Origin of the sequence: Microcoleus sp. Pol14D4, assembly GCF_036701245.1 — a bacterium.
In the GTDB taxonomy this organism is placed as follows: domain Bacteria; phylum Cyanobacteriota; class Cyanobacteriia; order Cyanobacteriales; family Microcoleaceae; genus Microcoleus.
Window position 1 is genome coordinate 1 of the sequence record NZ_JAUBQM010000043.1, and the last position, 52,895, is coordinate 52,895.

Genomic DNA, 52,895 nt, shown 5'->3' on the forward strand with positions numbered 1-52,895 from the left:
CGCTTCTGTGATTTATTGCGTAAGCGTTGCTTGCCGAAGCCATCGCATCCCTCTTTAAAAACTGTCCGGAGTATTGTCTTCAGGTGAATCGGTTATTGTTATTGTAGTTAACGAGTTCGAGCATTCAAAACAGAGGAAATATGGTATTTAGTGCTGTTAATGAAGATTGGTGTCCAGTCGTAATGAACCGCGAAACGCGCAGAATAGTTAAAAGCTGGCAGCCAGAGGGCTTGAATGTATTAGAAATATCCGGCAATAGTTGGGGGAATTGGGAGTCTTTCAAAAGCTATAAATCACTTAAGTATCCCGATTTTGATATTTGCGAGTCTTGCCTTGATGAAACATTTGATTTAATAATTGCCGAGCAGATATTTGAACATTTACTTTGGCCTTACCGCGGAAAAAATATATATAGAATGCTCAACAGCAAGGGATATTTTTTAATAACCACACCCTTTTTGATTCGCATTCACGATTGTCCTACAGATTGCTCTCGCTGGACAGAAACTGGCATCAAATACTTGCTTGCTGAATGCGGTTTTAATTTAGAAAGCATTCAAACAGGAGCCTGGGGAAACCGAGCTTGTGTGGTGGCAAACTTTGCCAGGTGGGAGCTTTACAATCCCTCCATTCATTGGCTCGCAAACGAGCCAGATTTTCCCTTGGTAGTTTTGGCCATCGCACAGAAATAACTCGGCAAAAAGACGATTTTATCGAAAAACAAAGCGGTATAATATATTGTGAAAAAACTCTGGCTACAACATCGCATTTTTCCGGCAGTCATCTTCTTAGGATTGGGTTTGCTGTTCACCATCGCCCTTTCGCTTTCTTTTGGTGCGGTATCCATGAGTGCCGATCAATTGTGGCAAGCATTTCTGCACCGAGGTGATGCTGCCAATCAGACTATTTTATGGGAATTGCGTTTGCCCAGAGTTGTGGCAGCGCTGACGGTTGGTGCGGCTTTAGGAATGTCGGGGGCGTTGCTGCAAGGTTTGCTCCGCAACGGTTTAGCAGATCCTTTTGTATTAGGAATTTCGGCTGGTGCGGGGTTGGTTGCGATTACCATGCTGACTTTGGGAATATTTCAAACTTGGGTGCCTTTGGCGGCTTGGATAGGTGCTATTTTAACTTCGATGCTGGTCTACTTTTTGGGAAAAACTAAAACTGGCATTTCTGTTGAACGTTTGGTTTTAGCCGGTGTGGCTGTGAGTTCTCTGTTCGGGGCAATACAAACTACACTGCTGCTGTTAGCTGAAGACAGCCGTTTGCAAGCTGCTTTGAATTGGTTAATCGGTAGTTTGAACGGTCGCGGTTGGTCGGATTTGCAGGTTGCTTCACCTTATATTTTGACTGCTTTGCTGTTAGGATGTTTTTTAGGGCGCTCGATAAATTTGCTGGCTTTGGGCGACGATTTAGCTGTTGGTTTGGGGGTTTCGCTGGTACGATCGCGCTTGTTGATTGGGGGTGTTGCTACTTTGTTAGCTGCGAGTGCTGTCAGCATCGGCGGATTGATTGGTTTTGTGGGATTGGTTGTGCCTCACGGGGTGCGTTTGTTGGTGGGTAATGATTATCGGTTTGTGTTGCCGATGAGTGCGATCGGCGGTGCTTGGGTGTTGACTTTTGCTGATTTTTTGGCTCGTTTGGGTGCGGTAGAATTGCCTGTGGGTACGGTGACGGCTTTGTTGGGTTCTCCCCTGTTTGTTTGGCTGCTTTATCGGCGTTCTAGTTATTAGTCAGTTGTCAGTTGTCAGTTGTCAGTTGTCAGTTGTCATTAAATTTTCCAATAACCAATAACCAATAACCAATAACCAATAACCAATAACAAAATATAATGTCTTTAGAAATTCAAAATTTAACTGGGGGCTACGGCGAAGTTGCGATCGCCCGCAACATCACTTTATCTTTACAACCTGGTGAGTGGTTGAGTCTCATCGGTGCCAACGGTTCTGGTAAGTCTACTTTCTTGAAGTTAGTTAGCCGCATCCTAATTCCGCAGCAAGGAAGTGTGTTGCTTGATGGCAAAGCAATTCATACTCAACCTGCTGCTGTTGTCGCTCAAAAATTAGCGATTTTGCCGCAGCAGCAAACAGTACCGGAAGGTTTGACTGTAAAGCAATTAGTTAGTTTGGGGCGTTCTCCTCATCAGGGTTGGTGGCAGTGGGAATTGAGCAAGGAAGATGCGGAAAAGGTGGAAGTTGCTATCAGTCAAACTGGGATTGAGGAATTTCGCGATCGGCCTGTCGAACAACTCTCAGGAGGCGAACGCCAGCGCGCTTTTCTCGCCTTAGCTTTGGCTCAAAACCCGCAAGTTTTGCTATTAGATGAACCTACGACTTATTTAGATATTTGCTATCAGTTGCAATTGTTAGATTTGCTTGATCAACTCAATCAAAAACACAAGTTGACGATTATTACCGTGTTGCATGAAATTAATTTAGCTGCTAGATACAGTTCGCGGATTGCTATGTTAAATAAAGGAGAACTTTTTTCTGTAGGAACTCCGGCACAAGTTTTAACTCCTGATAATTTAGCTAAGACTTTTGGCGTAGAAGCTATAATTTTAGAGACTTCTGTAGGCTTGCAGATTTGTGCGATCGCTCCCACTCTTCACACTTAATCCTTGTATGATAAGTATAACCTTGCCCTCGCACTAAGTTCTCAATTTCTTCCTAATTATTTCTATTAACTGATTGTCACAATCCGCTGTTCTATCTGAGTGCCACAGGCTTTAAACTATTGCTTAGTAGTGGTTCCAAAGGGTAGAATAAAAATTAAGAGATACTTAAAAAATCCGATTTCAGGCAATAAGTGCGGTTTTTTATACAAAATCTACCGTAAACTATTGATATTTAAATACTTAAGCGCTAAAGTGCGATCAAACTTCCCGTCAATTCTGTCTCAACCTGGTCTAAACTCGGTGTAACTCCAGCCAAAACTATGTACAAAACTTTGTTTTATCGTACCGCTATCCTGTTGCTGAGTTTAGCATTTACCGCTTGCTCCGCCGCCACTTTACCCCAAATTCAGCAATCAACTCCTGCTGTTTCGCCAGCCAATCAACCACAAACAACTAACAGCGAATCAGCACAAAAAGTTGTAGCTTTAACACCTTTAACCGCCGATATTATCCATCAACTCGACCCAACCAAACTTGTGGGAATTCCCGGCAGCGCATTAGTCAGCAGCAACCCCAAATTTACAGGAATTACCGCAGTCACTACCGAACGCACCCCTCCTAATTTGGAAAAAATCATCGCATTAAAACCAAATTTGGTCGTAGGTGCGTCGGGATTTCACGACCAAACAATGCAAAAATTGCAGCAGCTTGGAATAAAAACTTTACTTACTCAAGTTGATAGCTGGAAATCCCTAGAAGAGTTAACAACTACTTTAGCTAAATCCCTCAATACAAATCCAGAACCTCTGTTAAAACGCTACCAAACATTTTTAGCAGACATCCCAAATCAAAGCCCTGCCACTTTAGTTTTGGTAAGCAGACAACCGATTTTATCTCCAAATCAAAGCAGTTGGGCTGGAGATTTGCTGGGTAAGTTTAACGTGAAAAATGTCGCCGCCCAGTTGCAAGGAGATAGCCCTGTTCTAGGCTACGTGACGCTTTCAGCGGAAAAGGTTTTAGAGGCTAATCCTGAAATAATCATTATAGTCGATCGGGAAGAAGGAATTTTAGACCAATTTAAATCTGATTCATTTTGGAATCAACTAACAGCCACTAAAAATAATCGAGTTTACGTTTTTGACTACTACGGATTGGTCAACCCAGGGAGTATCGAAAAAATTGAGCAAGCAACTGCTCAACTTAAACAAGTTCTAGCTAAAAAGTAGAGGGGGTTACAACAACTGAAAGAAGTAAGTCATTACTAAAACCCCAGTTTAACTAGGAACTGTTGAAGAAACCTTGCTAATTACACTGTGGGTAATAGCTGTAGAAGCCGTAAAAGCAGACCCGATTTTGATAGATCCAAAATCTATATAAATGCTGGAACAGATTGACTACCATTTCTCTAAAAGTGAGAAAGGGCGCAGCGATCGGAAACCTGGTTTTTGATCCTGACTTCCAATGCTGTTCGATCGATCGCCCTTACACCGGTAAAAGCGGCACACCGCGCAACTGCCGCAGGGAATTGATACAAACCGGGCAGTCGCAGCCAAACATCGCCACGGCCGCATCGCTTTCTTCTTCCGAAAAATCCAGCATCGCCGTCTGTTCGTCAGCAGGGCGCTGCCAAGCGATCGTCGGTTTAGAATCTGAAGCAGCGGTTTTGGCGGGGAGTCGCACGCAAGTCAGACGCTGAGTGTGGGGCGATCGCACGCAGCGGGGCGAATCAGCCGATTGGCTTGGTGTTTCGCCAATTTGAGCGGGATTTGCGATCGCGCTCAAAGACATCAGAGATCCAAACAGCGTCGGACTTACAAGTAAAGTGAGGAGCAATCTATTCATTTGTCGTCCTTAAGAACTTCAACGTACACATTAGCCCATTATCTGTTGCAATTCAACAAGGTTTTTGTCCCCCATCAGTATGATTTGCCGTTATTAAGGCTTAAAATCCCAATATTTACCGCCCAAAACTTCAACAATTATTCGGGTATTAGCAACCAGCATTTTCTGATAAGTATCACCTTCGCTCCTCAGTTTAAGATTTGTTGCAATTTGAGTAAGTTTAGCTTGCCAGTGATAACAAATTCATCCAAGGCGGGTAAACTGATTTCAGCAAGGGTTACTCGAAGCAGCGAAAAAATTTACCTCAGAAACCAGGTGGGGAGTGATGAGTACAGTTTTAGTGGTGGAAGATTCCCGCAGTCAGCGGGAGTGCATTTCACATCAGTTGAGATGCAGCGGATTGAATGTAATTCAGGCATCTGACGGTGTGGAAGCGCTAGATAAAATTGAGAAAAATTGCCCTGATTTAGTATTATTAGATGTCATAATGCCCCGTCTAGACGGTTACGGTGTTTGTCGTTTAATTAAAGCTAATCCCGAAACTCGGAACATACCGATCGTATTTTTAACAGGGAAGGGACAGCAGTTAGCTTTATTTTCCCGGGCGATCGATCGCGCCGAGGCTTATGTTAGCAAACCTTGGCAGCCAAGGGAACTTTTGGCAACGATCAAAAAAGTTTTGCTCAATGCCCATATTAAGTTCGATCGAGCTTCTGCTGAGGCTTGGACGGAATACGGAATTTTAAACTTAAATACAGTCGAACTTTATCAAAGCCACGCCGATGCTTGGACAAAATACAGCGCCCAAATTATTAAATTGTACGATTCCAGCTTAGCAGCTTTCGAGCAAGCGTTGGCAATTGAACCGAGTCACTCGAATGCAAACAAGTATCGCAACCGAGTCCAGACAATCCGGGCAATTTTGATGAAAAAATTAGAGCAAACTAAACCTTGCAAAGTGTGCGATTATTATTACGGTAAGGATGGCATCACTTGTGCAGTGCATCCGCCTGGTCGCCCTCAAGAAGTGTGTCGTGATTGGGAATTTAATTAAACAAAAATGAAAACAAATAACCGTGCTTACTTAGAAACCTTGTTGCAAGAAAGAAACGAATATCCCGAAAGAATGGCTGAAATTGATGAAAAAATTAATGCCACTTTCCGCAAAAATTACGCCATTTTAGTAATGGATATGTCGGGATTTTCGCGCACGACAGTCCGCTACGGAATTATTCATTTTTTGGCAATGATTCACCGGATGCACGGAATTGTCAAACCGATAATTTCCGAATACGGTGGCACTGTAGTTAAGGAGGAAGCAGACAATATTTTTGCAGTTTTTGCTGATGTAAAAGCGGCGGTGGAAGCTGCGATCGACTCTGTGAAACACACGGCGGCTGTCAACACGACACTGCCGCCGGAAATGGATATTTACCTCTGCATTGGTATCGGCTGTGGCGATGTTTTGATGCTGGAAGGAGAGGATATGTACGGTTCAGAATTTAATCTAGCATCGAAGCTGGGAGAGGATCTGGCGGAACGGGGAGAGATTTTGCTCACCTCAGCAGCCTTTGAAAAATTGGAAGGTGATAAGCAAGATTGGGAAAGAGTGGATTTTTCGATTTCGGGTTTGGAGTTGGTGGCGTACAAGCGGCTGTAATCAAGTTAATTTCTGTTGTCTTCTCGTTCTTTACCATGCTGGAAAATGAGAACATGACTTGCGTCAGCCTTGACTAGAAACCCGGTTTCTTCGCAGATATCGGGCGACTCAGCCATTTTGATAGAAACCGGGTTGATGAGGCTATATTTTTAGAGAATATCGAATTTAAATAAAATTTAAAATCAGATGATTGAGGAATACAAAACTTGGCAATCTATCAATTTATCCGCTATTGGACAGCGGCTGGCTTGGCTGCAGCAACAGCCAGACACAGTTATTTTTTGCAAAGAGTCTGGTGTTCACTATGTTGCAGTCACAAAAGAGCGATCGCACATTAAGCTATCTTTAGTAGAAAAAGTAAATCAGCACACAGATTTACTGCAATCTATTTTCGATTTCAACAATCCTTTACATCTAGTGTCGGAATATACTCAGGCGATGATGTTAGGTTTAGTGTGGCAAAGCCAACCTCAAAGAATCTACATAGCTGGATTTGGCGGTGGCAGAGTTCCCTTAGTTTTGCACCACTATTTGCCGCAAACTTTTATAGAATGTGCAGAGATCGAGCCGATCGCGATCGAAGCAGCTACACAGTGTTTTGGGGTGAAATTAGACGATCGGCTAACTGTAACAATTCAAGACGGCCGAGAGTATTTAGAGCAGCAAAAATCAGATACTCAGTACGATATCATCATGATCGACGTAGCCTTTGGCAACGGCTACTTTCCGCACCGCCTATCCACCAAAGAATTTTATCAAATCTGCGAAAAACACTTGTCCAGCGAGGGAGTTGTACTAGCAAATCTGCTGCACAGGGATCAGTTTTATGCCGAAAAAATCAGGACTTTTCAAAGTGTGTTTTCTCAGGTGTGCCTGTGTGTTTGCCAGGAAAGTAATAGCATTTTGATTGGTAGCAACAGCCAGGTTTTGGAGAAAGATGAGATTGTTGCTAAGGCAAAATATTTGCAAGATAGCCATCAATTTTCATTTCCATTAACAGACAGGGCGCTTGAGGTAAAAGTAGGTAGAGAATTGGCAGAGGCGGTACCTACTTTAGACAAAGCTCAAATTTTTTATGACGATTCGCCGCCCGCTGGTTATTTTGATTGCTGGTTATTCTGATATATATAATAAGTCCCAGTTTACTCTTTGTGGAACAGGCCGGAAAGCGTGTTGCTGATACGAAGTTGAGATCACTCAGGGATTGAAAGAGACTGCGGGATGAAATTGCCCTCCGAGTGCGATCGGATATAACCATCGACAATAGGAAAACTGAGGACACGGCATTGCCGTTTCCCTACCCCAACATAATCAATCTTCCTCGATAAGAGATATAACCATCGCCCGATTAATTGTAGGGAAACCGCACGGCGTCATCTCCTGACTGTAGGTAATATCAATTCCGATACCACCGGATTTGATATAACTCCTATTTCATATATTCAACCATCTGCTGTTCCAGCTTAGCCAACAATGTATCCACATCGGTTGCAGCTTCCTCAAAACAAACAGGAGGTTCAGGCTTAGGTTCAAAAAAAATTAACTTAATTTGACCTTCCCCGATCGCCAAAATCGCCACTTCTGTCTCAGGCTTGTGAGCGTTCAACACACCTACAACTTCCTGAATATGACTTCTCACTTGACGGTTCAACTCCTCAACCGCCTCTTTCTTACAATACACAAAACGCGCAGTTTCTGCCACATCAATTGCCAAAATCTCCTCGCTTTCCTCTCCCCTTTCTAGAAATAGCCCCCAAGCCAAAGCAGCCAATTCATTTTGATTAGCTTTCACGAATTTATCTAATTTGCGGCTCCAGCTATTTTCGTTGGGTTTGGACTCAGGGCTATCAAATAGAAACATTTTCTCTTCTTGTTTGTATAAACTAATATTTTACACTCAGCAGTCAGCAGTCAGTTGGGAGTTGGCAGTTGGCAGTTGACTGTTGTCATTAGTTAGCCATGCCCAATGCCCCATCCCTAATTACAAATTAGCAATTCCCAATTACCCAAAACCGCTGCGTTTCTATCTTATACCAGATTGCACGCGCCAGAGCGCCGCATAAATTCCGTCCTGTTCGATCAGTTGTTCGTGCTGCCCCGATTCTACCACTAGCCCTTCTTCCATGACACAAATGCAATCGGCATTGCGGACAGTAGAAAGACGGTGGGCGATCGCAATTGTAGTGCGATTCTTGGTGATTCGTTCAAGCGATCGCTGAATTGCGGCCTCAGTCTCGTTATCCACCGCTGAAGTAGCTTCGTCAAGAATCAAAATCGGCGGATTCTTCAAAACAGCCCTCGCAATTGCAATTCGCTGTCGCTGACCCCCCGACAATTTTTGACCGCGTTCCCCTACAATAGTGTTGTAACCGTCCGGCAATTGTACGATAAACTCGTGAGCCTCCGCAATTTTCGCAGCATTTACTATCTCTCGATTGTTAGCCTCAAAACTGCCGTAAGCAATATTTTCTGCCACTGTGCCGTGAAACAAAAATACATCTTGACTCACCAATCCAATCGCTCTCCGCAAATCTTTTAAATTCAGGTTATTTAATTCTATCCCGTCGAGATAAATATTGCCGTACTGTACCTCGTACAGCCTCAAAATAAGCTTCACCAGTGTACTTTTTCCCGAACCAGTAGCCCCAACAATCGCAGTAGTTTTTCCTGCCGGCAGAGTCAAGGAGAAATACTGCAAAATCGGCTTTCTTTGATTGTAAGAAAAAGTAACATTTTTAAATTCCAACTCTCCCTTAATCGAACTAACGGGCCGCCGAATATCACCCGTGTGAATTGCGATCGGAGTATCCAACAAATTCATCACCCGATTAGTAGAAGCCATTGCGCGCTGGTATTGATCCAGAGTATCTCCCAGACGAGTCAGCGGCCACAGCAACCGCTGGGTCAAAAACACCAAAACGCTGTAAGTTCCCACAGACAACCGGCCCGCCACCACCTCCAAACCGCCCAGAAATAGCGTTGCAATAAACCCCAAGAAAATCACAACCCGAATCAGCGGAATAAAAGCGGCCGAAAGTACGATCGCCCGTCGGTTGCTTTCGCGGTAAGCTTGGCTTTGTGCTTCGATGCGCTGAATTTCATAATCTTCGGAAGTAAAACTTTTAATAGTAGTAATTCCCATTAAATTATTCGACAGTTGCCCGTTCAGAAAACTCACCTTTTCCCGCACATCAGCATAGAGAGGAGCGAGGCGATTTTGAAAGGCGATCGAACCCCAAATAATAAAAGGTATGGGCAGCATAGACAGCCCAGCAACAAGAGGAGATGCCGCAAAAAAAGCCGCGCCAATCACAACAACCGTTGTCATTACCTGAATTATCTCATTAGCGCCGTCGTCCAAAAAACGTTCGAGTTGATTGATATCATCATTGAGAATAGAAATCAAACCGCCCGTGCTGCGTTCTTCAAAATAAGCTAATTCTAATTCCTGCAAATGGCTGTAAGCTTCCAGACGCAAATCGTGCTCAATATCCTGAGCCAAATTGCGCCACAAATAATCATAGGCATATTCAAAAAGAGATTCCAACGTCCAAATAACCGCGCTCAAAAAAGTGATAATTGCCAGTTGCCAAAAGACATCTTTTATGCCCCACTGAGCGAGGATAGAATCTTGCTGTTTCACCACCACATCAACGGCAATACCGATTAATGCTGGCGGTGCTAAATCGAAGAATTTATTCAGCAGCGAACAGATACTTGCCAGCCAAGCTTTCAGGCGGTAGCGGCGGCCGTACTTCAGCAGCCGCTTTAGGGGATGGACAGGTTTTGATGGATTTGGTGATGCTTGAGAATCATTCATAGGGCATGGGGCATCGGAAATAGGGCCGAGAATTAAAAATTAGTAGGGTACTCCGCGCGCACCTTACCCTTGTTTAATTTTTAATTCTCAAATGCCCCGTTCCTAGGCTTTAAACGTTAACACTGGCTTCATTTTAGCGACTACACCCACTATTTGCGCCTCAACCTGAACGTCAATTACTGGTTGAATAGGCTTGTAAGCGGCTGGTGCTTCTTCGATTCTCCGTTCTTCGCGCCCGGTAATGCAATCTACGCCGATTAATCCTAAAGCTGCGTCAGTTTTGTCAACACCTTTGCGACTCATATCGAAGCGCGATCGCGCCCTACCTGCACCGTGAGAAGCCGATCGCAAAAATCGATCGTTCCCCGAACCAACCAGCAAAAAAGACGGCGCGCCCATCGAACCCGGTACAATTACAGGCTGACCCGAATGTGCGGGACAAGCGCCTTTGCGCGTTACCCAGCCGGCACCTTCAGCTAAGGTGATATTGTGAGGCACATCGTATACCAAGGGAGCTTCGACATCGCCGAAAACTTGCCGCAAACGCCAGCGCAGAAGTTCAGCTAGCAGTAAGCGGTTGATAAAACCGTAATTAGCGGCTGTTGCTTCCGCTTGCAGGTAGCTGCTCACAAGTTCGGGATTTGCCTCGACAGAGAGCGGAAAAAGCCGGGATTCAGGGTATTTCAGAGTTTTAGGCCAGGCTTCGCCAGCTCGATCGCGCCACATTCCGCCGATATATTTGCCGACATTCCGCGAACCCGAGTGAATCATGAAAGCGATTTGTCCCGATCGAACTCCCCAACTATAAGCCGTAGCTCGATCGATAACTTCCTCAACCACTTGAATTTCCACAAAGTGATTGCCGCCACCGATAGTAGCTAACCCGCCATCCCTGACTAAGCCGTCATTTGGGACTAATTCTTCGGGAGCCCATTTGACATCGCCATTCATGGAACCGCCGAGGAAAGTGCGACCGCACTCTGTGGCCAACTGCTCGAAATCCGAATTAGCCGCGCTGCCGGTTGCCTCGTCCAGCATAGCATCCAGCCATCCGGGAATCCCGTGTTGGAACATCGCGCGAGCAGTTTTTGCAGTCATGCTGACATCGCGAGTACCGAAAAAATAATCGCCTTTGAGCAATTCTACAAATCGATCGCGCTGACTGAGGAATTGTTCGATCGACAAATCCGCAACGTGTAACCGCATCCCGCAGTTAATATCGGAACCGACAGCCGCCGGAATCACCATTCCTGCTGTTTCTACAATAGAGCCGATCGCCACCCCCGCATCCCCCGGATGGAAGTCAGGAGTAGCGCAAGCGCGGCAAACGCAGCCGCCTTGAGGGTGTCGAACATTCGCCAAATTTGCTAACTGTTTGAGCGCCTTTGCTTCCACAGGAAAATCCTCTGGGAGCAAAACTTCTGCTGTGGGAGGATCGGCATCTTGCCACTGTTCTTTCAGAGAACTATTGAGACAAATCGAGTAGACTTTATTGTCGTAACTAACATCAAGACCTTGCCGAGACAAAGCTCGCAAAAGCCTGTTCAAGTTTTTTGGCTGCTGCATAAATAGTCTGTTGCGGGTTGCATAGCAACCCCCAAGAGTTGAAGAGATTTTTTAGGGAACAAAAGACTTGGGTTCAGCAGCCGCAATCTTTTTTAAGATAAGTTGAAAGACAACTTTTCTAATGAGTAAATTTATAACATATCATTTTTGATAGGTCAACCCTTTTCTTAAAATTTTAATAAATATATATGACTTACCAAACGGTGTCAGAAACCCGGTTTCTGCCTAGCAAAATCGCATCCAAACCAAAGATTTTGCGAAGAAATCGGGTTTTTTGGGCCAGCGCCTCATCGAGCATTCCAGCCTTCATTGCCAGGAAGTAGGGGCAATCCCGCGCGGTTGCCCATCCCCCCTTAAAGAAAATACCTAACCGTCGTTACCACCCGACTTCTTTTAGCCCGCAAAGCCGCTTTCAAAAAGAAAGCAGTTTGATTGTGCAGCAGTCCCTCCCACCAATTCCGCGTCACAAAAGCCGGAATAATCAGCGTTAAATATACTCCCGGTCGCTGCTCTTCAAACAAAGTCAAAAAGTGCGTCAAAGCCGAACCAACAGAACGGTAAGGCGATTCCAAAATTTCCAAAGGAATGTCTGACTGCAAATCTTGCCAAGCTGCTTGTAATTTTGCTCGATCGGTCAAACCAATATCTACGTGAACTGCCACAACTTCATCAGCAATTAAACGAGCGTAATCGAGGGCCTCGAAAGTTCCCCGGTGCAATTGCCCGACTAACACCACAGCCGGATGTGTCACCGTCTTAACTCTAGGTCTGCGAAGATAAGACCTCGGTTCTATTCCCTGAATGCTCAAGCGAGCCGCTACATAACGATAGTGCCGGTGAATAGCTAAAAATAGACTGACTACGATCGGAATAGTTACTACGACAACCCAAGCTCCCAAAAGGAATTTTGTAGCGAGAATTACAGCCAAAACTCCCGTTGTTGCCACTGCACCAATACCGTTCATCACAGCACTAACTTGCCAACCTTTACCTCGTTCTTTAAACCAGTGAATTACCATTCCCGATTGGGAGAGAGTAAAAGAAGTGAAAACTCCAACCGCATACAGAGGAAGCACTGCGCTCGTATTGCCTCTAAAGATGATAATTAAAAGAGCAGCGCAGAAGCTTAGCAGATTAATGCCATTAGAATAAACCAGTCGATCGCCCAACAGCGACAATTGCCTCGGTAAAAACCCGTCCCGTGCCAAAAAATAACAAAGTCGCGGAAAATCTGCATAACTCGTATTCGCAGCCAACAGCAAAATTAACAGAGTTGCGGCCTGCAAATAGTAATAAAATATGCCGACACCAAAAATCTGTTTTCCCAACACAGAAAGGAGCGTTTCATGTTCTGTAGGAATCACCTGATAAATATGAGCCAAGTAACTAATCCCCAAAAACATCGCTCCCAGAATTGCCCCCATATAGCTCAAAGTCAGGCGCGCATTTTTCCATTCAGGAGGCTTAAAAGCCAACACCCCGTCTGATATGGCTTCAACTCCAGTCAGGGCAGTACAGCCCGCCGCAAAAGCGCGCGCCAGCAGAAATAATCCCAAAGGTTCCTTAGCGGGAATATTTTGTAATGCCGGCATAACATTACCTGTTGCCTGTTGGAATAAGCCGCAGCCAATCAAAACAAAAATCCCAACGAGAAACCCATAGGTGGGAACCATAAATATATTGCCCGATTCCCGCAATCCCCTGAGATTGGCAAACATGATTAGGACAATAAAAACTAAGCACAGTTCAACCGTGTAGGGGTGCAGAGAGGGAACTGCTGAAGTCAGGGCCGCCACCCCAGCCGAAATACTTACTGTTACAGTTAAAATGTAATCAATCATCAGCGAAGCTGCTGCGATCAAACCAGGGTAAATACCTAAATTTTCTCGCGCCACAATGTAAGCGCCACCGCCGTTGGGGTACGCTTTAATTGTCTGTCGGTAAGACAGCGCCACGATCGCCAACAGTAAAATAATAATTCCAGAAATAGGCAGCGATAAACTCAAACTGCTACTGCCCGCTAGTAACAGTACCAGCAGAGTTTCTTGAGTAGCGTAGGCAACAGACGACAGTGCATCAGAAGCCAGAACAGCTAGTCCTGTAGCGTTGCTCAGGCGTTCATGAATAGATGCGCTAGTGGGGAGAGATTCACCCAGCAAAAATCGCTTGAGTCGAGAATAAGTGTACATTAAAACTCAATATTTAGGCATCCACAAATCATAATCTAGACGGGAACCGTTTTAAGTAATTTTTGGCTCATAATTTGTAATTCTGTCTCGCTTGTTGAGTCAGCTTCAGCTTGTGTTCGAGAGCTTGCCAATTTTGAGCTTCGATATCAGTGATGAACTCGTCAAGACTGTCGCGGTAAATAGAGAGCGATCGCAACAATTCCTCTCGATTGTACTTTGCCACCATCACTCCCAGCTCGGGATTGCCGCCCCCAACCCGGCTCGTATCCCGAAAACCCGAACTCGCCAAATGTTGGGCTAAATTAACAATATGCCGATCGCCCTCTCGATCGCAGGCAGCAACCAGCGTCGCGCTCGCCATTAGCGGCAAATGAGAAATCCAAGCCACAGCTCGATCGTGTTCTTCCGGCTCACATCGGTAAACTTTAGCACCCAGCAACCGCGCAATTTCCTCAACCTTATCCACCGCAAGCGTCGGTGTCTGGGCAGTCGGCGTCACCACATAAGGCCGGCCTACAAACAAATCCGGCATCGCCGCCTCAATTCCGCTTTCAGCAGTCCCCGCCATCGGGTGTCCCCCCACAAAATTAGGCCACAGAGGAGACACAGCCTGCACTATGGGTGTTTTTACGGAACCGACATCGGTTACAATAGTATCAGGGGAAAGATAGGGCACCAAATCTCGGACGATCGGCTCGATCGACCCCAGCGGCGTGCAAATAAAAACCACATCGGCTACTGCCATTAGAGACAGGTGTATGCTGGCTTCATTGACCACACCCCGAGCTTGCGCCCGATAGCAAGTCTGCTGCCGGCTCGAAACCCCAAAAACATTAAACCCGCGCAATCGCAAATCCAGCCCGATCGAGCCACCAATTAAACCCAGTCCTACAATACCGATATTCATAGCAATAAAATGGGGATATTTGATACGGTGCCGCCCCCATGACAGTCGAGGAACTCCTGAAAAAATATGCCGCCGGAGAAAGAAACTTTGCCGGAATCAACCTGACTGAGGCCAACCTCAGCGGCGTCAACTTGAGCGGAGCCAACCTCAAGGGTGCGAATCTGAGTGTAGCAAACCTGAGCGGAGCAAACCTCAGCAAAACCAACCTCACAGGTGCCAAACTCAACATCGCCAGACTCAGTGGCGCCCATCTAGGCGGCGCCGACCTCACCGACGCCGACCTCAACGTCGCTTACCTAGTGCGAGTAGACCTCAAAAAAGCCATACTCGTAGGAGCCAAACTGATCAGAGCCGAGCTGATTCGAGCCGAACTCAGCGGCGCCAACCTGCAAGGCGCAAACCTCAGCGGCGCCACCCTTACCGAAGCCACCCTTCGAGGAGCCAACCTCGCTCAAGCCAACCTTCGAGGCGCTCACCTCAGCGGCGCGTGCTTGACAGAAGCCAACCTCGAACAAGCCAACCTGCAAGGAGCCGACCTGAGCCGCGCCGACCTCAGCGGCGCCGACTTGCGAGGCACAGAACTGAGACAAGCCAACCTCACTCAAGCCGTACTCAGCGGCGCCGACCTCAGCGGCGTCAATTTGCGCTGGGCCATTCTCAGCGGCTGCAATCTCCGCTGGGCCGACCTGAGCGAAGCCAAATTGAGCGGTGCCGACCTCAGCCGAGCCGACCTCTGCCACGCCAACTTGCTGAATGCCAGCTTAGTTCACGCCGACCTGACAAATGCCTATCTGATCCGCGCCGACTGGATTGGAGCCGACTTAACCGGAGCCACCTTAACCGGAGCCAAACTTCACGCAGTTTCGAGGCTCGGCATCAAAACCGAAGGCATGACCTGCAAGTGGGTCGATCTGAGCCCCAACGGCGACCACAGCCAAATTTACTGGTTGAACTCAGGAGGAACCCACGACTTTTTTCACGAAACCTTGCCCACAGTTCGGATTGTGATTGACTCGCCCTTAGACCAAGGCGCTCATTTTGCACTAGCTGCAACTTATTACCAAATCGCCCAACAATACCCGAGTTTAAGTCAGCCTCCCACGATTGAAGTCAGCTCCAGGCGCACCGTACTCGCATTTAAAATGGACAGCGACGATAAATTATTTGCCACCGCTTACGTTGCGATCATTCCTTTTAACGACGCTGCCATAACTCAAAAAAACCTAATAGCTTTGATGAAAATGATTCAATCGCACGATGCAGGAAAACTTAACGTCAAAGAATCTAAACACGTCCAGTTATGCAGCAAAGCTCTTAACCAAGCTATCAGTAAAGTAGACCAAATCAAAATTTCCAGTTCTTTTCCAAAAATCGGTGAAAGCATCAATTTCTTTCAAATCCCCACACAGATGAGCTTAATTAATTCCCGCGATCAAAGACTCAGCGTTTATCACCACCCAGGCTTCGGCAAGCGCCTGATTAAAAAATACGATCTGAGTAACTCAACAGCGGCTAAGTTAGCCGAAAGTACAAAATTGGCTCAAGCTAATATCACTAGCATTTTGGATTTTATAAAAGGCTTCCACAATATAGATGTCTAGGCATATTGCATCAAGTTACAAAAAATGCTTATTCTAGTTTAAAGGTTGGCACAATAAAGCTTTGTTCTAGCTAAGACATCAGGGAAATCGAAAAGCATGGATGCCGAAGAACTCATCACCAAATATGCAGCAGGAGAAAGAGATTTTACTGCCATCCTCCTTTGCGAGGCAAATCTGAGCAGGATCGATCTCAGCGGGGCTAATTTCAGTGAGGCAATTTTGAGCCTTACCAACATGAGCGGCACCAATTTGTCAAACGCCAACATGAGAAAAGCCAAACTCAATGTTGCCAGACTCAGCGGTGCCAATCTGTACAAAGCCAACCTCAGCGGCGCTATCCTCAACGTGGCAAACTTGATTCGAGCCGACCTCAGAGAAGCCCAACTCGTCGAAGCTACAATGATCAGATCCGAACTGATCCGAGCCGACCTGAGTAGTGCCAACTTGGCCGGTGCAAATCTCAGCGAAGCAGATTTGAGAGAAGCAACCCTCAGAGAAGCCAATCTAGAGCAAGCCGACCTCAGCGGGGCTCACCTGAGAGGCGCTTTTCTAACAGCAGCAAACTTGGAACGGGCTAACTTGCACAGAGCCGACCTCAGCAGGGCCGACTTGCGAGGAGTCAACCTCTGCAATGCCGAACTCAGACAAGCTAATCTATCTCAGGCAAACCTCAGCGGCGCTGACTTGCGAGGCGCTAATCTCCGGTGGGCTGACCTCAGCGGGGCGAACCTGACCGGTGCTGACCTCGATGAAGCGAGATTGAGCGGGGCCAACTTGTACGGAGCAAATTTGAGCAATGTCAATCTATTGAACGCTACTTTGGTACACGCGGATTTGACTCAAGCAAATTTGATTCACGCTGATTGGGTGGGCGCAGATTTGACCGGGGCGGCCCTGACGGGGGCAAAAATTTACGCGGTGTCTAGGTTTGATGTGAAAGCAGATGACATTACCTGCGATTGGGTTGACCTCAGTCCTAACGGCGATCGCAGCCACATTCAGCGCTTTACCCCAGAAGAATCTCAAAGGTTTTTCAATGCTACACCGCCGACAGTTCAAATTATTGTCGATCGACCTCTCGACCCCGACGCTAACTTTGTCCTTGCAGCTACCTACCGCCAAATTGCCCGTCAATACCCTGCTTTGAGCCATCCTCCCAGTATCGAAGTTAATTCCCGACGCACAATCATATCATTTAGAATAGAACAGGACGAGCAACTATTTCCCACCGCTTTCGTTGCGATTATTCCCTTTAGTGATGCAGCATTTACTCAGAAAAATTTGATTACTTTGATCAAGATGATTCAACCCCAAAGTGGTAATAACCTGGGCGTCAGAGTGTCAAATATGGTAGTGCAATTAAACGTAGCCCTGACCAAAACAATGAGAAAAATAGGGGAAATGAAAATTCAGCCGGTTCGCCTCGATCGCGAACCGATGTCAAGTTTTTTCCAATCACCTACCCAAACTGTACTGGCTAACTCCAGCGCCGAAACTTTGATGATTCACTATCACCCAGATTTTGGCAGAAACTTGACAAATTTGCCCGGAGTCAACAAAACCTCTATCAGTCCTGCAATTAAAGCCCAAAGATTTACCACCCCGCCGCTAAATACGGTCATTGAGTTTGTCAAAAGCTTTTATCAGATCGGTGAGTAAATACTATAATTTAATTTGATATTATTTCTATTTATGCCATATAAAAGTTAGCCGATTGCCATTTTATTCAGGTAAACAAATGGAAGCTGAAGAACTGCTCAAACGATTTGCAATCGTCAAAAGATATACTGAAGGCGACAGAGATTTCACAGGAATCAACCTGAATGAAGCTAATCTCAGCCGCATCAATCTCAGCCAATCAATTTTAAAGGGGGCTAGCTTATTTGTCACCAACCTCAGCGGTGCTAACTTGAGCGAAGCTAACTTGAGCGAAGCTAACCTGAATGTGGCTAGACTCAGCAGTACCAACCTGTCGCGGGCAATCTTAAACGGGGCTACTCTCAACGTAGCAAACTTAGTGAGAGCCGATTTAAGTGCAGCTCAATTAATCAGAGCATCCCTAATTAGAAGCGAATTAGTCCGCTGCGAACTCAGCAAAACTAACTTCAGCGGCGCTAACCTGACTGAAGCAGATTTAAGAGAGGTAAAACTGACGGAAGCTAACCTGTTCGGTGCTAACCTGTCCGGTGCAAATCTCAGAGGTGCTTCGGCTGCTTCAGCTAACTTTCAAGAAGCTAACTTGCACGGCGCAGATTTGACGAAAGCAGAACTTAGCGGCGTTAATTTTAACAATGCCGATATGAGACAAACTTCTTTGCAACAGGTGAATCTCAGCAGTGCCAATTTGAGCGGAGCTAACCTTAAATGGGCTGATTTGACGGGAGCTAACCTCAGCGGCGCGGATCTGAGCTTTGCTAAATTGAGCGGAGCTAACCTTAACGGAGCAGATTTAAGAAATACTAATTTAGGAAGTGCTAGTTTCGTTCACGCTGATTTGACAGAAACAAATTTGATTAATGCAGATTGGGTGGGCGCTGATTTGAGGGGAGCAACTTTAACAGGAGCAAAACTGTATTTGGTTCCTCGGTGTGGTATCATTGCAGATGATATTACTTGCCAGTGGGTTGACCTCAGCCCCGCAGGCGATCGCACTCAGATTCAACAATTTAATTCGCCGTCAGAATCGATAAAATTTTTAAATCACACGCCTGGGTTAGTGCAAATTGTAGTTGACGCACTTTTAGACTACTCAGCAAACAGCACTTTAGCAACAGTTTACAGCGAAATAGCTCGGCATTACCGGGCAATGAATTTTCCTCCTAATATTGAAGTCGGCTACCGCCGCACAACTCTAACTTTTAGATTTGAGAGCGATGAGCATTTATTGCCAGCAGCTTTTTTAGCGATTCTTCCTTTTAAGGATGCTGTACAAACTCAGAGAAATATTATGGTTATTGGCAAAAATATTGAAAGTCAAAATTTAGATGAGAAACGAATAGTGCAGTTGCGTAAAGCATTGAGTAAAGCTACAAATAAGTTAAATGAGTTGATAAATTTGGTCTCTAATATATCAGGGGTTAGTCAACCAACAAAGTTTTTTGAGTCACCTACCCAAACTATTTTAATTAGTTCGGGACAGGAGAGTTTGATGGTGAATTCTCACGGGAATTTTGGGAAGGGAGGTGCCAGTCATCAACCGAGTAAATTCAGTTTGCCTCTCGGTCAAAAAGTAGTTGATTTTCTGGCCAGTTTTGATTATGTTGAGTGAGAAATGTCAATTTTAAAACCGATTGATTGAGGTAGAAGTCCATAACTCATTGCTCCGCTTCCTGCGATCGCACTCCGAGCCGCACTGGCCCCACCATTTAACGATGGCGCGGCTCGTGGCGCGGGCTTTGCGCTTGGGGCGCAGCGCTCTGATCCAAACGGGGCTTCCGGCTGGAGCTTACCGACAGCGGTATCGAGTCAGCTATTTGATGCCGATTTTGATGTGGCCGGAGCCTGTGATTTTAGTCGCACCGACACCGCTGATCGAGCATTTGAGAACAGTGGAAATACCGCGTTTGCAAGAGTGGCTGCAAACAGAGGGGTCGATCGAGACTTATTCCGATCGTGCCACTGGGCGAGGATTGATGCTAGCAGATCCGCAGTCTTGGCTGGCGGCTCGCTTGGCGGGGAATTCGGAACTTCACAGGAATATTCCGACAATTATCGACGGTGTGGATGACTTGGAAGTTTGGACGCGCCAGCAATTGACGGCGGGTTTGCAACCGGGTGACTGGAATGATTTAATGCAATCTCAGCCTTTGGAAGCCGATGCAATCCTCCAAGGGCGGGTAATGCTAACGCGGGCTTTCTTTAAGCATCCGGCGAAACCAGAGGAGTGCTATTTGCTGGAAACCGCAGAGCAAAATATTTTGGAGGGGCTGTTTGAAAGGATTGAGCCAAACCCCCTAATTCCGGCTGCTTGGAGCAATTTTTGGCAGCGGTGGGAAGCAAACGGAAAACTTCGGTGGGCGGAAATTCATCGGGAGGCTGGGTCATTTTCTCTGTACTGCGCGCCGGTGCAGGTGGCTGAGGTTTTGAGCAAAATTTGGGACTATCAGCCGGTGGTGTTGATTGGGGGGGCGGTGGATGTGGAACCGAAGGCTCCGATCTTCCGGGAAATGCTGGGGCTTCCAGAATTGACGAGCGTTAAGTTTTCGCCCGATCGACAAAGCGAATTAATTCAACTGTACATTCCCAACTGGCTGCCGCTGCCAAATACGCCGGAATTTCAGGGTGTTTTAATGGAAGAAATTCGGACTTTGCTGTTGATGAGCGCGTCGGTGGCGGGTTTAACTGTGCTGATTGTTGGTGATGTACCGCTGAAGGCTCGGCTGGCGGCGATTTTGGCTTCTGAGTTCGGTTCTCGGGTGCAGGTAGAAAAGACTGATGTGGGCGAGAATGCAATTTTGGTGACGGGGTGGGAGTTTTGGCGGGAACATCAGGGGGAATTGAGGGCGCCTCACTTGCTGGCGATCGCAACTTTGCCGCTACCTTCTTTGGAGAATCCTTTGGTGACGGCGCGTGTGGCTTATTATAAGGAACGGCGCAAGGATTGGTTTCGGTTGTATTTGCTGCCGGCGGCGCTGAATGAGTTGCAACGGGCGATCGCGCCGGTGCGAGAACGTCAAGGGGTTGTGGCGATTTTCGACAGCAGGGTGATTCACCGCAGTTACGGACAGCAGGTTTTAGCGGCTTTGAGTCCTTTTGCGAGGATTGATTATTTGGATACGACTTGGCTGACGCAGGCTTGAGATGACCTATTGGCGTATAATTTGGTTAGGTATCCAGTTGAAATCTAATTTAGTAGACAAAGATTATGGGTGAAGCTAAGCGTCGCAAAGAGTCGATCGGCGACGAATACGGTAAAGAAGAGCGCATCGTTCCCTGGCTGCCAATCACGAAAACCCAAAGCGAAGATTTTGTGAAGTGGACAAGTCGCGGAAGCTGGATCGGGATTAGTCTTTTGGTTGCTTGGTGGATTGTAGTGCGATTTGTCGGCCCGTCGGCGGGTTGGTGGCAGGTTGACTGATGCCAGACTCGACAAATGCCTGTTTTCTTGGCATTGTGTCGAGTTCAACTCGGAAACCAGCGGCTGAATTTTTAGGAAAAATTTAGTTGCAAATTTGGACTTAGTATGGTATAGTGATTATCTGCGGGCAATTAGCACAGTGGTAGCGCACTTCCTTCACACGGAAGGGGTCACTGGTTCAAATCCAGTATTGCCCATGAAATTTATTTTCTGATTCCTCTTATTTCTTAGTCCCCCTCTGCTGGGACGAAATTTTGTGTAGCCGCAGTTTCAACCGCCCTCAGCTTCTTAAGCTTCAACATATTCGCAAATAGAGACAGGTTCGGGAATAGGAAAAGCATCCTCTTGTAGTCCTTCAATATGAAATGCGATCGCCTCTTTAATTAAATTTCTCACCTCTTCTAAACTTTCAGCCACAGCTACACATCCAGGTAAATCGGGAACATAAGCACCGTAGCTAGTTTCACCTTTTTCAATTACAACAGCATAACGCATTAATCTTCCTCCTCTTCTAGTTGAGCTTGCCGCCAAACACTTTTAAGCGTACCAATTGGCATATCAACGCCTAAATTACCTGACACCGTGACAGTCCCAGCCTTTTCTGGGTGTTTAAATTGACGATGACTGCCCTTTGTTCTAGCTAAATACCAACCATCATCTTCTAACATTTTAATAACTTCTCTAACTTTCATTTTTCATCTATAAAACTCATCAACTCCCGCATTTCTATCCCCATAATATGCTCTAACTTCAGCAACCTCTCCATTGTAACCTGCGCCGCTGATAAAAAACCTCATCCTGCTTTGGGTTCCAGAGTCCCGACGATCGTAATCTCTCTCAAATTGGGTCAACTGGCGATCGGAGTTCAGGGTCAGTGAGCATTCCTTTTAATTAATTGGTACATTAGGAAGTTAAACATCTACCAAAAATCTCAGTATACATAAAAAATTAGACAAGGAGACCAATACTTTAGTGATGCAAAATTATTTGACCTTTTTCTAATAATTCTTTGAGAGACAAAATATAAACATATGGCTTTTCATCATTCCAATTATTCTCCCAACATATAACCATCTCACAATATCTTTTGCGAGCAGCAGGATGGCGATGCTCAATGTAGTTATGGCTCTTATATTCAAATTCTACATATAAATCATGTAAACCTGTACGATTTCCTTTTTTATCATATTCTATACATTCAATCAGTGCATCAGGAAATGCAGTCTGGATTTTTTGGATTCTAGAAAAACTTACTTTTTTTTGATGAAAATTAAAGTTTAATTCTGGCTTTGCTATTAAATGAAAAATTGTACAAAACAGACCTACTACTCCTTGTTCAGTTGTCGGCTCAAAGGCATATAGATTAAATTCCAAAAGATTGTCTTGAATTGGTTCACCTCTTTTATTATTATTCGCTATTGTTTTCTTTTCAAAATCTGCTTTTACCTTGGGGACTATCCTCTTTTGTATAATATAATTTTTAATTTTTTCGGGCGTGTCAAATTTTGTCTTATCTTGCTCTCTAAGATTTTTTAAAATAGAAATATCTTCTGTGCGGTAATATTTTTTTATTTTTATACTTTCGGTAGCAAAATAATTATCATTTTCAACTAACAGTATGGCGTCCATAAATAATTTTCTCTCTTTTTCTCCCATCTTGATTAAAGAATAAAGATGACCTAAAAGTATGTTTTTAGCCTTCCCAATAAAATCCAAAGGAATTAAAGCATAAATTTCTTTGTACTTCCTTATGATGTCTTCAGAATAATAGAATTTATTATGTACATATTGGTAAAATACACCTTTTGAGATTTGATTCCTTTCACAATCTTCAAAAATTTTGGTTAATTCCTCTCCGATCTTATAAGCAGCAATACATGGGTCTTCTCGGCGAAGATTATCTATTTTATCTAGAGACTCTTTATGCTTAACTTCTAGGATTGTTAGTAGTAAATTACTTGGATTTTCAATTGATTTTAGTTGCACAAATTCTGGCTGCATTTTTTTTGTTAGTCAAATAATTGGTTTTAACTTAAGCCGCAAAATGTTCCGTAAACTGAATCAACTCATCCATTTCCTCCTGAGTAAACCACCGTTCCACAGCATCCTCCCCAAACCTGTCTAACGGTGCCTCATACAAATCCGGAACTTCCAACCGTCGCTTCTTCAAAAATACATTCTGCACCGCCCTTAAAAACTGAATCTGATTGGAGTTAAACTGCCGTTGGGCAATAAAATCCTCAAAATTCCGCCTTACCACTTCCTGATAATCCGGCAATACCTCAATCTCAAACAACTTTCCCAGAAACGCCAGCAAGCTATTCACCTTCAGATTTAACGCCTTGCGAATATTCGACTTCTACAACTGCACGTTTCCCCCATGCAACTCTTGCCTCAGTTTACGCTCTAACGCCACCAGTTGCAAGTCCGTCACCGCTTCCCCATTGCGAATTGCTGCAATTGTCGGGTGAGTCTCAAAAATCTGCAATACCTTCGCCTCAACTCGCTGGCGGTATTCCTCTTTGATAATTAGACAATGTTCAACAAGGCCAAATCCGCGATCGCCCCAAACTGCCCTTCTATACTACATCTATGCTACACTAACATTGTAGCTCGTGCCCCGCAGGAGGTTTCCTCATGGCAAATGCCAATCTTCCTCAAAATTTCAACTTAATCATCCCCGCAGGAACCCAAATTGTCACCCGAATTGAGGTCAAAAACCCCGCCGGCGACCAATCTTGGAAACCGGGATTAGTAGGCGTCATCGTTCAATCGCCTACGGACAATTCCCACGCATATTTAGTCAAACTCCCAGACGGAACACAAGTTAGTTTGCGGCGGCACGAACTCAGTATTCGCAAGCAGTTTCAGAGCGAAGGATTGCAGTCAGGAGGAGATTTTCTTGCAGAATACAACCTCTATGATTCTGTAATTTACCGCTGCATTCTTGGTTCGAGAGCCTACGGTCTTGATAACGAGCAATCCGATACAGACAGACGCGGGATTTATCTGCCGCCCGCAATACTTCATTGGTCGCTTTACGGCATTCCAGAACAATTGGAAAACAAGAAAAATGAGGAATGCTATTGGGAACTGCAAAAGTTTCTAGTTTTGGCACTAAAAGCTAATCCAAATGTGCTAGAATGTTTGTACACGCCTTTAGTAGAAACTGTTTCTCCTGTAGCACAAGAATTGCTGGAAAATCGGGAAATGTTTCTTTCTCAATTGGTTTATCAAACTTACAATAGCTACGTTTTGTCTCAATTTAAAAAAATGGAGCAAGACCTCCGCAATACCGGGGAAATTCGTTGGAAGCACGCGATGCACTTAATTCGCTTGTTGCTGTCAGGAATTACTGTACTTAAGGAGGGGTTTGTGCCGGTTCGAGTGCAGGATTATCGATCGCAACTTTTATCTATCCGCAACCAAGAAGTATCCTGGGATGAGGTGAATCGCTGGCGGTTGAGTTTGCACGGTGAGTTCGATCGCGCTTTTGCTGCAACTAAGCTGCCAGAACGTCCTAATTACGAGAAAGCGAACCTGTTTTTGATTGAAGCGCGTAAAGGTGCGATCGAAATCGGATCTTGAAATCGCTTTTTGTAAAACAAAGCCCGCCTGCATGGACTGGAATAAATGACCGAATACATCTCGAATCTAGCTAAAATTATCTCTTTTCAACCTTACTCGCTGCTGTTTGCGACTGTCAGCGGTTCGCACTTATACGGCTTTCCTTCCGCAGATTCTGACTTCGACTTGCGGGGAGTACACATTTTGCCGCTACCGAAAGTAATTGGACTAATTTCTGGAGAAGAAACCATCGAAGTTTCTGAAGTTCGGGAGGGAATGCAACTCGATTTAGTAACTCACGACATCAAGAAATTTTTTGAGTTGCTGTTGAAGCGCAACGGCTACGTGCTAGAACAACTGTATTCGCCGCTCATAGTTTACACTACAAAGGAACACGAAGAATTAAAGGCTATTGCCTCGAACTGCATTACCAAGCACCACAGCCACCACTATCTCGGTTTTGCTAAAACTCAATGGAAACTGTTTGAGAAAGAACAGCCGCGTCGGGTTAAGCCGCTGCTGTACGTTTACCGGGTGTTGCTGGCTGGGATTCACTTGATGCAAACCGGGGAAGTTGAAGCGAATTTGGTGAAACTTAACGAGAAATTCCAGTTGTCGTATATTCCTGATTTGATCGATCGCAAGCTGGCTGGGGAGGAAAAATCAGTGCTGGAAGATTCAGATATAGCATTTTATCAACAAGAGCGCGATCGGCTAATTAATATATTAGAAGATGCAAGTTTTACAAGTCATTTGCCGTCAAATCCTCATGCAAAGGTTGCTCTTAGCGATTTTCTGGTAAAGGTGAGGATGTCATCTGTGAACTAAGCTGTTCTAAGCCTAATTAGTCGTTTGGTGCAGCAAGCACCCTACATATTAGTCTATTAGTCGTTTGGTGTGCCGAAAATCGCAGGACCTCCAGCCCAGGACGCATCAGTACCAAAGAAACCGGGTTTTTTATCGACATTAAACACCCGAATGGAGTATTTTCATCGTCGCTCAAACCCGGTTTCAAGTGATTTACCTTGATACACTTGTGTTTGCTGGTTCGCTAATGCCAGCTAGGCCAATATTTCGATCGTCAGTAAATTGTGGGTTTTTGCCTGGTATGTAAATATTCCAACTTACCCCCCCTAAATATATCTTGATATATGACATCAAGGCGTGGATAAATACAACGATGCCGAGCATTTCTAATGACTCTTCAACGGTCACTATTATCTGGTAAACTATATTATCCTCTCCCACTTTAGAAGCTTGGTATCCCCCTAGCAGTTCCATCCCCAATGCTCCTCCAATATAAAGAGCGCACGCTGCAACAAACATTTTTTTTGTAGGAAGAGGAAGGTGTAACAGAAACTTACTGTAGGATATGAGAAAGAGCGCTACTAGAAAACCGAACGGCACAATCCAAGTAAAGTAAAGAAATCCTGTGGTGGCATTTAGGAGACTTCGCATTGGATTTATCAAGTTTTCGTGCAATTGACCAGCTTCGTCTAAAGATAGATATAAAAATATGAATGATAAAATTTTCCAGTGACGCTTGTAGCGACAACTATCCAAATTTTTCGCATAAGCAATCACACCTAGCAAGAGAGAACTAAATAGCAATGCTAAAACTGAGTATGCCGTTGGAATGTTCCGCTCGGAATCAACGCTGAATACCTTTACGAAGTAGTTATCAGACGGATTACCTGGCAAGAAGTACACAGTCATCTCACTTAAGAAAGATATGACAACTAGACAGGTCACCACTCGAAGCAAAAATTGGGTTACAGCCCCAGGAGCTAAAGGAATATTGAATTTCATGTTCTTTTAAGTGTTATTTAACCTTTGTTTAACGGAATCTTATCAAAAGAAAAAACGAATGCGGTCTACCCAAAGACAGAGAAGACTGCTGCGGGTGAATCCCCTCTTTTTGTTGTAAGCGTAAGATTATCGTAGGATTAAGGAATGTAGCAGACCTCGATCGCCGTTGATTTTATCGTGACTGTATAATAAAAAAATATTTACTGAGAAGTAAATTCTATCTCTCCCAAAATGAAGCTGAAACCATTACTAGGGTTGAGTCTAGTTCTAAATTCGCTCAATGTCAGCGAGAAAAAATCGGCCTTCGGAAGCCGAAATTCCTCTGTACCGAGGATTTCTGTAATCCAAGAGGATTACCGATCGAGAGTGACAACTATGAGGTGAAATAACAGGCCAGTCGAGTGATTCGCCGCCATTTGTTAACCTAGACTCCCCCCAGCGAGATCGAAATATTTTATTGTCCAAGTCAATTAACTGTCAGTCAATTGCTGATTTCCCAAGTTTTTGCTGCTTTACTTATTTTTCGTACCTGCGCGGCGTGTAAACCCAAACATCTCCATATTTGCGGGGAATAATCCGAGTTTGACTCGAACCGACAATCACTAAAGTTCTCATGTCAGCGTCTTGCGGCTGGAATTCGCCGAGGGTGCAAACCCGCACAGATTGACCTGGGCGGCCGAGGTTTCGCCCTAGTACGACGGGGGTTTTAGCATCGCGACTTTGCAACAAAATCTCGATCGCCCTGGAGAGTTGCCAAATCCGCTGTTTCGAGATCGGATTGTAAAATGCGATCGCCAAATCTGCGATCGCAGCGGCCGAAATCCGCTGTTCTATGACCTCCCAAGGCTTGAGAATATCCGAAAGGGAAATCACGCAAAAATCGTGTCCGAGGGGTGCTCCGATCGCAGCAGCGGCGGCCTGCATGGCTGAAATGCCCGGTGCAACTCGAATATCTATGCCTTGCCATTCGGGTTTGGCATCAAAGTCGATCGCCTCAAACACCGCTGCAGCCATCGCAAAAATACCCGGATCTCCCGACGAAACGACGGCGACAGATTTTCCTGATGCTGCTAAATCTAGGGCAAAACGGGCGCGATCGATCTCTTCGCGGTTGTCGGAATCGTGCCGTTTTTGTCCGAACCGCAGGGTTCCGGCTAAGTCGAGATAGAACTTGTAACCCACCCAATCCGTGGCTTCGCGCAGAATTTCTTTAACTTCCGGTGACATCCAGGGCGCGCCGCCTGGGCCCGTACCGACGATCGCCAGTTTGCCGCGGCTAACTCCGATCGCCCTAGCATCAAAGGGTTGGGCGGCTAGGGCGATCGCGCAATTCAGGGCTAAAGTGCGATCGCATTCGATTAACTGACTGTTTGCACCGGCTGCTGTCAGGGCAATTTGTGCGGCCTGATTTTCGATGAATTCAATTGAGTCTAATTCGACAAGTTCCGAGAGATTGAAAAAACGGACGGGAACTTGAAATTTTTCTGCAACTGCTTCTAATGCCGGATTTCCCATCTCATCTTTTAAGGCAAAAAATCCAGCAATTGCAGCGGCAGCTAAATTTGTTTTTGCCAGTAATTCCCGCACGCAAGACACGGCTATTTCTGGCTGAATATTCGATAGGTTCGCGAGGGCAACTGCCGCAATTTTCGGATGGTAAACCAAACAATCTGGCGCAGGCAAAACTGCTTTTTCGGTGACGCGGATGGTCGATCGGGCATCGGGGGCGATCGGCAAATTGCTCTCGGAAAGCCAGCTTGCAGCGCCTTCTAGGCGTACTTTTGCCCCAGCGAGCAAATTTGAAATAAAAGTTTTCGCGTCCTCTGGATTCGCCAAAGAATAGCCTTGGGGAGGACTCAGCAGCGCGGTGCGAAAGCGGATATCTCCGGTGGTGGTAATTGCAGGCTGTACGCCGAGGGCTGCTGCAATCTCTCTGGCCAAATCATTAACGCCGTGCAAACCGCCCAGCAGAGGTACTACGGCGCTTCCGTCTTCTGCGACGGCTAAAACTGGCGGTTCGGCGCGTTTGTCTGACAGCAGCGGGGCGAGGGTACGGATGATTATTCCGGCGGCGCAGATGGCGATAATTGGGGTTTCTGTTGCAAATAATTCCCGCAATGTTTCGCCGAAGTTGCTAAAGCTGATGTCTGTGTCGGAAGTGCGATCGATTAAACCGTAAATCTGGGAACCGGGGAAATGTGCGGAGATTTTTTTGGCGATCGGCAGGCTGTTTTGACCTAAGATAACAATTGCGGGAGGAACTCGATTCACGGTTGTAAATATGGCTGTGTTTGGATTTGTTTGATTATTTTAATCGGTGCTTACTTTAATAAGACATAGTTGATGAACCGCGAAGGCGCGAAGTAAGAGAAAGCAGAAGTTTATCTTTTTTGTTCTGTCTGTCAGTGGCACAGGCAAGATGCCTGTGCATTTCTGCGATTAGTTTATCATTAAAAGAAGCAAATATTTCGAGGTTTGGCTGTGAAACGCATTGTCTTAATTGCAGGGTTTGAATCTTTTAATGCTGATTTGTACCGCAAAGCTGCCGAGTTGGCTGTTTCTGGGTGCCAGGGATTGGAAGTACGGGTTTTTAGCGATCGCGCCCTTGCAGACGAACCCGACGCTGTAGCAGTCGCCCTCTCTAATGCTGATGTGTTTTTCGGGAGTTTGCTGTTTGATTACGATGCGGTAATGTGGCTGCGGGAAAGGGTGCAGAATATTCCGATTCGCCTGGTTTTTGAGTCGGCTTTGGAATTGATGAGTCTTACTCAAATCGGCGCTTTTAAAATTGGCGACAAACCGAAGGGAATGCCGAAGCCTGTTAAGTTTATTCTGGATAAGTTCAGCAATGGACGAGAAGAAGATAAGCTGGCTGGTTATATCAGCTTTTTGAAGGTGGGGCCGAAGTTATTGAAATACGTGCCAGTGCAAAAAGTGCAGGATTTGCGAAACTGGCTGATTATTTACGGTTACTGGAATGCGGGCGGTGCGGATAATGTTGTGTCGATGTTTTGGATTATTGCCGAAAAGTATTTGGGACTGAAAGTTGCAGAAATTCCGCCTCCTGTGGAAACTCCCAATATGGGTTTATTGCATCCCGATTATAACGGTTATTTTGAATCGCCTCGGCAATATTTGGATTGGTATCTCGGTAATCAAAGTGCTAGGGACGGGCAAGATGCCCGTTCCACAAAATTTGGAACCAATTCGTTCCAAAATTCATATCAAGTAAAATCCCCTGTTGTGGGCCTTTTGCTTTACCGCAAGCACGTTATCACCAAGCAGCCTTATATTCCTCAATTAATCCGCTATTTTGAAGATGCAGGAATTGTGCCTTTGCCGATTTTTATCAATGGCGTTGAAGGCCATGTGGCGGTGCGGGATTGGATGACGACTGCTGATGAAACTGCGCGGCGAAAACAAGGCAATATTGAAACTCTTTCGCTTTCTAAAGATGCTGTGGAAGTTGATGCTATTGTTTCTACTATTGGCTTTCCGCTGGTTGGCGGGCCTGCTGGTTCGATGGAGGGCGGAAGGCAGGTGGAAGTTGCTAAGCGCATTTTAACTGCTAAAAATGTACCTTATTTTGTGTCCGCACCTCTGCTGATTCAGGATATCCATTCTTGGACTCGTCAGGGGATTGGGGGTTTGCAAAGTGTGGTATTGTATGCTTTGCCTGAGTTGGATGGCGCGATCGATCCTGTTCCCCTGGGCGGTTTGGTGGGTGAGGATATTTATCTGGTGCCCGATCGCGCGAAACGCCTGACAAGTAGAATTAACAATTGGGTGAAACTCGGTCGAACTCCGCCATCTGAAAGGAAAATTGCGATTATTCTCTACGGGTTTCCTCCCGGTTACGGGGCGGCGGGTACGGCTGCTTTATTAAATGTACCGAAATCGCTGCTAAATTTCCTGCACAAACTTCAAGCGGCAGGTTATACAGTTGGAGAAATTCCGGCTGACGGTGAGGAGTTAATTCGCAGGGTGAAAGAGGCGGATAATGCTGCAACCGCAGATGGGGGCGGATTAACGGGGATGAACGCAGATGGGAGGGAAGGGTTTGGCAATACTGTTAATGTCAAAAAGCTGGAGAAATGGCTTGGCTATCTGTTAACAAGTCGTATTGAAAAACAGTGGGGATTTTTAACGGGTACTGGAATTAAGACAGACGGCGACGAGTTCCACATCGGTGGCATTCAACTGGGGAATGTTTGGATAGGTTTGCAGCCGCCGCTGGGAATTTCGGGCGATCCGATGCGCTTAATGTTCGATCGCGATTTGACGCCTCACCCTCAATACGCTGCTTTTTACAAGTGGCTGCAAAATGATTTGCAAGCTGATGCTGTGGTTCACTTCGGAATGCACGGCACTGTTGAATGGTTGCCCGGTTCTCCTCTGGGAAATACTGGCTATTCTTGGTCGGATATTCTGTTGGGAAGTTTGCCTAATCTTTATATCTATGCCGCCAACAATCCCTCGGAATCGATGTTAGCCAAGCGGCGCGGTTACGGTGTTTTGATTTCTCACAATGTGCCGCCCTACGGCCGCGCTGGCTTGTACAAGGAATTGATGGCTTTGCGGGATTTGATTGCGGAATATCGAGAAGATACTGCAAAAAATTATGTGCTGAAAGAGGCTATTTGCAAGCAAATTTTAGATAGCGGTTTGGAGGCTGATTGTCCGTTTGATGAGGGTCGCAAGTTGGGGATTGCTTTTAGTTTTGAGAATGTGGGAATGTTCAGTGCTGATGCTTTTAACCGCTATTTGGTGAAGCTTTACGAGTATTTGCAGGTGGTGGAATGTCGTTTATTTTCTTCTGGTTTGCACGTTCTCGGAGAACCGCCTAATTCTGAGGAAATGACATCTTATCTTGAGGCTTATTTTGGGGACAGGTTATCACAGGAACAGGTGCAAAAACTGGTTTTTGAAGAAAATGAACCGCAGAGGCGCAGAGGGCGCAGAGAGGAAGAGCAAGAGGGGTTGAATGGGGCTTTTGAGGAGGGTTTGTTGGTGCGGGATTTGTTGTTGCAAACTTCGGATGAGTTAACTAATCTTTTGCGGGGTTTGAATGGGGAATATATTCTGCCTGCACCGGGTGGGGATTTGTTGCGGGATGGGGCTGGGGTGTTGCCAACTGGTCGGAATATTCATGCTTTAGACCCTTATCGGATGCCTTCTCCGGCGGCTTATGAAAGGGGACGCGAAATTGCTCGAAAAATTATTGAGAAGCACCTTGAGGAACAGGGGAATTATCCTGAGACTGTGGCGGTGATGCTGTGGGGTTTGGATGCGATTAAAACGCGGGGCGAATCTATTGGAATTCTGCTGGAATTGGTGGGGGCTGAACCTCTTAAAGAAGGTACTGGCCGCATTGTTCGCTATGAGTTAAAGCCGTTAGCTGATGTCGGTCATCCCCGGATTGATGTGTTGGGAAATCTTTCGGGTATTTTCCGAGATAGCTTTGTGAATATTATTGAGTTGTTGGATGATTTGTTCGTGCGGGCGGCGGATGCTGATGAACTGGAATCGGAGAATTTTATTCGCAAACACGCTTTAATTTTGCAGGGACAAGGTGTGCAGAATTATTCGGCAAGGTTGTTTTCTAATCCGGCTGGGGATTTTGGTTCTTTGGTTAACGATAGGGTTGTTGATGGCAGTTGGGAATCGGGGGATGAGTTGGGGAAAACTTGGGAAAGTCGCAATGTTTTTAGTTACGGGAGAAAGGATAAGGGGGAAGCGAGGCCGGAGGTTTTGACTCAGTTGTTGCAAGGGTGCGATCGCATAATTCAAGAAATTGATTCTGTTGAATACGGTTTGACTGATATTCAAGAGTATTATGCGAATACTGGCGGTTTGAAGAAAGCCGCAGAAAAGCAGCGCGGCAAAAAGGTTAACACGAGTTTTGTAGAAAGTTTTTCTCAGGATACCACTCCGCGCAATTTAGAAGATTTGCTGCGCTTGGAATATCGAACTAAGTTGCTCAATCCTAAGTGGGCTAACGCGATGGCAAATCAAGGTTCTGGCGGCGCTTATGAAATTTCGCAGCGGATGACGGCGTTAATTGGTTGGGGCGGAACGGCTGATTTTACTGATAGTTGGGTGTACGATCGGGCGGCTGATACTTATGCTTTGGATGAAGAGATGGCGCGGAAGTTGCGGGAGGCTAATCCTGAAGCTTTTCGCAATATTGTAGGGCGAATGTTGGAGGCTAACGGGCGGGGTTTTTGGCAGCCGGAGGCGGATAAGTTGCAGCAGTTGCGCGAGTTGTACGAGTTGACAGATGAGAAGATTGAAGGGGTGACAGTGTAGTTTTTTTAGTCTAAATATTTAAGGGCGGGCTAGATGCCCACCCCACAATAGTTTCAAAATTTGTCAGGTGCAAGTTAGAGGCGCGGCTATTAAATACCCCGATCGCCCTGCGGTTTTGCTACAGGAACTGACGGTTTATTGTTTGGAGAATTAAAAGCTCGATCGACCATATCTCCAAACGGAACAAACTGCGGTGCAGACGATTGAGCTCCTGTTCTGAACGTTGTAACTGGCCCGCTGCCGTCTTGGGCAAAATTAATCAATCTCGTTAAAGCATCACCGGGATTTTTAGCATTGCGCTTGTCTAGGGTGAACAGCAGATTTTGAGAGTTGCAGCGCCCCCGTCCGTTCACGTAACAAACTACGGGCAAGTTATTAACAATTCCTGTTGTTAACTGCAAGTTACTCAATCTCCCGCCATTCTGGGCAACAGCTTTGGTCAATCTATTGGAAACAATTTGACAGCGCTGCCAAGGTGTATATTCGCGGCCGAACTCGGTAGATTTCCAAAGAATCATTGGATCTGTCGTGACATTTCCGCGCCGCGCAATTGTCACAAAATTGCGACCGGAAGTAACGCACTGAAATGTTGTTTTAGTGTTATTCAAAGAGTTGCTGGCTGGAGCTGCTTGCACTTGGCTTGCCAAGGCGACAGTACCGGCGAAAACTAAAGCGGATGCTAATAAGGGTGCAGTGAATTTCATAATAACTCCTGCCGCTAAGGCAGCTAAATAAATTTAGGAAGTCATAGTTGTAGGGACAGGGCAGTGTCCCTACCTCTTCAAGTTCCGCTGGTTGGCTGTCGCACCCGGATATTTTTCAAATATTAAATCAGGTTAGTTACACCTCATGTCTGTAGGTACATGGCAGTGTGGTGTGTTTATTTCAACACTTGGGAACGTGGCTTTAGGAACACGGCACAGCTTTTTCTTTGTTTACAAAACTTCGAGACTGTGGCACAAGTTTCCTAGATAGTCTTTTTAGCTACATTCTGCAAAGCCAGGAGAGTCAACAATGGTAAGTAAAACTACAAGGACAGCTCCGAAATTGGCTGGCAAATAAATTTTTATGAAACCTCGAATCATTGTTTGCGGGTTGGGCCACACGGGACACAAGATTTTTTGTTTGTTGAGACAGCAAGGAGCGATTGTTGTTGGTATTAGCGATCGCCCAATTCGCGGCGAAACTTCTGATGTGGTTGTCGGTAATTTGCAAGCAGCTTCTACCTTGTTGGCTGCGGGCATTCAAAACGCTCACACTTTAGTAATTGCAGCAGACGATGATGCTGTAAATTTGGCAATTTTGATGCAAGCGAGGATTCTCAATCCTCAGATTCGCATCATTAACAGATTGTTCAATACTAGCTTGGGCGACAGGATTGACCACACTTTGCCCGATCACACTTCCATGAGCGTTTCATCGTTGGCGGCTCCGGTGTTTGCCTTTGCGGCTCTCGGAAATCAGGCGATCGGACAGTTGCGTTTGTTCGATCGCACTTGGCCGATTCACGAAGAATATATCGATGAAACACATCCTTGGAAAAATCGCAAACTCAGCGATTTGTGGGACGATCGATCGCGAATGTTAATTTATTATCTGCCGGCTGCTAACAAAACTGATTTAGTATCGGCGGTGCTTGCCGATCGGCAGTGTCAGCAGGGCGATCGGCTAATTGTTGCCACTCAGCCGACTGTGCGTAGCCCCCAAAAAACTTTAACTCAAAAACTGCTCAAAACATTAACTAACCTGCGCCGATTTCAGCAGCACAGCCAAGCAGCAGTAATCGTTGTACTGACGCTGCTGGCAATGATTGCCGTTGCTACTGCTACCTATATTTGTGTTGAGGATAATATCTCAATTGTCGATTCTCTCTATTTTTCAGTAGGGATGATTACCGGAGCCGGAGGCTATGAAAAAGTGGCCGAACAAGCTCCTGAAAGCATTAAACTATTTACAGTTGTCATGATGTTAGTTGGAGCCGGCATCGTCGGCATCTGCTACGCACTGCTCAACGATTATGTATTGGGAACTCGCTTTACCGAATATTGGGATGTAGCGCGAGTTCCGCAGCGCAATCATTACATTATCTGCGGACTCGGAGGAATAGGTATCCAAATTGCTAAAGAACTGCACACTAACGGTTACGATATTGTGGCGATCGAGCAAGACCCGAACTGCCGCTTTCTGAACACGGCTCGCTCAATGAAAATTCCGGTCATTCAGGGAAGTGCCAGTTTGCCCGCAACTCTGGAAGCTGCTAATGTTAAGCAAGCGGCAGCACTTTTGGCGGTAACTAGCAGCGATATGTCTAATGTCGAAATTGCCTTGAGTGCTAAAGGATTGGCACCAAAACTATCAGTTATTGTCCGCAACCAAGATCCACATTTTGCTTTGATGGTGCAGCAAGTTTTTGAGTTTGAAGGAGTTTTGAACCCGACGGAATTGGCGGCTCCTGCTTTCGCGGCTGCGGCAATTGGAGGCAGAATTTTGGGCAACGGGATGACTGCTGATAGTCTCTGGGTTTGCTTGGCCACATTGATTACGCCAAACCATCCTTTCTGTGGCTACCGCATTCAAGATGCTGCTATGTCTGCTGATTTTGTGCCTCTTTATGCGGAAACTAAGTGTCAAACTCTCCACGGCTGGGATTTACTGAATTGTTGTTTGAGTACGGGGGATGTTTTGTATTTGACGATGCCGGCGAATCGGTTGGAGCAACTGTGGAGAACGCCCTCTGAATTAATTAAAACTTAATGGTTTGACGCGGGAAGTTATATTGCCGATCGCTCAATTGCAACTACAAACCTGATAAAATGGGTTCTGTCTAGTAAATAAGACTTACGACTAATCCTCTGAAATCCTGTTTCGGAGGGCAAGTTCTAGTATAAATAATCAACAGACTCTCAATTAGTTGCAATATAGAATGAGAAAATTTTTAGCATTATGTGTGTTTGGGCTAATAATGGCGATCGCCTCTGTAGCTGTCGCGGCTCAACCTTTGTTTCTCGCTTATCCTCCCGCTAACCACAAAACTACAGCCGATCGCATTTTTTTAATCGGTACAGCGCCCGCACCGGGACAAGTGTTGGTAAATGGCAACCAAATTTCGCGCACCGCATCCGGGCATTTCGCCCCGACTTTTCCGCTGCAACTCGGCGAAAATATCTTTACCTTGCGTTACGAAAATCAGGAAGTCAAAATTAAGGTGACGCGCGAGTCGAATCAGCCGGAAGCCCCTGTAGGATTGGCTTTTGCTAAAGATTCCCTGACGCCGAAAGTCGATGTCGCGAGTTTGCCGGGGGAATATATTTGCTTTGGGGCGATCGCACCTGCGAATGCTCAAGTTTCAGTAAAATTGGCGGGCGTTACTATTCCTTTAAAAGCGCGATCGCAAGTCGAATTACCCGACAACGCATCTGTACTTTTAGACGCAAATTCCCCCATCAAAAAAGGTGGCAGCCAACAGTATCAAGGCTGTGCTAAAACTCCCCCCACCCCACCCTTGGCAACGGGGAGCAATGAGTCTAAATCTTCCCTACTAAAGGCTGAAAAAGTTGATTTAGGAGTGCCTGTATTTGAGCTAACAATGAACGATCAAACTATCAGCCAACAAGGTACTGGCAAGATTTCTATTCTGTCTCCGGCTGACTTAGAAATAGCCGAAGTAACAGCAGATCCTGGTGTTGCCCGAACCGGGGCGAGTACAGATTTTTCTCGGATGACACCGCTGCCGAAGGGAACGCGAGCAACAATTATCGGGCGCGAGGGAGAATGGATTCGACTCGATTACGGTGCTTGGATTAAAGCATCGGAAGTGCGAATTGTCCAGGATTCAGTGCCTCCGCGATCGATTATTCGCAGCGCCAGTTCGCGTCAAGTTTCCGGCTGGACAGAGGTGTTATTCCCCTTAGAAACACCTGTCCCAGTCACAGTGCAGGAAGCCGAACGCACCTTCACTTTAACCCTGTACAATACCACCGCTCAAACTGACATTATTCGTGTCACTGATGACCCGGTAATTTCACGTTTGGAATGGCAACAAATCTCGCCGCTGCAAGTACAATACACTTTTAATCTCAAATCTGCCCAGCAGTGGGGCTACAAGTTGAGATACGACGGCACAACTTTAGTGCTGTCTTTAAAACACCCGCCTGCGAATACAAGCATGATGCCCAATTCGCAAGCAAAACCATTATCGGGAATTAAAATTCTCATCGATCCGGGACACGGCGGGCCGGAGGATGGAGGTGCTGTCAGTCCAGTGGGAATTAGGGAAAAAACAGTAGCTTTAACAGTGTCGAAATTGGTGCAACAGGAATTGGTAAATCGGGGCGCGAATGTGGTAATGACGCGGGTAGAAGATGTCGATTTGGATTTGCCGCCGAGGGTGGAAAGGATTCAAAAAGAAGAACCTGCGATCGCAATTTCAATTCACTACAATGCTTTGCCGGATAACGGCGATGCCATTAAGACTAAAGGCGTCGCAGCTTTCTGGTTTCACCCGCAAGCGCACAGTTTGGCAATGTTTTTGCACAATTATTTAGTTGCCAAGTTGAACCGTCCGAGCTATGGTGTATTCTGGAACAACTTAGCCATGACCCGTCCTGCCGTTACTCCATCTGTTTTAATGGAATTGGGATTTCTGATCAATCCCGAAGAGTTTGAATGGATTGTGAATCCGACAGAACAGAAGAAGTTAGCTGAGGCGATCGCCCAAGGTGTTACCGAATGGTTTGCCTCGGTCAAATAATAGTTAGTAGTAAGGACTGAAGTCATTCTCAAAAAAATATAATCGGGACTTCAGTTCAGCCCATCCCAGGAAATGAAATAATGCTAATTTTTACTCAATCAAAAGCCTTTTTTATTGCAGCCGTCGTTGCAAGTTTTAGCTTCTCACTTTACAGCTTTCCTGTTTTCGGCAAGCAGCAAAGTCTTGCTCCCGCAAAAGCAGAAGCTTTAAAAAAGCAAACTCAATGCTCGTTTATTACAGGTGAAGGTGGCGCGGTTAATATTCGCAAAGGCCCAGGCACTAAGTACGCGGTTGTTGCTAAATTGAAAAGAGGAGACGGAGTTAGGGCTGTCAGCAGACAAGGTAATTGGGTGAAAATTGCGGCCAGATTTTCGGGTAATCCTCCTAATGAAACTTTGACAATCCTTGACGGTTGGGTAAGCAATCAATTTATTAATGGCTGTTCCGAAGACCAATTTGACAGGTGGCGGCAATAGGGAATTTGGTTTGTAGTAAGGATTTCAGTCCTTAGTTGAGATAAAAGCTAAAGTTTTCACTACAAACCACACCGGGAGATTTTTTAAAGTGGTACAAAAAAGACGATCGCCCTAATTCATTGTTGCATTCTCAACCAGCTAAACATCTGTTCAGCGGTGATATTCAGGGGAATCATTTCGGGCACAGGAAGGACATCGCTACCTTCGCAGAATTGCGGTTGTTGGTTGGGCAAAAACGCTAAAATCGATCTATCGTCTGGATCGATTAGCCACCCCAACTGACAATTATGTTGAAGACAGTGAATAATTTTTCTAGTTACGCGATTTGAGCTTTGTTGGGGCGACAGGATTTCGATCGCCCAATACGGTGCAATTAGCACATCATCCAATGGTTCACCGCTGTCATCAAATTGAATCTGTTCCCACAATAGTACCGCAATATCTGGAACAATCGATCTACCGCCAAACGTACACCGCAACTCTGGAAAAGCATAAGCTATCTTGGGTTCCTCTACTACTTCATTAATGACACTCAGGAATCGCCCCTGGAGACGAGAATGTTTAGTTTTCGGCATAGGTTTTTGGATAATCTCCCCCTCAATGTATTCGCTGGCAGGTTTGGTTTCTGGCAGCTTCATAAATTCTTCAAGGGTGAGGCGCCCAGTTGCGATTGTCATAAATAAATTCCTCGATTCTACCTATCTTCATTGTAAGCAAAAAAAATATTTATCTTGCATTAAAATGGTGCTATATCGCCTAATTTTTCGGAGCAATCTGCTGTTTAAATTCAAACAAATTAGGATTTTTGGGGTCATAAAAAGCCCGCAACCAATGCACGTTGGGAGAACCAAAAGTTTCAACTCTAGTAAAATTTTTCATTCTCGGTAGTTGAGTCTCATCGGTAAAATAGGGTAAAGGTTTATCGATGCGGAAATAGTGAGTATCGCCGTGAACGAATACAACCTGTCCTGGGAAATTGCCTGTTTCTGTTTCCAGAGTTGTGATAAAATCGTTGTAGCCGCTTCTTCTTTTGTCCGTCGGCTCGAATTCAAATCCCGGATTTGCCTGTGCAACTAACACAATTCCTTTGCTATTGCTGCGTTTGGCTAAAGCAAAACATTCTTCGATCCAGGCTAAGTTAGCCCAATTGCGATCGGCATATTCTGCATCTGCTTCGGGAGTGCGGCCCAAATTGTTGTTGCTTCCCGGCATATTAATCACTAAAAACACCACTCCATGATAAATCCAGCGAACATTTTCGCGGAATTTAGCAAACTGCGGGTTTTCGCTTTGACGGGTGAGAGTTAAGGTGCGCTTTCCCAAACTTTGATTACTGTTGCTAAATATTTCCCGCAGTTTAGCGAGTCTTTCTACTGGATCGTAACTGCCGTTTTTTGAACGGTGGCAATCCGTCCATTCATTATCGCCATAGGCAAGAATAAACGGCATCTCAAAATTGTCAAATAACTGCTTTCGGCTGACAAAAGTTGCATCATCGCAGACACTAGAACCGTTTTTAATGTCGCCGTCGTGGACGACAAACGCTGCGGGCGATCGATTGATATCTGCAATTAAACTCGGAAATTTTGCTTCTTGTTCGGCACTGTAGGGTAAATCGCCAATCAAGGCAAATTCAAAAGGTCTATCTCCAGAAGTTTGAGCGTAAGTTAAAACCCCAAAACCCGTAATTGCTACAAAAACAATCAAGGCAATAATTAGATATTTATTAGTCATTTATTTAGTTCCAACTAATTTAGTTATCAGGACTTACGTAGAACCATAAAAAATAGATGCTGCGATTGCTTCACTACCGTTCGCAATGACAGACTTATGTTATTTGCTTAAGTCCTGGTCATGATACCATATAAGCCGACAAATCACTCTCAGAAATCATGAATTTTCGTCGGTTGCTCTCGCTAATTGCCCTGCTTTCGATCGCAGGCTGCAATATCCAAACGCCACAAACCAACACACAGCCTACAGAAAGTCGATCGCCAATCGCAACCCCTGTTCCCCCCAAACCAAAGTCTGAGATTAAAGAAGCAACACTAATTGCTGTGGGCGACATCATGATGCACAGTACCCAAACGCGATCGGGCTACGACGCAAAAAAGAAAACATACAATTTTGAGACTTTCTTCGCACCAGTTAAAAGTATCCTATCAACAGGCGATTGGGTCATCGGAAATCTCGAAACACCTTTAGCGGGCGAAGATGCGGGCGGATATACGGGATATCCGCTATTTAACGCACCGGCTCAATTAGCAGATGCTGCTAAAAAAGCCGGATTCAATATCTTGACAACCGCGAACAATCATGCTTTAGACCGTGGAGAAAAAGGGGTAATTAGGACGATCGCAAATCTGAGCGATCGTAAAATTGCCTCAACAGGAACAGCCACATCTACCGCCGAGGCTTCACGCACTTTAATCAGCACCAAAAACAACATTTCACTAGCCATCCTAGCCTACACCTACGGCACAAACGGCATTCCCATACCCAAAGGCAAAGATTACTTAGTTTCCCTAATCGACCAAAAAAAGATAGTCGAAGACATTGCTAAAGCCCGAAAACAAGGAGCAGATATTATCGCAATTTCCCTGCATTTTGGCGATGAATATCAGCGACAGCCAAATACTCGGCAAAAACAATTAGTGGAAAACCTATTAAAAGCTGGTGCAGACATCATTCTCGGCAGCCATCCCCACGTCGTCCAACCTTACAAAATTTTTAACTTTCCCGGAAAAAATGGCAAAACCCGCAAAGCTGTAGCAATTTATTCAATGGGAAACTTTATTTCCGGTCAGAATAAAAAATATACCGATTTAGGCGTAATTTTGCAAGTAAATATTCGCAAAACTTTTCCCGAAAAAAGCACAGAAATTACCAGCATTCAAACCATTCCAACTTGGGTTCACCGCTATACTCAAAACAATAAAACGAACTATCGCGTTTTGCCCTTAAAAACAACTGTCAGTCAGAAAAAAGATGCACTGCTAGCAACTTCACAGTATCCTGTTTTATCAAAATATTTGCAGGATATGAACAATCATCTTAACTCTTTGAATAGTCCGAAAAAATCCAAATAATTTGGCAGTGAAAATTGGGAATGGGGCATGAGTTATTGGAATTGGAAGCCTAGCAGAGGGATTTGTATTCCCAGGCAGTGCCCATTGCTAAGATAACAACTTAAGCTAGGGAACCATTTGTCCATCAGTAATACCAATTCACTCTGAAGCTGCATTTAATATAACGCTAAGGATATAGTTCCAACCAGGAAGACATCAGCCTCATTTAGTGTATCTTCATAGTGAATTGGTATAATTATGCCCAGCTTTTACTCAGATTTTGGGTATAAAACTTAGATTTAGGCGATCGAACAATCATGCCTAATCTTCAGCCAATAAATTTACCCACGCTTGGATATCCTTTGCAATCAGTGCGAAATTGGCAGCAGAATAGCGCGTCGTATCAACTCCCTCCGCTAGCATCGGCCTTGTAAAATCGAATCAACAGTCAATACTCAACTATCATTTAGTTTTTCGACTGACAGTTAACCGTCAACAATAATTTCCGTTGCACCGGAATTGAGATCGATTGACTCCTGATAAGCTTTGGAAGCAATCATGTATCCAAAGGAAGAGGATGTAATGGAGTAGAGCGAGTTTTCTTTTTGTGATTATATTCTTCCGACACCCCAACATAATCTGAGGGTTGATATCTGCCAAATATCTCAGCGAAAATATTAGGCAGTTTTCGATAAGGAGAAACACCCATATCTTTAAGCATGATGTCAATATATTGTTGAAAGCGAGTATTGATCGCACAGGATCGCGAAGGTTCAAATTGAATATTTGCGCGTTTCCACTCGCGGATATATTCAATACTTTTTTCCATATTTTCGCAGGAAGGTAACTCAAGTTCACCACGCAAGTAAGCACATAGCCATTGTGTGGCAATTTCGACTGCTGGCACGTGCATATATCCATGATTGAACCCGGCAAAGGCAATGCCAGGAATGCGAGGATGAAGCAAGTGACGATATAACTGCACGCCATCGGATTCGCTTTCCAACATTTTTCTATATTTATTAGGCAAAAATGGAAAAACCGGCGTTTGCGAACCCAAAGATAGAACGACTAAATCGCATGGAATCTCGCAACCATTTTTCAACTTTACTGATTCTCGCGAAAAACCCGATAATTCTGTACGGTGGGGCGAGATTTTTCCTTCTGCAATAAACGGATAGTAATTTTCAGGCGCAACCGCTGTGGCTGAACGTAAATCAGGCAATAATTTGTGATCTGGTTGTACAGCTTTGATGCGGCGCTGGGCCTCTCGATCTTTTCCAGAAACATTTCGCTGAACTTGAAAGCGGAAGATGGATGCAATCAAATCCCAAAAAGCTGAAACAATGAAACCAAGGCGATTGTGCAGGAAACGTTCAATGGCGGTTGGATGTGCCCAACTTGTCATCATCACTGTTCCAAAACGGCTGAATAATGCGTAGGTAAAATGTACGCCCAAAATTCGTTCTGGCACAAGCCAGCGCGGTGTACGAAATACATGATTTACTTGTGCGCCTTGTTTGGCTGCGAAAGTCGCCATGTCTAAAGCGCTTTTTCCGAAGCCAACGATTACAACTCGTTGATTGTCGAATATATCAAGCGTGTGGACATCTCGTTCAGTGATGATTTTTCCGCCGAAATCTTCTATACCTGGAAATTCAGGTTGATACTTTCCTTCTGTATATTGCCCAACTGAGATAACGACGTATCCAAATAATTCTTCGTGAACGCCATCCTGGTTTTTATATTTTAATAGCCAGCCATCTTCTGTTTCTTTGAGTTCCATAACTTCATGATTTAACCGCACATCAAGATTTAAATGGTTGACCGCTTGCTCCAAATAATTCATGATTTGTTCTCCGGTGGGATGTAAATCCGGGGTGAATGGCCAGGGAAAATCAGATAAATGATACTGTTCCCTGATATTTTGCAGGTGTACGTTTGGGTATGCAAGTGCCCATACTCCGCCAATCTTTTCGGATTTCTCGAAAACAACTGCTGCGAAACCATTTTTCTTGAGAATATGGGCTGTCGTAATGCCTGATATTCCCGCGCCAATAATGGCAATTGGCATACCGTTTTTGTATTGCATATATTTGAGTCTCCTTATTTAGTATGGGTATTAGAATAATTTTACTGAGGCAGTGACCAGCAACCGGAAAGCCTTGCATTGAAAAAAGTTTTAATTGATCGCTCTCAAAAAGATAGAGGCGCTGTCACCCCGTCAAATTAGCGATCTTAAACCTAACTGCTGATAGTAGTCTAAGTGGTTATAGACTAAGGGGGAGAGCAATTCTTACAGTCTGGCTGCTACAGCCTCAGTGGAGGCGAGCTGGCACATTCCGATCACCCCAAGGATTTAACTAATAACTAATAACTAATAACTGCTTAATTAACCAAGCGATCGTCCCTTCCACATCAGCACCCTGCTCAGCATAGGGAATCTGCAGCCGCTGCACTATCACAACCGGAATTTCCAGTTCCCTAGCAGTAGCAATTTTAGCATAATTAGCACCGCCGTCGCTTTTTTTTATAAAAATTGAATCCATTTGATATTTTAATAGTAATTGTCGCTGGTCTTCCAATAAAAAACGCCCCCTTGCTAATAACAATTTACCGTTAGGTACAGTCATATTTAGTGCCGGAGGAGCGATCGCCCGCATCAAAAACCACACAGTCACTGATGTAGCGTGCGTCAGGGAAAACGATATGACCCGAAATCAGGGCGCGGCACTGCCGTTTCCCTACAAATTGGGCGATCGTTACATCCGATCCGGTTGATTTTACCCGTTACCCTAAATTAGGAAACCCCTGTGCCGTTTCCCTACTATTAACCGGCCCGGGCGATCGTTACATCCGATCGCGCGATCGCCCATAACTCCGCAAGATTCTGATGGAGTTCTTCTGTATAATTCTCACAGTGAAAACCAACTCTTCTTGACGCTAAAACACTCAGTCGAAACTAAATTTGTCCCTCAAATTGAGTATAAGTTTCCACCTTGACTCCAGGCAAGTCTAATAGATAGTTTAAATGAAAATTAATCGCTCTACCTGTATTGATTTCTATATTTTACGCCATAAACTCAGGAGAGCCTTTCCTTCTGCCTCCTGTCTTATGCCTCCTGCCTCAAAACTCCAACTTCTAGCTTGGCTGCTTTCATTGAGATGCTCTCTACATACCTTCGCGCTCTGGTGCGATCGGGCGATCGGCAAAACTGCTGTAGGGAAATCGCACTACCGTTTCCTGACTACCGTGTCCTCACCCGCTTTTTTAAATGTGCATAAATTTTCAGTAAATACCGATCTATACACTCCCCAAACCAAAAGTTAAAATATAGCCAATAAAAAATAGCTCCTCCTAGCTGTTTTTTTGGCCAGCTAAATATCAGGGAGTGCATCTACGTGTCAATAAATAAAACGCTCAAAGGCAGAGCCACTACACCTGCCGCAGGTTTTACAATGATAGAGCTATTGATAATTATTTTAATCATAGGAATATTTAGTGCGATCGTCGCCCCCTCTTGGCTAATGTTCATCAACAACCACCGTTTAAAGGCATCGCTCGATCGAGCTTACTGGGCAATGGAACTTGCCCACAGCAACGCCAAACGATCCAAAGTTTCATGGCAAGCCAGCTTCAAAGAAGTAGGAGAAAATGTACAAATAGCCGTTCACCCAGCCGACATTTCCCCAGCTCAAGTACCGGCCAGTCAATGGATAAACCTAGAACCGCAAATTAAAATAGATACAGATGAAACAACAGTGCTCCAAGTAAATGAAAACAACGAGCAAAAAACCAATGGCACAATCCGGCGAGTCATGTTCAACCATCGAGGTTGCCCCGTATCTCGAAGCGACCATGACTGCACCCTAACGAGTATAAGAGCCAAAGGAACCCTAACGCTATATCATCCCAACTTAAGAAACAGCCAACGCTGCATCATCATTTCCACTCTCCTAGGACATAAACGCATCTCCCAAAGACAACCCAAAGCTCAAGACAAAAGATATTGTTACTGAGTCACTGAGGTAGCGTGCGTCCGGGAAAACCATATTACCGGAAATCAGGACACGGAAGTGATGTTTCCCTACAAATTGGGCGATTGTTACATCCGATCGCCCGATCGCCCGGAACCCGGCAAGCTACGATTATTTTGGAGCATTGCCGCGTCCTTCATATCCCTGTTGTCGATCGTTATATCCGATCGCGCATTCAACTATTTTGGGGCAGGAAAACGGCATTGCCGTCTCCTCAATAGCCTTGTTGTCGAGCGTTATATTCGATGTCAATTCCTGACGCCGCATCTCAGATATAATCAACTACTTCTTACTCGGCGCAATCTTCTCAATAGAAATCAGCGCCTCCATCACCGACTCCACAATCGGCGCCGCCACCGTACCCCCCGAACCGTCCTTCGGCTCATCAATCACCGCCAAAACCACATACCGAGGTGCCTCCACAGGCATGATCCCCACAAAGCTAGTAATAATAGCCTTGTCAGAATAACCCCCACCAGCCTTAGCTTTTTGAGCCGTACCCGTTTTTCCAGCAATCCGATACCCAGGAATTTGTGCAGCTTTCCCCGTACCACCATCAACCACAGTTTCCATCATTTCTAACACCTGCTTAGTAGTTTCCGGCGAAAAAACTTGCTTCGGAACCGGCCTCGGAAGCTTCCAATAAGCTTCACCGTCCCTATCAAAAAGTCCCCGCACAACGTGAGGAGTCACCAACTTGCCACCGTTAGCCAAAGCGCCGTTAAGCTGCACCAACTGCATCGGAGTAATCGAAAAACCTTGCCCAAAAGCCGTAGTAGCAACTTCCACCGGAGAGTTAATAAATTGCTCTCGATTTTTAAGCTGACTGGTTACTTCAAAAGGCAAATCACTCCCTGCCGTTTGTCCGAGTCCGAGTTTTTCTAAAGCTTGATAGTAAAGAGAAGCTTTCATACTTCTCATTACGTGCACCATCCCCACATTGCTAGAATGTTTCAAAATCTCAGTAACAGTCGAAGGACCGCGAGCGCCTACGAATTTGTAATCGGAATTTTGGATAGTCCAGCCATCCATGTAAATCCTGCCTTCATCCTTAAAGACAGTATTAGGTTTCACCGCACCAGCTTCCAGAGCAATCGCCACATTAATCGCTTTAAAAGTCGAACCAGGCTCATAAACATCAGTTACAGCCCAATTTTTATAGCGCGACAAATCGAAATTAAAATATTGATTCGGGTCATAAGAAGGTTCCGCTACAACTGACAGCAATTCCCCGTTACTGGCATCCATCACAATCACCGTGCCCCGCTTCGCATCGTGTTGCTTCATTTTTTCCTTAAGCGCAATTCGTGCAGCCCGCTGCAAGCGAGTGTCGATCGTCAATTGCAATTTCAAGTCATCAAGCTGCACAAATCCCGCCGTCAGCCGATCGGGCACCCAATTCCCATTGCTCGACCTGCTAAACTGAATCGACGGCATCGATCGTTCCAACAAATTCTGCTGGCTGTATTCCACCCCGGCTTGTCCCTTCCGTTCCCCGTCCACATAACCGAGGATATCCGCCGCCAACTCCTGCTGCGGGTAAAAACGCTGCTGCTGCCGCAGCAACTCCAAGCCATCGACCAGACTCTCTTTAATTTGCATCTGAGCGACACGATCGGCAACCTCTTGAGGCAGAGACTCCGCAATTGTAATACCGCTTTCAGCAAGATTAAACCTGCGTATCAGTTCAGTTTCCGAGGTAGTTCCCGGACTCAGTTCGATCGCCAGCATCGGAGCCAATTTAGCAGCTATTTCCGCCTTCGAGTGGTTAAACAACTTCGGGTGAGCGTAGAGCGTGTACACCTGTCTGTCGATCGCCAAAACATTCCCCGCGCGGTCAACTATCGGGCGTCTCGGTACAAACGGCTTCGTTTTGAGAGTTTGCTGCTGCTCGGCCTGTTTACGCAGCGCCGGAGCTCGCGTCACCTGCAAATAAAACAAATTCACAGCCAGCCCCAGCCCCCCCAGAATCAACACCGCCCACACCGCCCACAAACGGAATTTGCTGCGCTTTAAACGCTCCACCGGCCGCCCCCAAGATGCAGCCGTCTGTTGTGCCGATCGGCCGAAACTGCCCGAAGATCTAGGTTTTGCTGGTTTTTGCCACCCAGTACGCGCCGCGAAGCTATCCCGTAGGGAATCGCCCGCCTGTTTTGTGCGTTTGAAATTCGGCGATCTGTAGCGGTCAAAACGGGGGTCGTAGCTCATGGCATTAAAAATTCAATAGCAAGTTAGAGCGTTTTAGAATTTATAATTTATAACTTAAATCTTAAAAGATAAAATTTACAACTTGGGAATGAGCAGGGTTGGGCTCACACCTACAGTTGGATTCTGTTTTTTTAAGGGGTCTTATTATTTTTAATCTGTAACTTCCGGTTGAAAGCAGAAAATCGATCGCGACTTGCAAAAAAGTCAAAAGGGAAATTAGATCCTCGAATTTTCAGGCCCTCGGACACTCAGGTCCTCGGGCGCTCTACGCTTTGACACAGGTTTAATAGCCCAGCGGTGTTTCCACACCGGATCGATTCTTGAGAGCGGGCTCAGAATTTGGTGTCGCAAGGGGCGATCGGGTTTCAGGGGCCGGCTGCAAGAAAATCGTGTCCCCAGGATTCTGCGGAGCCAAACCGGTTTCGGGATTTTGGGCTTCTTTAGCAAGTTGGTGTTTCAAGACTTCGCTAGAAGCACTCAATTGCTGTTCCCGGAGGCGCAGAGTTTCCAGCTTTTGATACTCCTGGCTCCAGCGCTGCTCGCCGTAAACTGTCAAGCCGTAGAGACTCAGAGCACCGCCCAAAAGCATAAGTGCTGCCACTGAGGAGGCGCGCTGTGCCTGCAGGAGCGATCGCAACCACACTGGCTGCTGCTGGCGATCGGGCAGGACTTTAATCACCGATGCCGAGGACCGAGCCTGAGTCTGTTCGTCGGCTGGCGAGTAGTTGGGCAATACCGGTCCTGTCTTCGCCCGCCTAGCCCGGGCAATAGAAGTAACTTTGCTTTTGGCTGGACCAGCAGCGGGCTTGCGGGTCGATCGGGAGCGGGGAGAATCCGGGGATCTGATAGCAGCGGTCATAGAGTTCACCAATACGTAAAGTGGGGTAGCTTCAGCTTGATTGAGGTTAAGAGTTTTTTGTCTCCCAGATCGCCAGTGGTGGCCATCTGCGTTCGATCGGTTATCCTTACCAAAGATACCTCACAAGCCAACCAACCCATCCTACCACCGGTCTCTTTGACTTCAGGATTTGCCAAAAAAAAGAAATCTTTGCTGGTTAGCGATAATCTATGTGAAATTTATGAATAAATGCAGTATTGTAATCAACGAGCGAATCGTTGAGCTATTCGTGCCAGCATTGTTTCTCAAGTAAACTATTCCCTTCCTTGCGATGGGTTTTCAATGTTAAGGAGTTTTTATGAACAAGGGATTAATTCGTTTGACTTTGGTAGTGGGCTTGGCAGTAGCCCTCGGCGCCTGCGGCGGTGAGACCACCAGCCCCACTACCCCTACTCCGGGCAGCACTACTACTACTCCTCCTGCTGCTTCTCCAGCAGTTAAGGAAACTCCGAAGGCTACTCCAGGGGCTGGTGCCACTACTACCCCTGCTCCTAAAAAGACTCCCTAACTAGGGCGATCCGATAGTGTTTGCCCAACGAGCCTAGCCTCCAGGTGAAAAATCGTTCGCTCCTCGCATTTTTTCATCTCCTCGGTCTAGGTCTCTATTTGGGTGTTAGTTGTGGTCTGATGCTTTTACTAAAGTTCAGTACATCGCCTTAGTGCCGTAAAGTCCGCTGATTCGCTGGGTTACAATGGCATTCCCTTTCAAGTTGAAAATTTGACAGGAGGTTTGAGAACAGTGCCAGTGCTGATGGCTCAAATCAAAGGTCAACCGCAGGCGATCGCAGACTCGACGCAAATTTGTTTGGCACTCGATCGAGTCTCGCTTTCCTTCCCCGCCGCTGTTCCCACAGACGAGAAAAAAGCAAGCTGAGGCTTGGATGCTGTAAGACTGGCTCGAAGACAGCATCGGCATGGCTACTCGATTTGTTGATTACGAGTTTCGCCCCGGTGCGGGCAAGCAAATCGACCCGTTTGTTTTGAGCCAGTTTAGTGATTCAATTGGCGCAGCTTCAGTTCGGTATTAACCCTGCCTCAGCAAAACTCGCTCCTGTTGCGCCTCAGTGCTGCTTTAAACCTATTGCACCGTCGCTGGTAGGATGGTCTAGTTTGGTAGGCGATGCCTTAAGCATCGCAGATATTCCTTGCTGCTGTCGCCATGCTGAGTCCTTTAGCTTTGATTCTTCAATATCGAGTTAAGCATCCTTTGCTGTTTGAGCGTATTGCCCAAAGTCATGGGCTTTGTGGGCAAACCCAGCCTCCGGGAGGTGAAAGTCTACCGATCGGGGGATCGTCCCTGTATAAAGATTCCAGGTAAACTATTAACTCCTGCCCAACACTTAGAGGGTTGACCATCCTGCAGTGGCAAATCGACAATAGTTGGAAAAAATTTAGTATCACATATTAAGTAAAAAGTCAATCGTAGTTGGGAAAAAATATAAATTTTTCAATTTGTTTTAATATTTCTATACTTAGATGTTAGCAGTCAAACTCCAGCTCCGCCGCCGGCAAGGCAACAGCCTGCTGTGCGTGCAAGGGCGCGCGCTGGATCTGCAGCAGGCAAGATCGTGCTAATCAGTGGTAGGATCAGCGATCAAAAATGTATCGAAATGTAAAGTGCAGCGCCGCTCTAGGTTTTGAAAGCCATTTAGTTAAAAGATTGAGGTAAGTAGTTTTATGCCCGCGACCGTCCCCTTTGAACAGATTGACCGCATTGTTTGGAATCAGCACCACGATCCATTTGAAGTGCTAGGCCCTCACGCGATCGAAGAAAATGGCAAAAAAGTCTGGGTCGTCCGAGCTTATCTGCCGAATGCGGATGCAGTATCCGTAGTTGTGCCGGAGGCCCGGGCCGAATACCCGATGAAATCAGAGCATCACCCTCACTTTTTTGAATGTACGATCGACACCCCAGAACTAGCAAACTATCAATTGCGGGTCAAAGAAGGGGAACACGAGCGCTTCATCTACGATCCCTACGCCTTTCGATCGCCCAAACTCACAGAATTCGACCAGCATCTATTCTCAGAAGGCAATCACCACCGCATTTATGAAAAACTCGGGGCGCACCTCACCGAGGTAGGTGGCATCACAGGAGTATATTTTGCCGTTTGGGCTCCGAATGCTCGCAATGTCTCTGTTTTAGGAGATTTCAACTATTGGGACGGCCGCAAACATCAAATGCGGAAATCGCAAAATGGCATCTGGGAATTATTTATTCCGGGACTGTCCGTGGGAACTTCCTACAAATACGAAGTGAAAAACCAAGACGGACATCCCTACGAAAAGTCCGATCCTTACGGTTTCCAGCAAGAAGTGCGGCCTAAAACAGCATCAATTGTCACCGACTTAGACACCTACACTTGGCACGACAGCGCTTGGATCGAAAAGCGGCGGCACACAGACCCACTGACGCAGCCGATTTCGGTTTACGAATGCCACATCGGTTCTTGGCTGCACGCCGCTACTGACGAACCCGCCGTGCTGCCAAATGGGGAAATAGAACCCCCCGTGCAGGTTTCGGAACTCAATCCAGGGGCCCGCTTTCTGACTTACCGGGAATTAGCCGATCGGCTGATACCCTACGTCAAAGATTTGGGATTCACTCACATCGAAATGCTGCCCATCGCCGAACATCCTTTCGACGGTTCTTGGGGCTATCAAGTCACCGGCTATTTTGCCCCAACTTCCCGCTACGGCAAACCTGAAGATTTCATGTATTTTGTTGACCAGTGCCACGCCAACGGCATTGGCGTACTGGTGGACTGGGTACCGGGACATTTCCCCAAAGACGGTCACGGCTTGGCTTTCTTTGACGGAACTCATTTGTACGAACACGCCGACTCCCGCAAGGGCGAACACAAAGAGTGGGGAACCCTAGTATTCAACTACGGCCGCAACGAAGTGCGGAATTTCCTAGTATCAAACGCTCTGTTCTGGTTTGACAAGTACCACATCGACGGGATTCGCGTAGATGCCGTAGCCTCGATGCTTTATTTGGATTACTGCCGCGAACCCGGAGAATGGCTGACCAACCAGTACGGGGGCCGGGAAAATATCGAGGCGGCAGATTTTCTGCGACAGGCGAATCACGTCATTTTTAGCTATTTCCCAGGGGCGCTGTCGATCGCCGAAGAATCTACCTCTTGGCCGATGGTATCTTGGCCGACCTATGTAGGGGGTTTGGGTTTCAACCTGAAGTGGAACATGGGTTGGATGCACGATATGCTCGACTATTACCACATGGACCCGTGGTTCCGCCAGTTCCACCAGAACAACATAACTTTCAGTATGTGGTACAACCACAGCGAGAATTTCATGCTGGCTTTGTCCCACGATGAGGTAGTCCACGGCAAAGCCCACATCATCGGGAAAATGCCAGGGGACGAATGGCAAAAGTTTGCAAACGTGCGGTGTTTGTTTACTTTTATGTTTGCTCATCCCGGAAAGAAAACGATCTTTATGGGGATGGAGTTCGGTCAGTGGCAAGAGTGGAACGTTTGGGGGGATTTGGAGTGGCGTTTGCTGCAATTCGAGCCGCACCAAAAGTTGAAGCTATTTTTTAAGGATTTGAACAATCTGTACCGCAGCGAAACGGCACTTTACAGTCAAGATTTTGCTGAGGATGGGTTTGAGTGGATTGATTGCAGCGACAACCGACACAGCGTCGTGGCTTTTGTGCGCCGAGAGAAGGATGGCGACGAGTTTGTGGTGACGGTGTGCAATTTTACGCCCCAGCCGCACTCTCACTATCGCGTAGGAGTGCCGGAACCAGGTTTCTATACGGAGTTGTTTAACAGCGACGCGCGGGAATACGGCGGCAGCAATATGGGGAATTTGGGCGGTAAGTGGACTGAGGAGTGGTGGTTCCACAACAGTGCTTATTCGATCGACTTGTGTTTGCCACCTTTGGGGGTGTTGATTTTAAAACTCGATCGAGCAAAAACAACAGCCAAATCTCAAGAGTTTTAAGTTGTGAGTCGTCATAGTTTTGAGTTAAGAAGAATCAAAACTTTATTAAACCTAAAAGTTTGAGGGTATTCAGCAATCCGGTTTCTCCAAGAAATCGGTTTTTTTTTGTTTTGTTGTGATGAATATCTGGACAGGGTAACAAAACCGTCACAAGACCTACTGATGGCGGAGCGTTGCATAATAGCGGGAGGATGTTGCTTTTTTTTGTAGGTGTGCCAATGCTCCCGAAGGCGTGTAGTTTCACAGCAGGCGGGACGCTTCACCCATACTCCCCCTAAGAATTATCCTCCAATTGTGCCAAGCCGAATCAATGATAATTAGGCGCTATAAACTACCATTTTTTCAGCTTTGTATCAGGGCTATATTCTTGATTACTTCTATGTTCTGACGGGGTTGTCATCCAGTGAATTGCGTAAATCATCTTCTTGTTTAAGTTGTATTAATTCTGAGGGGGTGACAAAGAGGTTTAGGAGATAGACCGAATAAGGTTTGCAGCCCGCATACCTTGTTGATAAAAGCGA

At 45.9% G+C, this 52,895-nt stretch carries 44 protein-coding genes and 1 tRNA gene; 24 read left to right on the top strand and 21 right to left on the bottom strand.

Annotation, left to right across the window (positions count from 1 at the left end; genetic code table 11):
• The first annotated feature begins 140 nt into the window (after window positions 1-140).
• From QUA33_RS16350 to QUA33_RS16365, 4 genes are all read left to right on the top strand, one after another.
• Entirely contained in the window at window positions 141-692 is a 552-nt protein-coding gene (locus QUA33_RS16350; RefSeq protein ID WP_333149526.1) for a hypothetical protein, read from the top strand.
• A gap of 48 nt (window positions 693-740) precedes the next feature.
• Window positions 741-1,733, top strand: coding sequence for an iron ABC transporter permease (locus QUA33_RS16355; protein ID WP_333149527.1), 993 nt, complete (start codon window positions 741-743; stop codon window positions 1,731-1,733).
• A 98-nt stretch (window positions 1,734-1,831) separates the two neighbouring features.
• Window positions 1,832-2,617 (top strand): ABC transporter ATP-binding protein, encoded by a 786-nt coding sequence (locus tag QUA33_RS16360; protein WP_333149528.1) that lies wholly within the window; start codon window positions 1,832-1,834, stop codon window positions 2,615-2,617.
• 320 nt (window positions 2,618-2,937) lie between these two features.
• A complete protein-coding gene (locus QUA33_RS16365) occupies window positions 2,938-3,843 on the top strand; it encodes an ABC transporter substrate-binding protein (RefSeq protein WP_333149530.1) in 906 nt (301 codons plus the stop codon).
• Window positions 3,844-4,099: 256 nt separating this feature from the next.
• On the opposite strand, the gene QUA33_RS16370 is transcribed toward QUA33_RS16365, so the two are convergent.
• Window positions 4,100-4,459, bottom strand: coding sequence for a hypothetical protein (locus QUA33_RS16370; RefSeq protein WP_333099938.1), 360 nt, complete (start codon window positions 4,457-4,459; stop codon window positions 4,100-4,102).
• Between the two features lie 325 nt (window positions 4,460-4,784).
• Here QUA33_RS16370 and QUA33_RS16375 point away from each other — a divergent pair, with 325 nt between their 5' ends.
• From QUA33_RS16375 to QUA33_RS16385, 3 genes are all read left to right on the top strand, one after another.
• Window positions 4,785-5,513 carry a response regulator gene (locus QUA33_RS16375; RefSeq protein WP_333149532.1) on the top strand — a complete coding sequence of 243 codons (729 nt, stop codon included), beginning with the start codon at window positions 4,785-4,787 and terminating at the stop codon, window positions 5,511-5,513.
• A 6-nt stretch (window positions 5,514-5,519) separates the two neighbouring features.
• Window positions 5,520-6,119, top strand: a complete 600-nt coding sequence (locus tag QUA33_RS16380) for an adenylate/guanylate cyclase domain-containing protein (protein ID WP_333074421.1) — start codon at window positions 5,520-5,522, stop codon at window positions 6,117-6,119.
• Window positions 6,120-6,305: 186 nt separating this feature from the next.
• Complete coding sequence (locus tag QUA33_RS16385) at window positions 6,306-7,241, top strand: fused MFS/spermidine synthase (protein ID WP_333149534.1); 936 nt, start codon at window positions 6,306-6,308, stop codon at window positions 7,239-7,241.
• A 307-nt stretch (window positions 7,242-7,548) separates the two neighbouring features.
• Here QUA33_RS16385 and ccmS read toward each other — a convergent pair whose 3' ends face one another.
• The 5 genes from ccmS to QUA33_RS16410 all read right to left on the bottom strand — a co-directional run bounded on the left by ccmS (window position 7,549) and on the right by QUA33_RS16410 (window position 14,601).
• Window positions 7,549-7,980: a beta-carboxysome assembly chaperone CcmS gene (gene ccmS / locus QUA33_RS16390; RefSeq protein ID WP_333038598.1), complete on the bottom strand. Its 432-nt coding sequence runs from the start codon at window positions 7,978-7,980 to the stop codon at window positions 7,549-7,551.
• Between the two features lie 162 nt (window positions 7,981-8,142).
• Window positions 8,143-9,939: an ABC transporter ATP-binding protein gene (locus QUA33_RS16395; protein WP_333149536.1), complete on the bottom strand. Its 1,797-nt coding sequence runs from the start codon at window positions 9,937-9,939 to the stop codon at window positions 8,143-8,145.
• 102 nt (window positions 9,940-10,041) lie between these two features.
• Entirely contained in the window at window positions 10,042-11,505 is a 1,464-nt protein-coding gene (locus QUA33_RS16400; protein ID WP_333149538.1) for an RtcB family protein, read from the bottom strand.
• 353 nt (window positions 11,506-11,858) lie between these two features.
• Complete coding sequence (locus tag QUA33_RS16405; protein ID WP_333100908.1) at window positions 11,859-13,694, bottom strand: APC family permease; 1,836 nt, start codon at window positions 13,692-13,694, stop codon at window positions 11,859-11,861.
• A 67-nt stretch (window positions 13,695-13,761) separates the two neighbouring features.
• On the bottom strand, window positions 13,762-14,601 hold the full coding sequence (locus tag QUA33_RS16410; RefSeq protein ID WP_333149540.1) for a prephenate/arogenate dehydrogenase: 840 nt from the start codon (window positions 14,599-14,601) through the stop codon (window positions 13,762-13,764).
• A gap of 38 nt (window positions 14,602-14,639) precedes the next feature.
• Here QUA33_RS16410 and QUA33_RS16415 point away from each other — a divergent pair, with 38 nt between their 5' ends.
• The 6 genes from QUA33_RS16415 (at window position 14,640) to QUA33_RS16440 (ending at window position 21,476) form a co-directional block, all read left to right on the top strand.
• Complete coding sequence (locus QUA33_RS16415) at window positions 14,640-16,202, top strand: pentapeptide repeat-containing protein (protein ID WP_333149542.1); 1,563 nt, start codon at window positions 14,640-14,642, stop codon at window positions 16,200-16,202.
• Window positions 16,203-16,298: 96 nt separating this feature from the next.
• Window positions 16,299-17,861 carry a pentapeptide repeat-containing protein gene (locus QUA33_RS16420; RefSeq protein ID WP_333149544.1) on the top strand — a complete coding sequence of 521 codons (1,563 nt, stop codon included), beginning with the start codon at window positions 16,299-16,301 and terminating at the stop codon, window positions 17,859-17,861.
• Between the two features lie 79 nt (window positions 17,862-17,940).
• Entirely contained in the window at window positions 17,941-19,470 is a 1,530-nt protein-coding gene (locus QUA33_RS16425; protein ID WP_333100905.1) for a pentapeptide repeat-containing protein, read from the top strand.
• A gap of 22 nt (window positions 19,471-19,492) precedes the next feature.
• Window positions 19,493-21,001: a helicase C-terminal domain-containing protein gene (locus QUA33_RS16430; RefSeq protein ID WP_333149545.1), complete on the top strand. Its 1,509-nt coding sequence runs from the start codon at window positions 19,493-19,495 to the stop codon at window positions 20,999-21,001.
• A gap of 65 nt (window positions 21,002-21,066) precedes the next feature.
• A complete protein-coding gene (locus tag QUA33_RS16435) occupies window positions 21,067-21,279 on the top strand; it encodes a DUF2839 domain-containing protein (protein WP_333149546.1) in 213 nt (70 codons plus the stop codon).
• A 125-nt stretch (window positions 21,280-21,404) separates the two neighbouring features.
• Window positions 21,405-21,476 (top strand) — tRNA-Val (locus QUA33_RS16440).
• Between the two features lie 91 nt (window positions 21,477-21,567).
• Here the strand turns inward: QUA33_RS16440 and QUA33_RS16445 are convergent.
• The 5 genes from QUA33_RS16445 to QUA33_RS16465 form a co-directional block, all read right to left on the bottom strand.
• Window positions 21,568-21,774, bottom strand: a complete 207-nt coding sequence (locus QUA33_RS16445; RefSeq protein WP_236506884.1) for a type II toxin-antitoxin system HicB family antitoxin — start codon at window positions 21,772-21,774, stop codon at window positions 21,568-21,570.
• Window positions 21,774-21,971: a type II toxin-antitoxin system HicA family toxin gene (locus QUA33_RS16450; protein ID WP_265237275.1), complete on the bottom strand. Its 198-nt coding sequence runs from the start codon at window positions 21,969-21,971 to the stop codon at window positions 21,774-21,776. The genes QUA33_RS16445 and QUA33_RS16450 overlap by 1 nt, the downstream gene beginning before the upstream one ends.
• A gap of 277 nt (window positions 21,972-22,248) precedes the next feature.
• Window positions 22,249-23,280: a hypothetical protein gene (locus tag QUA33_RS16455; RefSeq protein WP_333149548.1), complete on the bottom strand. Its 1,032-nt coding sequence runs from the start codon at window positions 23,278-23,280 to the stop codon at window positions 22,249-22,251.
• A gap of 31 nt (window positions 23,281-23,311) precedes the next feature.
• Window positions 23,312-23,629, bottom strand: coding sequence for a type I restriction-modification enzyme R subunit C-terminal domain-containing protein (locus tag QUA33_RS16460; RefSeq protein ID WP_333149589.1), 318 nt, complete (start codon window positions 23,627-23,629; stop codon window positions 23,312-23,314).
• 9 nt (window positions 23,630-23,638) lie between these two features.
• Window positions 23,639-23,767: a hypothetical protein gene (locus tag QUA33_RS16465; RefSeq protein WP_333149550.1), complete on the bottom strand. Its 129-nt coding sequence runs from the start codon at window positions 23,765-23,767 to the stop codon at window positions 23,639-23,641.
• A 149-nt stretch (window positions 23,768-23,916) separates the two neighbouring features.
• Here QUA33_RS16465 and QUA33_RS16470 point away from each other — a divergent pair, with 149 nt between their 5' ends.
• The gene (locus QUA33_RS16470; protein WP_333149552.1) at window positions 23,917-24,867 is read left to right on the top strand and encodes a DNA polymerase beta superfamily protein; all 951 of its coding nucleotides are present in this window, start codon (window positions 23,917-23,919) and stop codon (window positions 24,865-24,867) included.
• Window positions 24,868-24,912: 45 nt separating this feature from the next.
• The gene (locus tag QUA33_RS16475; protein WP_333149554.1) at window positions 24,913-25,674 is read left to right on the top strand and encodes a nucleotidyltransferase domain-containing protein; all 762 of its coding nucleotides are present in this window, start codon (window positions 24,913-24,915) and stop codon (window positions 25,672-25,674) included.
• Window positions 25,675-25,866: 192 nt separating this feature from the next.
• On the opposite strand, the gene QUA33_RS16480 is transcribed toward QUA33_RS16475, so the two are convergent.
• Together QUA33_RS16480 and cobJ are read right to left on the bottom strand one after the other, a co-directional pair.
• Window positions 25,867-26,655: a hypothetical protein gene (locus QUA33_RS16480; protein ID WP_333149556.1), complete on the bottom strand. Its 789-nt coding sequence runs from the start codon at window positions 26,653-26,655 to the stop codon at window positions 25,867-25,869.
• Between the two features lie 516 nt (window positions 26,656-27,171).
• Window positions 27,172-28,926: a precorrin-3B C(17)-methyltransferase gene (gene cobJ / locus QUA33_RS16485; protein WP_333149558.1), complete on the bottom strand. Its 1,755-nt coding sequence runs from the start codon at window positions 28,924-28,926 to the stop codon at window positions 27,172-27,174.
• Window positions 28,927-29,136: 210 nt separating this feature from the next.
• Here cobJ and bchH point away from each other — a divergent pair, with 210 nt between their 5' ends.
• Window positions 29,137-32,964, top strand: coding sequence for a magnesium chelatase subunit H (bchH, locus tag QUA33_RS16490; RefSeq protein ID WP_333149560.1), 3,828 nt, complete (start codon window positions 29,137-29,139; stop codon window positions 32,962-32,964).
• Between the two features lie 89 nt (window positions 32,965-33,053).
• On the opposite strand, the gene QUA33_RS16495 is transcribed toward bchH, so the two are convergent.
• The gene (locus QUA33_RS16495) at window positions 33,054-33,668 is read right to left on the bottom strand and encodes a COP23 domain-containing protein (RefSeq protein ID WP_333149562.1); all 615 of its coding nucleotides are present in this window, start codon (window positions 33,666-33,668) and stop codon (window positions 33,054-33,056) included.
• Between the two features lie 364 nt (window positions 33,669-34,032).
• Between QUA33_RS16495 and QUA33_RS16500 the strand changes: the two genes are divergently transcribed.
• From QUA33_RS16500 to QUA33_RS16510, 3 genes are all read left to right on the top strand, one after another.
• Window positions 34,033-35,718 (top strand): NAD-binding protein, encoded by a 1,686-nt coding sequence (locus QUA33_RS16500; protein ID WP_333149564.1) that lies wholly within the window; start codon window positions 34,033-34,035, stop codon window positions 35,716-35,718.
• A 169-nt stretch (window positions 35,719-35,887) separates the two neighbouring features.
• A complete protein-coding gene (locus tag QUA33_RS16505; protein ID WP_333149565.1) occupies window positions 35,888-37,714 on the top strand; it encodes an N-acetylmuramoyl-L-alanine amidase in 1,827 nt (608 codons plus the stop codon).
• An 80-nt stretch (window positions 37,715-37,794) separates the two neighbouring features.
• Entirely contained in the window at window positions 37,795-38,190 is a 396-nt protein-coding gene (locus tag QUA33_RS16510) for an SH3 domain-containing protein (protein ID WP_333149567.1), read from the top strand.
• 116 nt (window positions 38,191-38,306) lie between these two features.
• On the opposite strand, the gene QUA33_RS16515 is transcribed toward QUA33_RS16510, so the two are convergent.
• Together QUA33_RS16515 and QUA33_RS16520 are read right to left on the bottom strand one after the other, a co-directional pair.
• A complete protein-coding gene (locus QUA33_RS16515) occupies window positions 38,307-38,867 on the bottom strand; it encodes a Uma2 family endonuclease (RefSeq protein WP_333149569.1) in 561 nt (186 codons plus the stop codon).
• 79 nt (window positions 38,868-38,946) lie between these two features.
• A complete protein-coding gene (locus QUA33_RS16520; RefSeq protein ID WP_333149571.1) occupies window positions 38,947-39,924 on the bottom strand; it encodes a hypothetical protein in 978 nt (325 codons plus the stop codon).
• A gap of 158 nt (window positions 39,925-40,082) precedes the next feature.
• On the opposite strand from QUA33_RS16520, the gene QUA33_RS16525 reads away from it, so the two are divergent.
• Window positions 40,083-41,279 carry a CapA family protein gene (locus QUA33_RS16525; protein WP_333149573.1) on the top strand — a complete coding sequence of 399 codons (1,197 nt, stop codon included), beginning with the start codon at window positions 40,083-40,085 and terminating at the stop codon, window positions 41,277-41,279.
• Window positions 41,280-41,814: 535 nt separating this feature from the next.
• Here QUA33_RS16525 and QUA33_RS16530 read toward each other — a convergent pair.
• Both QUA33_RS16530 and QUA33_RS16535 read right to left on the bottom strand, forming a co-directional pair.
• Window positions 41,815-43,350, bottom strand: coding sequence for an NAD(P)/FAD-dependent oxidoreductase (locus QUA33_RS16530; RefSeq protein WP_333149574.1), 1,536 nt, complete (start codon window positions 43,348-43,350; stop codon window positions 41,815-41,817).
• A 271-nt stretch (window positions 43,351-43,621) separates the two neighbouring features.
• The gene (locus QUA33_RS16535; protein WP_333149576.1) at window positions 43,622-43,939 is read right to left on the bottom strand and encodes a precorrin-6A/cobalt-precorrin-6A reductase; all 318 of its coding nucleotides are present in this window, start codon (window positions 43,937-43,939) and stop codon (window positions 43,622-43,624) included.
• Window positions 43,940-44,660: 721 nt separating this feature from the next.
• On the opposite strand from QUA33_RS16535, the gene QUA33_RS16540 reads away from it, so the two are divergent.
• Window positions 44,661-45,278 carry a prepilin-type N-terminal cleavage/methylation domain-containing protein gene (locus QUA33_RS16540; protein WP_333149579.1) on the top strand — a complete coding sequence of 206 codons (618 nt, stop codon included), beginning with the start codon at window positions 44,661-44,663 and terminating at the stop codon, window positions 45,276-45,278.
• Window positions 45,279-45,292: 14 nt separating this feature from the next.
• Window positions 45,293-45,517 (top strand): hypothetical protein, encoded by a 225-nt coding sequence (locus QUA33_RS16545; protein ID WP_333096491.1) that lies wholly within the window; start codon window positions 45,293-45,295, stop codon window positions 45,515-45,517.
• Window positions 45,518-45,578: 61 nt separating this feature from the next.
• On the opposite strand, the gene QUA33_RS16550 is transcribed toward QUA33_RS16545, so the two are convergent.
• Both QUA33_RS16550 and QUA33_RS16555 read right to left on the bottom strand, forming a co-directional pair.
• Window positions 45,579-47,504: a penicillin-binding protein 2 gene (locus QUA33_RS16550; RefSeq protein WP_333149580.1), complete on the bottom strand. Its 1,926-nt coding sequence runs from the start codon at window positions 47,502-47,504 to the stop codon at window positions 45,579-45,581.
• Window positions 47,505-47,787: 283 nt separating this feature from the next.
• Window positions 47,788-48,363, bottom strand: a complete 576-nt coding sequence (locus tag QUA33_RS16555; protein WP_333149582.1) for a hypothetical protein — start codon at window positions 48,361-48,363, stop codon at window positions 47,788-47,790.
• Between the two features lie 337 nt (window positions 48,364-48,700).
• On the opposite strand from QUA33_RS16555, the gene QUA33_RS16560 reads away from it, so the two are divergent.
• Window positions 48,701-48,910 (top strand): serine protease, encoded by a 210-nt coding sequence (locus tag QUA33_RS16560; protein ID WP_333149584.1) that lies wholly within the window; start codon window positions 48,701-48,703, stop codon window positions 48,908-48,910.
• Window positions 48,911-49,045: 135 nt separating this feature from the next.
• Here the strand turns inward: QUA33_RS16560 and QUA33_RS16565 are convergent, their stop codons facing one another.
• A complete protein-coding gene (locus QUA33_RS16565) occupies window positions 49,046-49,312 on the bottom strand; it encodes a hypothetical protein (RefSeq protein WP_333149586.1) in 267 nt (88 codons plus the stop codon).
• Window positions 49,313-50,079: 767 nt separating this feature from the next.
• On the opposite strand from QUA33_RS16565, the gene glgB reads away from it, so the two are divergent.
• Window positions 50,080-52,374 carry a 1,4-alpha-glucan branching enzyme gene (gene glgB, locus QUA33_RS16570; protein ID WP_333149587.1) on the top strand — a complete coding sequence of 765 codons (2,295 nt, stop codon included), beginning with the start codon at window positions 50,080-50,082 and terminating at the stop codon, window positions 52,372-52,374.
• The last annotated feature ends 521 nt before the right edge of the window (window positions 52,375-52,895 follow it).

Excerpts from the sequence above, each read along its gene's own strand:
- QUA33_RS16350 (WP_333149526.1), top strand. The coding sequence starts at position 141 with ATGGTATTTAGTGCTGTTAATGAAGATTGGTGTCCAGTCGTAATGAAC.
- QUA33_RS16360 (WP_333149528.1), top strand. The coding sequence starts at position 1,832 with ATGTCTTTAGAAATTCAAAATTTAACTGGGGGCTACGGCGAAGTTGCG.
- QUA33_RS16365 (WP_333149530.1), top strand. The coding sequence starts at position 2,938 with ATGTACAAAACTTTGTTTTATCGTACCGCTATCCTGTTGCTGAGTTTA.
- QUA33_RS16370 (WP_333099938.1), bottom strand. The coding sequence starts at position 4,459 with ATGAATAGATTGCTCCTCACTTTACTTGTAAGTCCGACGCTGTTTGGA.
- QUA33_RS16375 (WP_333149532.1), top strand. The coding sequence starts at position 4,785 with ATGAGTACAGTTTTAGTGGTGGAAGATTCCCGCAGTCAGCGGGAGTGC.
- QUA33_RS16380 (WP_333074421.1), top strand. The coding sequence starts at position 5,520 with ATGAAAACAAATAACCGTGCTTACTTAGAAACCTTGTTGCAAGAAAGA.
- QUA33_RS16385 (WP_333149534.1), top strand. The coding sequence starts at position 6,306 with ATGATTGAGGAATACAAAACTTGGCAATCTATCAATTTATCCGCTATT.
- ccmS (WP_333038598.1), bottom strand. The coding sequence starts at position 7,980 with ATGTTTCTATTTGATAGCCCTGAGTCCAAACCCAACGAAAATAGCTGG.
- QUA33_RS16395 (WP_333149536.1), bottom strand. The coding sequence starts at position 9,939 with ATGAATGATTCTCAAGCATCACCAAATCCATCAAAACCTGTCCATCCC.
- QUA33_RS16400 (WP_333149538.1), bottom strand. The coding sequence starts at position 11,505 with ATGCAGCAGCCAAAAAACTTGAACAGGCTTTTGCGAGCTTTGTCTCGG.
- QUA33_RS16405 (WP_333100908.1), bottom strand. The coding sequence starts at position 13,694 with ATGTACACTTATTCTCGACTCAAGCGATTTTTGCTGGGTGAATCTCTC.
- QUA33_RS16410 (WP_333149540.1), bottom strand. The coding sequence starts at position 14,601 with ATGAATATCGGTATTGTAGGACTGGGTTTAATTGGTGGCTCGATCGGG.
- QUA33_RS16415 (WP_333149542.1), top strand. The coding sequence starts at position 14,640 with ATGACAGTCGAGGAACTCCTGAAAAAATATGCCGCCGGAGAAAGAAAC.
- QUA33_RS16420 (WP_333149544.1), top strand. The coding sequence starts at position 16,299 with ATGGATGCCGAAGAACTCATCACCAAATATGCAGCAGGAGAAAGAGAT.
- QUA33_RS16425 (WP_333100905.1), top strand. The coding sequence starts at position 17,941 with ATGGAAGCTGAAGAACTGCTCAAACGATTTGCAATCGTCAAAAGATAT.
- QUA33_RS16435 (WP_333149546.1), top strand. The coding sequence starts at position 21,067 with ATGGGTGAAGCTAAGCGTCGCAAAGAGTCGATCGGCGACGAATACGGT.
- QUA33_RS16445 (WP_236506884.1), bottom strand. The coding sequence starts at position 21,774 with ATGCGTTATGCTGTTGTAATTGAAAAAGGTGAAACTAGCTACGGTGCT.
- QUA33_RS16450 (WP_265237275.1), bottom strand. The coding sequence starts at position 21,971 with ATGAAAGTTAGAGAAGTTATTAAAATGTTAGAAGATGATGGTTGGTAT.
- QUA33_RS16455 (WP_333149548.1), bottom strand. The coding sequence starts at position 23,280 with ATGCAGCCAGAATTTGTGCAACTAAAATCAATTGAAAATCCAAGTAAT.
- QUA33_RS16470 (WP_333149552.1), top strand. The coding sequence starts at position 23,917 with ATGGCAAATGCCAATCTTCCTCAAAATTTCAACTTAATCATCCCCGCA.
- QUA33_RS16475 (WP_333149554.1), top strand. The coding sequence starts at position 24,913 with ATGACCGAATACATCTCGAATCTAGCTAAAATTATCTCTTTTCAACCT.
- QUA33_RS16480 (WP_333149556.1), bottom strand. The coding sequence starts at position 26,655 with ATGAAATTCAATATTCCTTTAGCTCCTGGGGCTGTAACCCAATTTTTG.
- QUA33_RS16495 (WP_333149562.1), bottom strand. The coding sequence starts at position 33,668 with ATGAAATTCACTGCACCCTTATTAGCATCCGCTTTAGTTTTCGCCGGT.
- QUA33_RS16500 (WP_333149564.1), top strand. The coding sequence starts at position 34,033 with ATGAAACCTCGAATCATTGTTTGCGGGTTGGGCCACACGGGACACAAG.
- QUA33_RS16505 (WP_333149565.1), top strand. The coding sequence starts at position 35,888 with ATGAGAAAATTTTTAGCATTATGTGTGTTTGGGCTAATAATGGCGATC.
- QUA33_RS16510 (WP_333149567.1), top strand. The coding sequence starts at position 37,795 with ATGCTAATTTTTACTCAATCAAAAGCCTTTTTTATTGCAGCCGTCGTT.
- QUA33_RS16515 (WP_333149569.1), bottom strand. The coding sequence starts at position 38,867 with ATGACAATCGCAACTGGGCGCCTCACCCTTGAAGAATTTATGAAGCTG.
- QUA33_RS16520 (WP_333149571.1), bottom strand. The coding sequence starts at position 39,924 with ATGACTAATAAATATCTAATTATTGCCTTGATTGTTTTTGTAGCAATT.
- QUA33_RS16525 (WP_333149573.1), top strand. The coding sequence starts at position 40,083 with ATGAATTTTCGTCGGTTGCTCTCGCTAATTGCCCTGCTTTCGATCGCA.
- QUA33_RS16530 (WP_333149574.1), bottom strand. The coding sequence starts at position 43,350 with ATGCAATACAAAAACGGTATGCCAATTGCCATTATTGGCGCGGGAATA.
- QUA33_RS16550 (WP_333149580.1), bottom strand. The coding sequence starts at position 47,504 with ATGAGCTACGACCCCCGTTTTGACCGCTACAGATCGCCGAATTTCAAA.
- QUA33_RS16555 (WP_333149582.1), bottom strand. The coding sequence starts at position 48,363 with ATGACCGCTGCTATCAGATCCCCGGATTCTCCCCGCTCCCGATCGACC.
- QUA33_RS16560 (WP_333149584.1), top strand. The coding sequence starts at position 48,701 with ATGAACAAGGGATTAATTCGTTTGACTTTGGTAGTGGGCTTGGCAGTA.
- QUA33_RS16565 (WP_333149586.1), bottom strand. The coding sequence starts at position 49,312 with ATGCTGTCTTCGAGCCAGTCTTACAGCATCCAAGCCTCAGCTTGCTTT.
- glgB (WP_333149587.1), top strand. The coding sequence starts at position 50,080 with ATGCCCGCGACCGTCCCCTTTGAACAGATTGACCGCATTGTTTGGAAT.